Genomic DNA, 56,318 nt, shown 5'->3' on the forward strand with positions numbered 1-56,318 from the left:
CGGCAACCGGTTCGGAAAGAGTGTTAACCCCCGAACCGGAACCTCCCCGTATGGTCGTTTCGAGCGCTCCCGGCAAGGTCTACCTGTTCGGGGAGCACGCGGTCGTCTACGGCGAACCGGCGGTGCCCTGCGCCATCGAGCGGCGGGCGACGGTCACCGTCGAACAGCGGGACGACGACCGACTGCGCGTTCACGCCGAGGACCTGAGCCTCGACGGGTTCATCGTCGAGTACAGTAGCGCGACCGACGACGTCCCGGACGTCGCCGCCTCCCAGTCGCTGGTCGAAGCCGGGATGGGCTACGTCGACGCGGCGGTCGAGCAGGCCCGCGAGGTCGCCGACGCCCCCGACGCGGGATTCGACATTACGGTCGAGAGCCAGATTCCGCTCGGCGCCGGCCTCGGGTCGTCGGCCGCCGTCACGGCCGCCTGCATCGACGCCGCGTCGCGCGAACTGGGCGTCGAACTCCCGACGGACGAGATCGCCGAGCGCGCCTACCGGGCCGAACTCGAAGTCCAGGACGGCGAGGCCTCCCGGGCCGACACTTTCTGCTCGGCGACGGGCGGCGCGGTCCGGGTCGAGGGCGACGACTGCCGGACCATCGACGCGCCCGACCTCCCGTTCGTCATCGGGTTCGACGGCGGCGCGGGAGACACAGGTGAACTCGTCGCGGGCGTTCGCGCGCTCCGCGAGGAGTACGACTTCGCCGCCGACACCGTCGAGAGCATCGGCGAGATCGTCCGCCACGGCGAGACGGTGCTGGCCGACGGCGACGTGGCCGAACTCGGTCGACTGATGAACTTCAACCACGGCCTGCTGGAGGCGCTGGGCGTCTCCTCGCGGTCGCTCGACCAGATGGTGTGGGCGGCCCGGGACGCCGGCGCGCTCGGCGCCAAACTGACCGGCGCGGGCGGCGGCGGGTGTATCGTCGCGCTCGACCCCACCCAGGAAACCGAAACCGCGCTGAAGTTCACGCCCGGGTGCGAGGACGCCTTCCGGGCCGAACTGGCCACCGAGGGCGTCCGGGTGGAGCGAGCATGACCACCGTGGTCAAACTCGGCGGGAGCGTCATCACCGACAAGGACCGCGCCGAGACGCTGGACGGCCCGGCACTGGCAGACGCGGCGTCGGCCATCGCCGAGGCCGACGCGGCGGACCTCGTCGTGGTCCACGGCGGCGGGAGCTTCGGCCACCACAACGCCAGCGAGCACGGCGTCTCAAAGACCGACGGCTCGAACGACGCCGCCGCGGCGGTCGAGATCCACGGCGCGATGAAGACGCTGAACGACTTCGTGCTCTCGCGGCTCCACGACCGGGGCGTGCCGGCGGTCCCGGTCCACCCGTTCTCCGCGGCGCGGCGGGACCGCGAAGCAGCGCTGACTCTGATGACCGAGCAGGTCGAGACGATGCTCGGCGAGGGGTTCGTCCCGGTACTTCACGGCGACGTGGTCGCCCACGAGGGCGAGGGCGTGACCATCCTCAGCGGCGACGAGGTGGTGACGGCGGTCGCCCGCGGCGTCGACGCCGACCGCGTGGGCTTCTGCTCAACGGTCCCGGGCGTGCTGGACGGCGAGGACGTGATTCCGGAGATCCGCTCCTACGACGAGGTAGCCGACGTCCTCGGCGGGAGCGACGCGACCGACGTGACAGGTGGGATGGCCGGAAAGGTCCGGGCGCTGTTGGACCTCGGCGCTCCCGCGACCATCTTCGGTCCCGACGACCTTCGGGCGTTCCTCGCCGGCGAGGAGCCCGGGACGAGAATCGACGGTCGGTAGTCGCCGCAGTTCCTTGCGTAACTCGACGTAATTTGGCTGGCTCGGCCGTTTCAGGTTAGTCGGGCTAACCCACCTTTTTGCGGCGTCGGGTGGCCTCGCGCCCTCCGGGCACTTCGGCCACCACTTCTTGTAAAAAGCTGGACCAAAAAGGAACACGCTCGCTCACTGCGTTCGCTCGCATCTTCGAGTTAGTGGTGAACTCGCTCCCTTCGGTCACTCGTGGAAGCGGCCGGGCGCAGAGCGCCCGACCGCGACGGCGAACCGCGCGAGGCGTCCGGGAAGAGTTGGCCCCGGTATCGTACTTAAACGTTCGCACCGGACGACGTCCCGTTCAGCCGACCGTCTCCGTTCCGCCTACGTCGCCCGTCGCACCCGCGTTGGGGGCACGACGGGCGACCAGCGGTTCCGCGATAGGCTCGGCCTAACGTGCGAGAAGTCGGAGAGAGAAGAATCCGCGACCGACCGCAGTTCGACCCAGGTTACCGGAGCTGAATGGCGCGCCCTTCCTCGTTCGAGCGGTAGATAGCGTCGATGACCCGCTGGACTTCGAGTCCCTGCTCGACCGTGTTCATCGTCGGCGGGACGTCGTCGCGGACAGCCTCGAAGAAGACGCGCTGTTCGGCCTTGTGCGGGTCCTCGTGGCGGGTCTGGACCTGGCTGTCGGAGAAGTGGTCGGTGCCCTGGCGGCCGGTTTCGTAGAGGGTGAGCGAGTCGTCGGCCTTGTCGAAGCACGCGCCCGCTTCGGTGCCCCGGATGATGAACTCCTCGTCGGGCGAGCGGTTGGCCGCCCACGCGACTTCGAGGTTGATGGTCTTGCCGCCCTCCAGGCGCAGGAAGGCGCTCACCGAGTCGTCGACGCTGAACTCGCCGGAGTTGGTGTCCTCGCCCCACATCTCGAGGTAGGCGTAGTCGTCGCGCGACCCGAACTGCGAGCGGATGGTGCCCGCGACCTCCTTGACGCGCGCGAAGTCGTGGAAGTGGAGCGCGAGGTCGATGGCGTGGACGCCGATGTCGATGAGCGCGCCGCCGCCCGCTATCTCGCGGTTCGTGAACCACGACCCCCGGCCGGGGATACCCCGGCGGCGGATGAAGTTGGCCTCGACGTGTCGGACGTCGCCGAATCGGCCCTCTTCCTGGTAGCCCTTGACGACTCGAACGGGGTTGCGGAAGCGGTTGTGGAACCCGACCATACAGAAGGCGTCGGCGTTCCGCGCGGCCTCGGCGATTCGCTCCGCACTCTCCAGCGAATGGGCCAGTGGCTTCTCGAGGAGGACGTCGAGTCCCGATTGGAGGGCGGCGACGGCGTACTCCTCGTGGAACTTGTTCGGGGTCGTGACGACGACCGCGTCCACGTCGGCACTGTACAGTTCCTCGTAGCTCTCGAACGACTCGACTCCGTACTTCTCGGCGAACCTGGCGCGTGCGTCCGGATTGATGTCGACGCCGCCGACGACGTCGACTCCCTTGATGTCGACGAGACGGTCGGCGTGGTAGTGACCGATGTTCCCCAAGCCGACGAACCCGACCCGTACCGGCTCATTCGTGGCAGACATAGCTACTAGTGGTAGGCAACCGTGAGGCGTTGTTAGGTCTTTCCCTTCGGGCGCGCACCGCCTCGCTCGCTCTCGATTTGACTCGACAGGGCACTGTCGAAAACGGTGGGCCGAATCGGTCCGTCCGTCGGTTCGTCGTCACGGTCAGTACAGTTGCTGTTCCTTTTCGTCCCGCTCTTTCTCTCGCTCGGCCTGCTCTTTCTGCTCGCGCCGCGCGGCGAGGAGTTGTTTCCCCGCGGGGATGAACTTCCGCCTGGTGTCGCGGACGAACGAGACGATACCGTAGGCCCAGAAGAAAAACAGCACCGTCCCGCCGAGCAGGTAGAGCCAGCCGAGCGTCGTCACCATCAGTCGTCACCCTCCGCTTCGGTGCCAGCGGTGCCGGGTTCGACCGTGGCGAACTCCAGGCCGTGCGTGATGGCCTCTCCGGTTTCGGTGTCGAAGAGGTGGACGCGCTCGCGGTCGAGCACGACCTCCACGTTCTCGTCCTCGGCGATGTCCGAGGAGGGGTCGACGCTCATCAACAACTGGTTTGTCATCGAGTCGGGGTCGGCCTCCATCTGGGACTCGGCGTCGCCGGTCAGCAGATAGACGAATATCTCGTCGCCCATCGGCTCCAGCACGTCGGTCTGGGCGGGGATCGAGCGGGTCGGATTGGCGATGCCATCGCTGACCTCCCGAAGGTGGACGTCCTCGGGGCGCACGCCGAGGGTCACCGCGTCGCCTTCGGCGATTCCCGCCACCTGGCCGGGGTCGAAGTCGACGTCGAACTCGGCCGTCGAGATGCCGCTGGCCGTGATCTCGCCCTCGACGAAGTTCATCGACGGCGAGCCGATGAACCCGGCGACGAACAGGTTCGACGGTTCGTTGTAACAGACCAGCGGCGGCGCGATCTGCTGGAGTTCGCCGCCGTCGATGACCGCGATGCGGTCGGACATCGTCATCGCCTCCGCCTGGTCGTGGGTGACGTAGATGATGGTGGTGTCCAGTTCCTTGTGGAGGCGCTGGAGTTCGGTCCGCATGTGGACGCGGAGCTTCGCGTCGAGGTTCGCCAGCGGTTCGTCCATCAGGAATACCTCGGGTTCCCGGACGATGGCGCGGGCGATGGCGACGCGCTGGCGCTGGCCGCCCGAGAGTTCGCTCGGTTCGCGGTCGAGCATCCCCTCCAACTGGACGATGTCGGCCGCGCGCTCGACCCGACGTTCGATCTCCTCTTTGTCGTAGTCGCGCAACCGCAGTCCGAAGCTGATGTTCTCGTAGACGTCCATGTGCGGGAACAGCGCGATATTCTGGAACACCATCGCTATCCCGCGGTCCTTCGGCGGCAGGTTCGTCACGTCGCGACCCGCGATGGTGATCTTGCCCTCGGTGGGCTTGGTCAGCCCCGCGATGGTCTCCAGCGTCGTGGACTTCCCGCAACCGGAGGGACCGACGAGCGTGACGAACTCGCCGTCCTTGATGTCGAGGTTCATGTGGTCGACCGCCGTTACGTCGCCGTACCGTTTGATGACGTCTTCTAGGATTACTTCACCCATTGTCTATCACTCCTTGAGCGCTCCCTGCGTGAGGCCGCTGACGATCTTCTCCTGCGCGACAACCACGAGGATGGCGATGGGCAGCACGCCGATGATGCTCGCGGCCGCCATGAGGTTGTACAGTTCCGAGTACTGGCCCTGATAGCTCAGGATACCCCAGACGAGAGGTGCCCAGTTGTCGGCCGTGCCGTCGGTCATCAGGAACGAGAAGAAGAACTCGTTGTAGACCGAGATAAACGTGAGCACGCCCGCGGTGGCCACGCCCGGCGCCGACAGCGGCACGATGACCCGGAACAGCGCGCCGAGCCGTGTCGTCCCCTCGATCCTCGCGGCGTCCTCCAGGCCGTCCGGAATCTGGCCGTAGAACGTCGAAAGGATGAAGATAGACAGCGGCATGAACAGCGCGCTGAACGGGAGTATCATCGCGAACGGCGTGTTGAACAGGTTCGGACTCGAGATGCCGAACACGGTCACGTTCCCGGTGAACAGCCGGAACAGCGGGATGATGAACGCCGCCGGCGGGAAGTACGAAACCGCCAGGATGGCGAGCATCAGCGGTCCCTTCCCGGGGAACTCGAGCCGTCCGAACACGTAGCCGGCGAGACTCGCCAGTACGAGCACGATGGCGGTCGTCGCGATGCCCAGCACGAAGCTGTTGAACATGTAGAGGTGGAACGGCACGCGCTGGAACACCGTGATGAACGCCTCGGGGTTGAACCCCTTCGGCAGCAGCCCCATGTTCGAGATGGCCGCGTTGGGCGTCAGCGCCAGCACCAGCAGCCAGTAGAACGGGAACAGCGTGGTGAACAGGAATATCACGGTGACGACGTAGAACATCGCCCGGTACGCCTTCTGGGGGTTCTCGATGGTCGAGCTGACCCAGCGCGAGAACGGTCCCTGTTGACTGTCGGTTTCGGTTGCCATCGTCAGACACCTCCTTGATCCGTGTCAGCGTACTTCACGATATACACCGAGACGACGATACCGATGAGTGCCGCCGTGATGAAGGCGACGGCCGCGGAGGTCCCGTACAGCCGGGAGTCGCGGAACGTCGAAACCACGAGACACGACAGCGACGGCACCGTCGAACAGCCCGTGACGGTCTCGATGATACCGTAGACGCGCATCGCGCCGATGGTCCGGAACAGCATCGCGACCAGCACCGACGGGAGCACGAGCGGCAGGGTGATCATCCGGAACTGTTGCCACCGCGAGGCGCCCGCAACCCGACCCACGTCGTAGAGGCTCCGGTCGATGCTCTGCAGGCCCGCCAGAATGATGAGCGCCATGAACGCCGACGTCTTCCACACGTCGGCGATGACGAGTATCACCAGCGAGTCGAAGCTGTTGGCCAGCGGAGTCGCCGAGAAGACGCCGAGCGCCTGCATCCAGTCGACGAGGAAGCCGATGCCGGGCTGGAACAGCAGGAAGAAGATCATCCCCTGGATGACGATAGGCACCGCCCACGGGATGATGATGGCGACCCGGACCCACCGGCGACCCCGGAAGTCCTGGTCCAGCACCAGCGCCTGCCCGAATCCGATGATGGTCTCGAAGAACACGCTGGCGACCGTGAAGATGAGCGTCACGGTGAGCGCGCTCTTGAACGGCGTGCTGAGGTCGAAGAACGGCCGCACGAGCACGATGTCGCGCTGGCCGGTTAGCAGCTCAACGTAGTTCTGCAGTCCGACGAACTGCCCGAGCGGGTCGGACCCGACGATGCTGTCGGCGTGAAGCGACATCCGGAACGTGCTGAGCAGGGGCCAGAACGCGATGACGCCCAGCAGCAGCAACACCGGGGCCAACAGCAGGTACGCGAACTGGGTGTCGCTGAGGTTCTCCACCCAGCGCACCACCGCCACGTACGGCCCCGAGCGCTCGGAGTCCCGGACACCACCTTCTGTGGATGCTGCCATAAAAATCGTGTTAGATTTGAAGCGCCTTATGTCTATGCGCTCTTTTCGATGGCCTGGAGCTGGCTCTTGAGCTGGGTCATCGCCTTCTTCGGATTACCGCTCTTGGCGAGCGCCCCGTTGACCTGCTGGAAGATCTTCTGGGATTCCTGGGGCCAGATGGCGGTGACGGGACGCGAGATGGCGTTCTGCCCGGCCACCTTGAGCGGTTCCATGTACCGGCCCATGATGGGCACCTTGGTCGCGCGGTCGGAGTTGAACAGCTTCGGCCGTGGCGGCAGGAAGCCCAGTTCCTCGAAGAGCTTGAGCTGGAACTCCTCGCTCGTCATCGCCTTGAGCACTTCCAGCGCCGCCTCCTTCTTCTCGGAGTTGGGGTTGATGGCGTTGTGCCACCCGCCCAGCGCCGCCACCGGCCCGCCCGTCATCGGGTACTGGGCCTTCTTCTCGGTCTTGGCGTACGGAATCGGCATCACGCCGAGGTCCTTGCCCATCTGGTCTTTCGCGCCGTTGATGTTGATGGAGTACGGCCAGTTGCGGTGCATCACGGCGTCGCCCGCCGAGAACGGTTTGCGCGAGGGCTCCTCGGACCACTGGAGCACCGCGGGCGGCGCGATGTTGCCCTTGTACCCGTCGAGCGTGTGGTTGGCCTGTGAGCCGTGAATGAACGTCCGGACCATCTTGAGCGAGTTCACGACCTGCTTCTCGTCGACGGTGACGGGTCGCTTGCCGATCGGGCCGAAGAGGTTCTTCTTGGGGTTGCCGAAGTACGCCCCGCCCCAGCTGGTCATGAACTCGTTGAAGTCACAGCACGACAGCCCCTCGTAGGCCTTTGCCTGGAACGTGTAGCCGTGCTTGACGTCGTTCGCCGACTTGGCCTTCTGGGCCACGTTCGAGAACTCCTTCCACGTCATGGAGTTCTTCGACCACTTCTTGAAGTCCGACTCCCCGTAGCCGGCCTTCCGGACGTACTTCTTGTTGTACTGCATCGTCGGGAAGTCCGGGAATAGCGGGACGGCGTACATGTCGCCGTTCTGGGCCTGCGTGGTCGAGACACTCGCGTCGAAGTAGTTCTTCTTGACGTCCTGGGTCACCTTCTTCGGGAGCTCCTTGCTCAGGTTGAGGAGTTGGTCGCGGACGATGAACGGAATCGTCCACCCGCTGTCGACGTAGAGGATGTCGGGGTTCTTTCGCCCGGCCGACAACCACTGCTGGTACTGGGAGCGCCGGTTGTCGGTGACGGTCGGTCCCGCCAGCACCTTCACCTCGATGTCCTTCGACAGGCCGTTCTTGTAGAGGACCTTCTGGAGCCGGTTCCAGACCTCGCCTTTGAAGTCCGGGTCGGTCGCCCACTGGAGCGTGGTCTTGCCGCCCTGATTGTCGACGTTGCCGACGGTGGAGCCGCCGCCGCTCTGATTGTTGTTACCGTTGTTACTTTCGCTTCCGCCCATACAGCCGGCCAGTCCGGCCGCCGCACCCGATGCGCCGACTGCCTGCACGAAGTTCCGGCGGGAAACCCCGGAACTTCGGTCGGCGCCCTGCTGTCGGTCGTCAGGTTCGTGCGAAGTATTGCCAGCCATTTCACTCCCAAAGACGTAGTTTATCCATTTATATCTTAGTGCCAGTAACTACTGCCATCGTTGTAAAATATCTTTCATATGGTGTGCCTAAACACGCGGCGAAAACGCGGCTATCGGGGTCGGTACCGGCCAATCACGGTTCCGGGCCTCGTTACTGTCTGTCGATTGAATATTCGAGACGAATATTCAGTCATGGTAACGGTTGGTTCTCCTAGAGGTCCCCGATGGCTCGAGACCACGTCGGGGACTTGGGCTCCTCCAGACGCGCTATCTCCTCGTCCGACAGCGAGACGTCCAGCGCGGCGACGTTCTCCTCCAGGTGGTCGACGCTCCGCGGGCCGACGATGGGCGAGTCCACCACGTCCTTGTGCAACAGCCACGCGAGGCTGACCTGCGCCGGGGTCGCGTCCTTCTCCTCGGCGACGGCCCGAACCTCGTCCAGCACCGCCCAGTTCTCCTCGGTGAACCGCTCGCGGGTGTGTTCGTCCGTGGCCGCCCGTCCCTCCTCCGGGTCCGCGTCGCGGTCGTACTTACCGGTCAGGAATCCGCCCGCGAGGGGACTCCAGGGGATGACGCCCACGTCCTGGTCTTCGCACACCGGCAGGACGTTCTCCTCCTCGTGACGGTCGACGAGGTTGTACTCCGGTTGCATGCACCGAAACCGCCGGTAGTCGTTGAGGTCGCTCTCGTAGAGCGCCTTCGCGAACTGCCAGCCCATCATCGTCGACGCGCCGACGTACCGGACCTTGCCGCTCTCGACGAGGTAGTCGAGCGCGTCGAGCGTCTCCTCGATGGGCGTCGTCTCGTCCCAGCGGTGAATCTGGTAGAGGTCGATGTAGTCGGTGCCGAGTCGGTCGAGGCTCGCCTCGGCCTGTTCGATGATGTGCTTTCGCGAGAGGCCCTGCCGGTTCGGTCCCTCGCCCATCGGACCGTACACCTTCGTCGCGACGACCAGTTCCTCGCGGTCGAAACCGTCGTACTCCTCGATGGCCCGCCCGACGATTCGCTCGCTCTCGCCGTGCGAGTAGACGTTCGCGGTGTCGAGGAAGTTGATACCGAGGTCCATCGCGCGGTGGATGAGGTCGACGCTCGCCTCCTCGTCGTGCATCATCCACTCGGCGTCGCTCCCGAAGTTCATGCAACCGAGACAGAGCCGAGAGACTTCGAGGCCGGTGTCTCCGAGTTTCGTATACTCCATGTCCACGTCCGGCATGTCCGAGCCTACGACGACGACCGGGAAAATGCTACGGGCACCGGCGCGTCTCGCGGAAAAGTGAAGGGTCGGCCGACCGAACCGTGAGCCATGACCACCGACGACAGTCTCCCCCGGTCGCTGTACGACCGCCTGCGCGACCCGGCTCACACCGGCGACAGGCGCTGTTGGCCCTGTACCGTCGTGAACGTCGGACTCTTGCTTCTCGCGTGCGCGGGCGTCGCGCGGCGGCGCTCCGCGCGCGCCGCGCTCTCGCTCGCGGCCGCCGGCGGCGCGGCGATCGCGTTGCGGGGCTACCTCGTCCCGTACACTCCTCGGTTTGCCCCGAGACTTGTTTCGCGGCTCCCCGGCGACCCGTTCCACGCCGACGGCGACGCGTCGAAGCAGTCGGGGTCGCTGGGTTCGTCGGTCGCGTCGGGCACGTCCGGCGCGACAGAGGCGACCGACGCGACGTGCGATACGCCGGAGACGTCCGACGCCACTGATTCGGACGCCCGCGACGAACCCGACGCCTCCGGCACGCTCGGCGACGCCGAAGCGGGCGGCGAGCGGGTCGTCGGCGCGCTCGCCGAAACCGGCGTCGTCGTCGCCGAGGGCGAGGCCCTCTTTCTGGACGAGGCGTTCCGGGACGCGTGGGAGGCCGAGATGCGCGACCTCCGCGAGCGCGACGACGGCGCGCTCGAAGCCGCGCTACGGGAGGCGGCGCCCGCCGGAGCGGTCGTAGAGACGGTTGAACCGCGCGGCGAGCGGTGGTTCGTGGTTTCGGACGGCAGCGACGACCCGGCGAACGAGAGTTGGCTCACCCGACCGGTCGCCGTCGCGGAAACCGCGGCGGTGCGCGCACTCGACGACCGGACCGACCTCGACCCGACGCTCCGGGCGCGGGCGTCGGCGCCGCTCCGGATGTTCCTGGAGGTCTGCCCGGACTGCGGCGGTCCGGTCGAGGAGACGACCACGGTCGAGTGCTGCGGCGGGACCCGGGGAACGCTGAACGACCCGGTCGACGAGGTGCTCGCCTGCGTCGACTGCGAGGCCCGCCTCTACACCTTCTGATTTCGCCCGCTCTCTCGATTTCAGTACGCGGGCGGTTCGTCGCGCCCGATGCGAATCTCGTGGGCTTCGATGTCCTCGAGCGCCGCGACCTGCCCGCCCACGGTAATCTCGCCGTCGTCGGTTTCGATGGTCATCCCGGCGACGCGCTCGCCGCCCTCGAACGAGAAACCGACGACCCTCCCCTGGACGACCCGGGAGGCGCCGGTTTCGATGTCTCGGCCCTCGATGGTGGCGTGGAAGTCGCCTTCGAGTTCCTGAAGTTCCTTGACACAGCGGCGGATGGAGGAGTACCGCCGGGGGAACGGACGGTCCTCGCCGTCGGCCGCGAGGGTCCGCTCGGCGGTGGTCCACAGCACGGTGCCGAAGAAGCCAGAGACGAGGAAGCCGAGCGCCGAGCGGTTGAAGATGACGCCGTAGCGGTCCTGGTCGTCCCGCAGGGCGTCCTGGGTGGCGTAGATGGAGTACTCGCCGTCGGCCACGGCGATGACCGGCGTGGTGATGCCCCGGCGGGCGCGGGCCGTGGTCGCGACGTCGAGGTAGTCGAAGCTCTCGGGGTCGGGGGCCTCCGAGGCGGGGGTGACGAGCAGTTCCACGCTGACCCCCTGGTCGATGGCGTGGCTGAGTTCGTCCTCGAACCGGTGGAGGAGGTCGGGGGTGAGCGACAGCGCGATCTCGAACTCGGCGGTTTCGATGACGTCGGCGAGGTAGCGAAGGATGGTCGAGCGCGATTTGACCAGCGAAACCGCCTCGGTGTCGCGGGCCGGCGCGGTGTAGCGCGCTTCGAGTTCCGAAACCATCTCCATCAGCGACGACTGGATGCCCGAGAACGCCTCGTCGGGGTCGACGGCGATGACCTTCATCGGTCGGGACTCGCGGAGTTCGACCAGTCCGCGGTCGCTCAGGCTTCGCACGGTGTCGTAGACGCGCGGTTGGGGGATGTCGGTGCGGTCTGCGATCTCGCTGGCGGTGAGTTCGCCGTGTTCGAGGACGGTGAGATAGGCGTCGATCTCGTACTCCCCGAGGTCGAACCGGTCGCCGACCTGCTCTATCGTCGCGTGAAGGTCGTCGGAGGCCATGTGCGATACCATTCGTTCGAGGGGTAAATCATTTACCCGGTTTCGAGTAGCACCTGATTCCGGAAACTCGTTTCATCCTTCGCGTAGTATTTCGCGTCCGGTGGCGAAACCGTCCGCCGGTGACGGTAGCAGATAGCCCCGTTTTCGTATATAAACGTCCGGATAAGTGCGGCGGACCGGCTCTCCACCCGACACGCGCTGACGTGGATTCGTGGTTAGTTTTTGGAGTCGCGCCCGTGCGCTTGAGGGAGTCGGTTGGGGAGGGGTGTGGCGGTTGCGGTGCGGGTGGAATGCTGTCGGCAGGGCGCGAAGTCTCCGTGAGCGAAGCGAACGGAGGCTCGGAAGTCGCAGCGCGCACAGCGAAGCGAGCACGACCGTCTTCCGGTGCGCCCGCACCAGTGCAAGGGCGGAAGTCGTACCAGCAGTCGAAGATGCGCGGAGGCCGAGTCGCCGCGGCGACTCGGCCTCTGCGCGTGTCCTTTTTTGGTCCAGATTTTTTCGAGGAGTGGTTGCTGATGCGCCGCTCTGCGGCGCATCAGCGACCCGACGAAGAAAAAAGGTGGGTGCGTGTCACATGAACATCCGGTCCTCGGGCACCTCGCTCTCGACGCGCTCGGCGAGCCGGTTGGCGAGACTCTCGTAGTACTCCTTGATTTCGCCCGCGAACTCCTCCAGCGGCCCGGTGTCGATGCCGATGCCGTACGCTCGCTCGACCGCATCGAGGAGTCGAATCGCGGCCTCGACGTCGGGGGCCTGGGCGTGAACCGGGGTGACGAACACGCCGGTCCGGAGCGGCGAACTCATCCCGCGAGCGACGAGTTCGGCGTTGATGCCGTCCAAGAACCCCTGGCCCATCGCCGGAACGTCCAGGTCGGCGAGTCGGTGTTCGCGGTAGTCGTCGGTGGCGACGTAGAACGTCCGGTGCTCGTCGGGACCGTGGGGTATCGGGACGCCGTGGAGCACCGTGATTTCCCGGACGCCGTGGGCCTCGGTCCAGTCGAGGATGGCGTCGGTGAACGGCTTGGCCGCCCAGACGGGGACGAACAGTTCGCCGACCAGCACCGTCAGTTCGTGGTCGGCGTGCGAGAACAGCCGGGTGTGGTGTCTGGGTCGGCCGTTCTCGAACGGCGTGATGGCCGGCAACTGGTCGGCGTTGACGTGGCCGACCTCCTCGAACTCCAGGTGGTCGACCAGGTAGTCGACCGCGGTCAGCCCGGCCAGGCCGAACTGCGAGAAGCCGGCGATGACCGTCTCGTGCGGGCTCTTCGACTCGATCTCGAAGGAAGCGGTCTGCGGTCGCTCGTCCCCATTCATACGCCGGGCTACGGCGAAACCCGACTTAGCTCTTTACCGCGACTCGACCGGGCGCGGTCGCTGCCGACGAAAAGTGTTTTGCCAGCCGCGAGAGAGGTACGTGCCAATGGCGAGTCTGCTGGACACCGTCCTGCAAGAGTTGGAGTCGTATCTCACCTCGCCCGCGACCAACACGGCCGACGTCCTGCTCGCCGCGGTCATCCTCGTGGTCGGCTGGTACGTGGGGGCGCTGGTGGTGCGACTCGTCGGCCGGCAGGTCGCGCGGAAGTTCCAGCGACCCAGCCTGACCAAGACCGCCCTCGGCGGAATTCGGGCGACCGTGATGGTGATGGCCGCCGTGGTCGCGGCGAACTACCTCGGGTTGCAGACCGGCGATATCTTCCTCTCGGTGACGGTGTTCTCGGCGGTGCTGGGGTTCGTGCTCGCGCCCATCATCGGCTCCATCATCAACGGCCTGTTCCTGCTGGCGGACCAGCCCTACGAAATCGGCGACATGATCGAGTTCGTCGAGCGCGACACCCGCGGTTACGTCGAGGACATCACGCTCCGGTACACGAAGGTCTTCACCCTGGAGAACACCTTCCTTGTCATCCCCAACTCCAGCATGCGCGACCGCGACATCATCAACTACTCCGCCGAGGACACCCGTTCGCGGCTCTCGATGGAGTTGCTGGTCACCTACGAGGGCGACCTGGAGGAAGCGCGCGCGATACTGGAGCGGGCCGCCCGGGAGACGCCCGAGGTGGTCGAGGGCGGCCCGGACATCCGCATCGGGAGCGCGCGCTACGCCTCCGAACCGGTGGCGTATATCAAGGAGTTTGCCGACCACGGCGTCCTGCTCGACCTCCGGTACTGGGTGAAAGACCCCTACTTCATGCCGCGCGTCCGCTCGAAGATTCAGGAGCGCGTCTGGGAGCAACTACCCGACGCCGACGTCGAGATCGCGTACCCCCACAGCCACCTCGTCTTCGACGAGACGAGCGGTACGGCCCGGGTCAGCGTGGAGGATGGGGCCGAAGTCCCCGGGCAGGAGAGCGTCGCCGGCGGGTCCGAATCCGCCGAGGCCGACGCCGCGCCGGCCGACCGCGGGGAGGACGTGGCGGGCGACTCGCGCGCCTCGCCCGAAGAGTTCGACTCCCGGAACTGAAGCCGGCTTCCAAGTACCAAAAACGGTTCGCCCGGGACCGAAACCGCCGCGAGCGAGTCTGACGACTCGTTCGCGACTCACTTTCCGACCGTGATTACCTCGGCGTCGAGTTTCTCCCGGAGGTAGCTGTCGACGTTCGGGTCGGAGGTCAGCTTCCGGAGCATGCGCCGCCAACGACCCGACTGCTTGTGGCCGATGACCACCACGTCGGCGTGTTCCGCCGCGACCTCTTCGAGGATGGTCTCCTCGACCAGGAACCCCTCCCGAATCACGTACCGCGTGTGGGGGAGCGGTCCGAACTCCTCCTCGACCGCGCGCTTGAGTTCGGCGCGGCTCACGGTCTTGCCCTTGTGGTAGAGGTTGACGTGGAGGACGGTCAACTCGGCGTCGCGTTCCTCGGCCACGCCGATGGCCTCTTCGAGGGTCCGACGCGAGTGTGCCGAGAGCGGATATCGGACGGGGACGACGACGCGGGTCATCGTTCGACCGAACGCCGTCCGGACTTTTCTATGCCCCGGTCGAGGACGTCGCCGCGCGGGTCCGCGACCGTCGGCGGAGCGCTCGCCGGGGAAATTCCGACCGTCTGCGGAACCCTATCTGTCGGCGGAACCCCAACCGTCGACGGCCGTCGGTCCGACGGCGCGCACCCGGCCGTCGAGTTCAGCGTCGACCCCCTCCGCGCGGGCGTAGTCCACCAGCACCTCGTACTGGATGTCGCCGCGCTCGACCAGGAGGTCCTCGCCGAGGCTGGGGAACTCATCGTCGGTGTGGAGGACGTACTCCGAGAGCGCGACCGAGTAGGTCCGGTCGGTATCGAGGCGGTCGCCGCCGACGCGCACCGACTCGACCGCGCAGGTTTCGGGGTCCCACGCGATCTCCGCGCCGCTGACCTGCGCGTGCCACCAGTCGGGTTCGGCGAAGTCGAGGTCGGGGCCGGCGGCCCACTCGAACGCGTCTCGGAGCGCCTCGCCCGGAACTTCGGCGACCGCAAGGTTCTCCTCGAACGGCGTGACGCTCACGACGTCGGCCGCAGTCACCTCCCCCTCCAAGGGGTCGCCGGTTCGGACCCCGCCGCTGTTCTGGAGGCCGACCTCCGCGCCGGTCGCCCAGCGGTAGGCGTCGGCGACCAGATTGCCGAGGCGACACTCGCCGCCGAACAGCGTCGTCTCCGCGCGGCAAACGGGTTCCTCGACGCGACCGACGACGTCGTTCAGACCGGTTTCGGCGAGGCGCTCGCGCATCGCCGCCGCGACCCCCTCGTGGACGGGGGCGTCGGCGACCTCGTGGTGGGCGACCTCGCCGGTCCCGAGGTCGACTTCAAGAACGACGGACCCGCCGTCGCCGGGTCTGGTGAGGAGCGTGCCCTCGATTCGGTCGCGGCGCTCGGTCGGGACGTGACCGCCGAGAATCGCGTCGGCGTCGACCGCCCGCGCGAGTTCCTCGTCGCCGTTTCCGAGGTGCGAGAGCACGGCCGTGTAGTCGGCGTCGAGGTCCGCGAGCGCCTTGCGGGCCGACTCGACGGGGTCGGCGAACTCCAGGTCGGTGGCAAAGGGATTGAGCGAGGCGGTTCGGGCGGTCGTGACGCCGACGAAGCCGACCGTCTCCCCGCCGACCTCCACGGTCGTAGCGGGGACGACGCCCTCTGCGGCGGCGAATCGTTCTTCCGAGTCCGACCGCGTCTCCCAGACGTTGGCGCTCACCCACGTCTGGGGCGAGTCGGCGACGAGTCGCCGGAGGTCGGCCTTGCCGTGGTCGAACTCGTGGTTGCCGAACGTTTCGACGTCCGGCCGGACCGCCTCGTAGAAGTCGAGCGCCTGCGCACCGTTCTCGACCAGCGCGAGGACGCCCGGCGAGGTGTTGTCTCCGCTTCCCGCCAGAATCGCGTCGTCGCCGCGGAGTTCGTCGAGGAGTCCCGCGAGGCGACCGACCCGTTCAGGGGCGTCGTAGACGTTCTCGATATCGGAGTAGTGGAGGAGACGGGGAGCCATCGGACCGCGGGTTCTCGCGCCGCCGACAAGACTCCTTCGGACGGAGTCTCCCCGGAGGGTTCGGACGCGGCGTTTTCACCGAGCCACAGCCGACAGTATAAACTGCTCGGGCGAGTACTCCGACTCGATGGACGCGATCACGACCGCCGACGGCGAGACGGTGTACGTCTCCCGCGACGACGGCGAACGCGGTTCGAAGGGACCGTTCTTCGTCGTCTACGGTAGCGAATCGGGTGAGGACCGCTACGGGTACTTCTGCGGGAACTGCGAGCGCATCGACAACGCGATGGACCCGATGGGTCGCATCGAGTGCAACGCCTGCGGCAACATCCGCAAGCCGACGGAGTGGGACGCGGCCCACGAGTGAACCGTCCGACGAGTCGAGGGCCTCGCCCGACGCGTCGAGGATACGCAGAACGCCCCGAAGCCTCCGCCGGGACGACGCCCGCGGCGTCGTCCCGGCCAGTTTCCTTTTACCCGCGTTCTCCCTATCTCGGCATATGGGGGAAGTTCGGGAGGACGTACTGGAGGAGGTCGAATCGCACAGTGAAACGCTCACGCTCGAAGACTTCGTCCGTCTCATCGAGGAGAACCACTACGAAGCCGAACCGGGCGTCGACCGCGGCCTGCTGGCCGACTACGCCGAGGCGGCCTTCTTCGACGTGGACCTCGCGCAACTCGACGACCGGACGACCGACAGCGAGTCGTGGGTCGCGGGCGAACCGTTGTACGAAGTGGGCGAGAACCGCGTGAGCGCCTATCCCCTGACCTGGCACGAGGCGTTCGGGGGGACTGACGACCTGCGGACGATCATCGAAATGATACAGGACGAGGTCACCGAACCGGAGGGGACCCAGTACGAGGCGGTCACGGAGCAAGGAATCCCCGAGGACAAGATCCTCCGCGTCGCGCAGGTCGTCGCGGGAATCGACCGCCAGACCACCCGCAACGCACTCAAGCGACTCCGCGACAACGGCGAAATCGAGGAGTACGCGTCCCAGGCGCGCAGTCCGACCATCCGTCTCAGCTGACCCGCAAGAAGGTTTATTACAGATTCCGTCTTAGCTTCGCACGGATGGCCCCTGTTAGCACACCGCCAGTCGAACAGGCGCGGTCGATATTCAGCGACCTCGGATACACCGTGTCCGGCGACGGCGAGGAATTCCGGGCCGAGCGCAAGTGGCGAGTGGTGCGAGTGACGGCGCTCGCGGAGTCGGGCGAGACCCCCGACGACGGCGAGCTTCGCTGTTTCGTAACGTGGTCAGACCAGGCCCAGCAGCTTCGACGCCAGCTTCGACGGACGAATCCGGCATACGAGTGGGCGATAATAAGCGTCCGCGAAGGCGGCGACTACGAAGTGATGCGCGCGCCGCCGGGGGCGAAACAGGCGGTATAACCTCTCTCTTCTTCCGACCGTTCGACCGCGATAGCCGACGATAGACAGAAACGAGCCGAGAAGCCGACAGTCCGCGAGAAGCCGACAGTCCGGCGGCAGTCCACTGCCGCCGGACTGTCGGCCGTCGGGGCGAGGACGGTCGCGCTCGCGCTATCTGTCGCCCAGCGCCTGCGCGGTGGCGGCGAGTCCGGCCTCCACGTCGACGTCGGCGCCCTGCTTCGAGAGCGCGTCGCCGAATGCGGCCATCAGGTACGAGACGGTCTCCTCCCGGGCGGAGTAGCCCATACAGCCGATACGGAAGATGTCGCCGTCGAGGTCGCCGAGTCCGGTGGCGATCTCGAGGTCGTACTGCTCCAGCAGGTAGCTGGTCACGTCGGTGTCGGTCGCGCCCTCGGGGACCTGCACCGCGTTGAGGCTCGGCAGCCAGTAGTCGTCGGGGGCGTTCATCTCGATGCCCATCGCCTCGACGCCGGCCTTCAGCGCGCCCGCGATTTCGCGGTGGCGCGCCCACCGCTCCTCGATGCCCTCCTCGGCGACCAGTCGCAGGGCCTCACGGAGCGCGTAAATGTTCGTGATGGGCGCGGTGTGGTGGTACGACCGGTCGTCGCCCCAGTAGCCCTCCAGCAGCGAGAGGTCGAGGTACCACGACCGGGCGTCCTCCTCGCGAGAGAGCACCTTGTCCATCGCGCGGTCGTTGAGCGTGAGCGGGGCCGCGCCGGGCGGACACGACAGGCACTTCTGCGGACCGGCGTAGGCCACGTCGACGTCCCACTCGTCGACGCGGAGTTCGACGCCGCCGAGCGAGGTGACGGTGTCGGCGATGACGAGCGCGTCGTGGTCGTGGGCGATGCTCGTGAGTTCCGGAACCTGGGGCTGGAGGACGCCCGTGCTCGTCTCGGCGTGGACGAAGCCGAACACGTCCGGCTGGTGTTCGTCGAAGGCGTCCTGGACGTCGGCGGGGTCGAGCGGTTCGCCCCACGGCGCGTCGACGTGGACGACCTCCCCGCCGGCCCGTTCGGCCATCGACTCCATCCGACCGCCGAAGTAGCCGTTGGTCGGGACGAGCATCGTGTCGCCCGGTTCGACCACGTTGCCGATGGCCGCCTCCATCGAGGCCGACCCGGTGCCCGAAACCGGAATCGTCCACCGGTTGTCGGTCCGAAAGGCGTACCGGAGCAGGTCCTGCACGTCGTTCATGATGCCGATGAACGAGGGGTCGAGGTGACCGACCAGCGGCGTGCTCATCGCCCGCAACACTCGCGGGTGGACCTCGCTCGGTCCGGGTCCCATCAGCGTCCTGTCCGGCGGCGCGAGTTCACCAACGTCCGGTTTCTCCGGCATGCGACGGGCTAACACTGCCGGCGACTAAAAGACTTCTACCCCAGCAAGAACCCGCGGGCTTCGACTACCGGGCGATTATTGGGCCGTTGTCCCCGTGAACGGGATTTCTAAGCGGTCGTTGACGGTCCCAACAGACCGTTGTCCGTCCCGAGGGTCGACATCGCCGGAGAAACCGAGCGTTTCACCGAGTGAACGAAGAGGAACGGTCTGGGTCGTTTATCCCCGTCGTGCGCGTAGGCCGAATTGGCCCGACGGGGGCGGTAGGACCCCGCGTCCGACGGGCGAAGCGGATGGCGTTTGCCGGACCCGAGCGGCCGACGCCGCGGGACGATTTGCCGCGGCGGCGCGAGGTGGGTCATCGGGGGAGGGCCCCGCCTCGCGCCGCGGCGACTCTCGAACTACCCCGCGGCGGGCCGACGACTCGACCGGTTTCCGTTCACTGCTGTCACTTCGCGGTGCGTTCACCGCGGCGCACGAACGCGATGGCGCAAAGGCCATCGCGGCGCGGCCGTTGGGGAGGCGGCCGCGCCGCTCCGAGCCGTCACATCCGCGCGGCGACTTTTTACTGCGACTATCGGCGAGCGACGGTGCCGTCCGTACACAGACGCCGTCGTACTTCGAGATGCATCGCCGACGCGGGGGGAAGAGGCTTATATCTCACCGGCGCCAATCGTCGTCACCATGATGGTCGGGCACGCGATGCTGGCGTTCGCGCTCGCGGCGAGCGCGGCGAGCGCCCGGGGGTGGTCGCGCGAGCGGGCGATGGCGTTCGGGATCGCGGCGGGCGCGTTCGCCGCGGTTCCTGACGTGGACATGGCGTACGCGCTCGTCGGCCTCGCCCAGGTGGGAGTCGCGAGCGTTTGGACCATGACCGCCGCGTTCTGGGGGAGTTCGCATCTCGTCCACCGGGCGGTCACCCACTCACTCGTCGTGGCCGTTCCCGCGGCGCTCGCGTTCGCGCTGGTCGCCCGCGAGCGCGGCCGGCCGGCCGCGCTCGCGCTCCTCGCGGGGCTCGTCGCCGTCGCGTGGGCCGAGAGCGGCGTCCTCGGCGCGGCGGTGATGACGCTGTTCGGACTCGCCGGGCTCGCAGTCGCGCTGGTCGCCGCCGACAGGGCCGACCTGGGCGTGCGGTCGCTGTTCGCCGCGGCGCTCCTGGGCCTGCTCTCGCACCCGTTCGGCGACCTCTTCACCGGCGCGCCCCCGAGGATGCTCTACCCGCTCGACGTTCGGCTGTTCGCCGAGCGACTCGTGTTGCTGGCCGACCCGACGCTCAACCTGCTCGCGGTCTTCGCCCTGGAGCTGTGTACCATCTGGCTGGCGGGGTACGTCTACCTCCGGCTCACCGACCAGGACCTGTTCTGGCACGTCGACGCCCGCGCCGCGCTCGGCGTCGCCTACGCCCTCGCCGCGCTCGCGATGCCCGCACCCACGCTCGAGGTGTCGTACCACTTCGTGTTCTCCGTGCTGGCGGTCGGCGTCGTCGGCGTCGCGCCTCACCTGCTCCCCTCCCGGTCGGTGCTCTCGGCCGACTGGAACGACGCCGTCACGTGGACCCTGACCGGCCTCGCGGCCGTCAGTTTCGCGACGATAGCGTACGCGGCGGTCTACGTGATTTCTTGAGGGAGAGGTGGTTTCCCGGGGGACGCGCCCGTCGAACCGGCCGCAGCCCGTAGTTCATAAAGTTTCATACAGTGCGAGCGTAAAACACCGGTATGGCGCGCCGCACGGGGACGCTCGACCACGTCGTCGAAGACCGACGGGCGAATGCCGCCCTCGCGTGGCTACTCGTCGGATTTCTCGCGGTGGCGGTCGGCTCGAACTTCCTCGAGGGCGAACTGCTGTGGGCCGGGTTCGCCGCGTTCGTCGCGGCGCTGGCGCTCGTCCCTGCAGTCGTCCACCGCGACGCGACGGTGATGCTTCCCTGGGAGGTGCTGGCGCTGTCGGCGCTCCCGATTCTCGGCCGGTCGCTGGCGACGCTCGTGCTGACCTCGCGGGTCGCGACGTACTTCGCGGTGGCGGCGCTCGCGCTCATCGTTGCGGTCGAACTCCACGTCTTTACGCCGGTGAAGATGACCCACTGGTTCGCGGTGCTGTTCGTCGTCGTCGCCACCATCGCCACCGCGGGCGTCTGGGCCGTCTTCCAGTGGCTCTCGGACATCTATCTCGGGACGGCGTTCATTCGGAGCGAACAGCGATTGATGTGGGACTTCGTGGCCGCGACGGCGGTCGGCGTCCTCGCGGGAGTCGTCTTCGAAGCGTACTTCCGGCGGTTCGCGCGTATCGGCCCGCGACTGCCGGGCGACCTGGGTGACGGAACGTGAGAGTCCGCGATGAACTCCGAATCTCGGCGCGGCGACAGGAGCAGTTGACCCGGGCGATGGAGGTGTGTCTCGTCGGCGTCTTCTTCATCGGACTCGACCGGGGGAACCTCGGCATCGCGGTCAACGCCGGGGTCGCGCTGGGGGTCACGTTCCTGCCCGCGATACTCGAACGCGACTACGGGATTCCGCTCGACGCGGGGCTAACGCTGTGGATAACGACCGCGGTGTTCCTCCACGCCGTCGGGACGCTGGGGCCGTACACCGACGCCTCGCTCTGGTGGTGGGACCACATGACCCACGCGCTGTCGGCGTCGCTGGTCGCGGCGGTCGGCTACACCACCACGCGGGCCATCGACCGCCACACCGAGGCCATCTACCTCCCGCCACGGTTCATGTTCGTCTTCATCCTCCTCTTTACCGTCGCGTTCGGCGTCGTCTGGGAGGTCGTCGAGTTCGCGCTCGGCGGCCTCTCGTCGGTCGTCGGCAGCGGATCTATCCTCACCCAGTTCGGCCTGGAGGACACGATGAAGGACCTCATGTTCGACACGCTGGGCGGCGTGCTGGTCGCGCTCTGGGGCGACGCCTACCTCAACGACACCGTCAGGGCACTCACGACGCGCCTCTCGGGCGGCCGGCGCGGGGCCGACTGACAGGGTCGGGCGTTCGCGGTCGCGCCGCGACGCGACCGCGAACCTGCGAGAGTCCTTCGTCCGGTCGCTCGTACCGACGACGCGCTCGCGGGGGCGAGTGGCTTTATTGGTCCGTACAGCGAATCGACACGTGCTATGGTGTTCAAGAAGATAACCCTCATCGGGACGAGCGAGGAGAGTTTCGACGCCGCGGCCGACGACGCCATCGACCGCGCCGAGGAGACGCTCGAGAACGTCAAGTGGATAGAAGTGGACGAACTCGGCGTCGAAGTGGCGAACGCGCCCGACCGGCAGTATCAGGCGGAGGTTACCGTCGCCTTCGAACTCGAAGAGTAGGCCCGCGGAACTTCGGCGAATCGAACCGGTCGGGCGGCGAGGGGCCGACCGCGGTCGGCCCCTGAACCAACCGGCCAGCACGAAACTGTGCCGGGACTTTCTCGGCGGAACGGCTCGGGCGACACACGTTCTCGGCGGAGCAGTTCCGGCAAAACCTTCTCTGCGGAGGTGGTTCTGGCAGGACCGTCGGCGGTCCCGCCGGAACTGCTCGGTTCGAAGACCGATTCGAGCGTCAGGATTAACACCTTCCGAACGAAACGAACTCACATGAGTACCGATACCGCACCCGACGGGGACGCCACGCCCGAAATCGAGGTGACCGAGACGGCGGCCGAGCAGGCTCTCTCGCTGCTGGAAGGCGAGGAGATGGACATCGAGGAGGCCGGCCTTCGGCTGTTCGTCCAGCAGGGCGGCTGCGCGGGCCTCTCCTACGGGATGCGCTTCGACGAAGAACCCGAACCCGACGACACCGTCTACGAACACCACGACCTGCGGGTGTTCGTCGATCCCGCGAGCATGAACTACATCGAGGGGAGCATCGTCGACTACGAAACCGGCCTCCAGGGCGCGGGTTTCCACGTCGAGAACCCCAACGTCGTCAGCGAGTGCGGGTGCGGCGAGAGCTTCCGGACGTAAGTCCCGATTCTACGAGGGCGGCGGTCGAGTTCGGGTCGCTTCCCGGGAAGGGCCATTCTTATCCCGATTAGGCGACTACTCTGACGTGTGAAACAGCACGAACGCATCCTCGTCCGGGGCGCGACCGCCCGCGTCGAATCTTCGGACGCGCGGCTTCGCCTCCGGCCGCGAGTCGGCCGTCGCCCTCCCGGCCGGCCGAGACGGGCACGGAGGGTCGGATGGTAGACCTCGTCTTCTCGGCGGGACGGGTCCTCCTCGCGTTCTTCCTCGTGCTCCTCAACGGGTTCTTCGTGGCCGCGGAGTTCTCGTACGTCCGCATCCGGTCGACGACCGTGGAGACGCTCGTCGAGGAGGGCGCGCCCGGCGCCGAACTGCTCCAGAAGGCGGTACAGAACCTCGACGACTACCTCGCGGTGTGCCAACTCGGTATCACCCTCTCCTCGCTGGGACTCGGCTGGATCGGCGAACCCGCGGTGGCGGCGCTCATCGAACCGGTGCTGGGGTCGTTCCTGCCCGAGAGCGCCGTCCACCTCGCGGCGTTCGCCATCGGCTTCGGCTTCATCTCGTTCCTCCACGTCGTGTTCGGCGAACTCGCGCCCAAAACCATCGCCATCGCCAGGGCCGAGCGAGTCTCGCTGCTCGTGGCCGCGCCGATGCGGTTCTTCTACTACATCTTCATCCCCGGCCTCGTCGTGTTCAACGGCACGGCGAACTACTTCACCCGACTGCTTGGCATCCCGCCCGCCTCCGAGAGCGAGGAAACCCTCGAAGAGGAGGAGATACTGATGGTGCTGTCGCGGTCGGGCCGGCAGGGCAACATCGACCGGGAAGAGGTCGAGATGATAGAACGGGTGTTCGAACTCGACGACATCGCCGTCCGGGAGGTCATGGTCCCCCGGCCCGACGTGGTGAGCGTCTCGGCCGACCTGCCCCTGTCCGAACTCCGGTCGCTGATAATCGAGTCGGGCCACACCCGCTACCCGGTGCTGGAAGCCGACGATAGCGACCAGGTCGTCGGGTATCTCGACGTGAAGGACGTGCTTCGGGCCACGGAAACCGGCGACGACGCTCGCACCGACGCCGACGCCGTCACCGCCGGTGACCTCGCGCGCGACCTCCCCGTCGTCCCGGAAACCGGCCGTATCGACGACCTCCTGGCGGAGTTCCAGAGCCAGCAGAGTCAGATGGCCGCGGTCATCGACGAGTGGGGGTCGTTCGAGGGGCTGGTGACCGTCGAGGACATCGTCGAGCAGGTCGTGGGCGACATCAGAGACGAGTTCGACGTCGACGAGCGAGAACCGACTATCGACAAGCGCAGCGACGGGTCGTACTCCGTCGACGGCGGCGTCGCCATCGCGGAGGTCAACGACACGCTCGACGCGGAGTTCGAGAGCGACGAGTTCGGCACCATCGGCGGTCTGGTGCTCGACCGACTCGGCCGCGCCCCGGAGGTCGGCGACAGCGTCGAGATCGAGGGCTACCGCCTCGAAGTGGCGCGGGTCGACGGCGCCCGCATCTCCACTGTCGTCGTCACCGAGACGGGCGCCGAGGAGACGCCGACCAGCGAGTCGTAGCCGCGCAGGATTCGGTCGTTCGTTCGGGCTACTCCTCTGCTTCCTCGTCCTCGTTCTCACCATCCACGCCGTCCTCGTCCTCGAACCGTTTCCGGACGCTCTCGGCGTGGCCCTCCAGTCCCTCGGCTTCGGCGAGCGTGGTGATCGTCGCTTCGAGGTCGCCGAGCGCGTCGCGGTCGAGCCGCTGGACCGTGGTCGAGCGCAGGAAGGTGTCGACAGAGAGGCCGCCCGTTATCTTCGCCAGCCCGTTCGTCGGGAGGACGTGGTTCGTCCCGCTGGCGTAGTCGCCCGCCGCGACCGGGGTGTAGGGGCCGAGGAAGACGCTCCCGGCGCTGTCGATGCGCTCCAAGACCGCGTCCTCGTCGTCGGCCTGAATCGAGAGGTGCTCGGCGGCGTACTCCTCGGCGAACAGGATGGCCTCGCTCGGCGAGCGCGCGCGGAACACGCCCGAGGCGTCGTTGTCGAGCGCGTCCTCGATGGTGTCGCGTCGCTCGCGCTCCTCGACCTGGGTTTCGATCTCCTCGACGACGGCCGCCGCGAGGTCGTCGTCGTGCGTGACCGCGGCCGCCGCAGCGTTCGGGTCGTGTTCGGCCTGCGCCAGCAGGTCGGCGGCGACGAACCGGGGGTCCGCGGTTTCGTCGGCCAGGACGAGGAGTTCGCTCGGCCCCGCCAGGAAGTCGATGGCGACGTCGCCCTGGACCTCGGCCTTCGCGGCGGTGACCCACTTGTTGCCCGGGCCGACGACCTTCTGGACGCGGTCTATCTGCTCGGTGCCGTAGGCCATCGCGGCGACCGCCTGCGCGCCGCCGACGCCGTACACCTTGTCGGCGCCCGCGAGGTGGATGGCCGCGAGCGTCACCGGGTTCATCTCCTCGGCCGGCGGGGTCGTCACGACGACCTGCTCGACGCCCGCGACCTTCGCGGGCACGACGCCCATCACCGCGCTGGAGGGGTAGGCGGCCGCGCCGCCGGGGACGTAGACGCCGACGCGCTCGATGGGTCGGAACCGCCGACCCAGCTCTCTGCCGGGCGAGAACTCCCGGTTCCAGTCGTCGGGGAGCTGTGCTTCGTGGAACTCCCGGACGTTCGCGACGGCCGCCTCGATGGCCTCGTGCGTCTCGTCGTCTATCTCCTCGGCGGCGCGCTCGGCGGCGTCGCTCACGTCGAGGTTGCCGACCGAGACGCCGTCGAACTCCTCGCAGAACTCCCGGACCGCCACGTCGCCCTCATCCCGCACACGCGATACGATGTCCCGTACGTCGTCGCGAATCGCCTCGATGCCGGCGTCGCGGTCGAAGAGCGCGCGCCGGTCGTCCGGGCCGAGGTCTGCGACGGATTCGACGTTCATGGCCGGTGGTTCGGAGCGCGGGCGAAAAACGGTTTCCTTCCCTCCCGGTCGTCGTTGCTGAGTCGGTGGTAGTCCGGCGGACAGCGGTGAAGTGGCTTTGATTGGAAGACGAGGGCGAGGTGACGGTGACCGCCTCGAAAGCCCCCGCCCGCTCGCGGTCGCTCGACAGGATATTCGGTTCGCGCCTACCGGCGCTCACCAAATAGTGGCCTGTCGAGACGACTACAGTGAACGCGAGCGGGTGGCCCCTTTCAGTCCCACCCCGTCGGTTGGTCGGCCGAGCTTTCGCGGTGGATTGGCCATCCGGGCTTCCGCGGAGGGATACTCAATCGTCGCCCTCTGAACCCCGGTCGGCCCCCGCGCCCGGCCTGTCGGAGGGGACGTACACCGCGGGCCGCCGGAGGACGAACTCGTCGAGGAACGCCGCGACGACCACGGCCGCCTCGACGGCGAAGTACGCCGGGAGCGTGAGCGCGGCGGCGTACTCGCGGGCGGGATGTGGCCGGCCGTCGAGGTGGTCGCGGAGGAGGACGGACAAGGGTGCGAGGAACGCGCCAGCCAGTACGACGGCCGCGAGCGCCACGAACGGCGGTCCCTCGGGGAGGTACGTCGCCGGCGACCCGTCGCCGGCGACGTACCCGAGCGCGACGGTCGGCGATGCCAACAGCGCGACCGGGAGCGCCAACAGGCCGCCGAAGGTGGCGACGGCGTCGAGCGAGGCGACCGGCCGGCCGGTCGAGCGCCGGAGGAACGACCCGACGTAGCGCCGGGCGACCTGGAGGCCGCCTCTGGCCCACCGCTTGCGGCGGTTCCACCACCCCGCGAACGTCTCCGGGTTGGTTTCGGTCGAGACGATGGCCGGGTCGACCTTCACTGTCCAGCCCCGGGCGTGGATGCGGGCCGCGAACTCCACGTCCTCCAGTAGCACCGTCTCGTCGAACGGGCCGAGTTCCGCGAACGCCGACGCCCGGAAGAACGCCAACCCGCCGGTGAACAGCGTGAACCCCGACAGCACCTCGCGAGCGAAGAACTCCCCGCGCTCTGCGAGGTGACGCTCGACCGCGGCGTGGAGCGCGAGCGGCGACCCCGCGGAGTTGCCGGCGTAACACCGGCCCTTCACGCACCAGACGTCCTCGTCGGCCCGGAACCAGTCCACCGCACGACGGACCGCGTCTGGTTCGGGTCGCTGGCCCGCGTCGACGAACCCGACCACCTCGCCGCCCGCGCGCCGTCTGCCGAAGTTGGCGACCGCCGCCTTTCCGCCGGGCGGGGCGTCCCGACGAATCGCCCGAAACCGGGGGTCGTCCGCGGCGGCGCGCTCGGCGATTTCGGCCGTCGCGTCGGTCGAGGCCGCCTCGTAGCACAGCAGCACTTCGAGTCGCTCGGCCGGGTAGTCGAGCGCCCGGCACGCCGCGAGGGTCGCCGGGAGCGTCTCGGCCTCGTCGTACGCGGCGACGACGACGCTGACCTCGGGGAGTTCGTCGGCGGTCGGGTTGCCCGACGAACTGGACTCCGGGTCCGGCGGGGGTCGAAACGCGACCGCGGCGGCGAAGACGACTCGCGCCGCCAGACCGAGGAACAGGAGGACGACCAGCGTGCTCACCAGTCGACCGTACGCGGGGAAGACGAACGCCGGCGAGACGAGCGTCGCCGAAGCGAGCGTCGATGCGGCGACGTACGTCACCGCGCTCCGGGTGTTCGACGTCTCGTCCGCCGACCTGACCTCCATGGATAGGTGACGACGGCGGACCGACGGAAACGCTTTGAGGCCGGTCGTCGCGGGGGGAAGCAGGCGTCGGTGGTGAAAGCGACCGGTCCCGGTGTCCGTGTGCGCTCCCCGAATCCCGCTCGTACATAAACGAACCGCGTATGAACGGGGCCAGACGTATCACGTGTAACCGACTTGTATCTCGTATGACTGGACAGCCTCGGCCGCCGACTCCCGACGGGGTCCCGCTGCTCAGAAACGGACTGGCCTTCTCGCGCGACCCGTTCGGGGCGATGACCGAGTGGGCCGAGGTAGGAGACGTGGTCCGACTGCGGTTTCCGGGGCAGTCGCTCTACATGGTGACCGACCCGACCCTCGTCGAGCGAGTCCTGATGGAAGGCGAGTCGGCATTCACCGTCGGCCGACAGCAGCGCGAGACGTTCCGGGACGTCGAGGACCACGCCGTAACTTCGAACACCGGAAACCGCTGGAAACGGCTCAGAAAGAGCCTCCAACCGGCGTTTACCTGGGACGGACTCCGAGGGTACGGCACCCGAATGGCCGAACGCACCGCCGCGCACGTCGGTCGATGGGAAACCGGTGAACGGGTCGACCTCCCCGACGAGATGCGTCTCCTGACGCTCCGCATCCTCGGCGATACGCTTCTGGGCGTCGACGTCGAGGGCGACGAGAGACTCGTGAGGGACGCCGCCGACGCACTCGTCGCGAGGGCGGACCCCCGACGGTTCGGACAGCTTCTGCCCGACTGGGTACCTACTCCGACCCAGCGCCGTTTCGAGCGGACCGTCGGCGAACTGGACGCCTACGTCGCGGGCGCGCTCGCGGACCATACCCCTGACGGACGAGACGACGCGTCCCCCGGCGGCGGAGACGACGCGTCCCCGAGCGAACGAGACGTCGCGTCGGTTCTGCTCGCGGCCCGCGAGCGCGGCGACCTGTCGAACGCCGAGGTCCGGGACAACTTGACGGCGCTGCTGCTCGCGGGTCACGACACGACCGCGATGGCTCTCACCTACGCCTGGTACGAACTGAGCCGACACCCCGACGTCCGGGAGTCGCTGGTCGAGGAATCGGAGCGGGTTCTCGGCGACGAACTCCCCGACACCGACGACCTCGACGCACTCGAGCGGACTCGGAACGTCGTCCGGGAAACCCTCCGACTGTATCCGCCCACCTGGGCGGTCAACCGAGAAGCGCTGGAGGACGTCACGCTCGGCGGATACGAGATTCCGGCGGGCGCGCAGTTGATGGTGCCCCAGTGGGTGCTCCACCGTGACGACCGGTTCTGGGAGGACCCCGAGACGTTCGACCCGTCGCGGTGGGAGCGCGACGCTGACCGGCCGGAGTACGCGTACTTCCCCTTCAGCGGCGGGCCGCGACACTGCATCGGAATGCGGTTCGCCCGACTCGAACTGGTCGTCGTGCTGGCGACGATGGTCGGCCGGGTCGCGCTGGACGTCTCGGTCGCGGAGCCGCTGACGTTCGCGCCCACGATTTCGCTCCGCCCCGAGACGGACATCGCCGCGACGGTCGAACGTCGCTAATCTCTCCGGTTCGAGGATGGCCGCTACACGTCGGGCGTCTCCATGATGCGCGGGACGCCCGCGGCCGTGATGGTTTCGCCGACGACGTACGACCCGGCGTCGCTGGCGAGGAACTGAGCGATGTCGGCTATCTCCTCGGTGGTGCCGATGCGGCGCTCGACCTCGCCGCGGTCGATGTTGTCGGCGCTGACGCCCATCTGGCTCTCGACGCCCGGCGTGGCGACGAACCCCGGCGCGATGCAGTTGACCCGCACGTCGTCGCCGGCCCACTCGAACGCGAGCGTCGAGGTGAGGTTGATGACGCCGGCCTTCGCCGCGCCGTAGTGGCTCATGTGGGGCGACCCCTTCTGGCCGGCGACGCTGGCGAGGTTAACTACCGCGCCGCCGCCGTCCTCGCGCATCCGCTCGCCGGCGGCCTGGGTGCAGTGGAACGTCCCGTGGAGGTTGATGTCGACGATGGTTTCCCAGCCGTTCTCGCTGATCTCTTCGAACGGCGCCATGAAGCTCGCGCCGGCGTTGTTGACCAGCACGTCGATGCCGCCGAACTCCTCGACGGTGGCGTCGACCAGCGCGTCGACCGCCTCCCGGTCGGTCACGTCGCACTCGACTGCCAGGGCGCTCCCCTCGCGGTCGCTCTCCTCGATGCCCTCCGCGACCGGTTCGACGTTCTCCAGTTCGCGCGAGCAGACCACCACGTCGGCCCCGTCGGTGGCGAACCGCTCGGCGATGGTCCTGCCGATGCCGGAACTCGCGCCCGTGACGATAGCGGTCCGACCGTCGACGCCGAACTGGCTTCTCACGTGCGACTCTCCGCGACCGTCCGGGGAACCGTTTCCGTTACCATTGTTAGACACGAGTCCGTATTCTCGCCCTCTGTTAATAAATATGGGGCGTTCCTTGCGATCGTTATCTTAATCTACGTTGCTAGTCATCATCACTCATGGACAAGTCCGCGTTCGGTGACGCCGCGCGCTCGGGCAACGTCGCGCGCCTCCACGACGAAACGGCCGAGCGCCACGCCGCCGACACGGCGCTCGAGATGGACGGTGCGGAGATGACCCACGGTCGACTCCGGGACCGCTCGGCGCGATTTGCCGGCGGACTCCGCGAACGCGGGGCCGACGTCGGCGACCGGGTGCTGGTGTACCTGCCCAACTGTCCGGAGTACGTCGTCGCGACGCTCGGGGCGCTCAAGGCCGGCGCGGTAGCGTCGCCGATGAATCCCCAGTACAAGGCGCGTGAGATCGGCCACCAGCTCGCCGACACCGGGGCGTCGGTCATCGTCACCCACGCCGCGCTCCGCGAACACCTGACCGAGGCGCTCGGCGAAACCGACGCGAGTCCGACTGTTGTCACGGTGGGTCCCGCCGACGACCTTCCGGAGGGCGACGCGGCGTTCGAGGACGTCAACGGAGAGCCGATAACCATCGACCGCGAGGGCGACGACGTCGCGCTCCAGCCGTACACCAGCGGGACAACCGGCGAGCCAAAGGGCGTGCTCCTCACCCACGGGAACCTCCGGGCGCAGGCGTTCTCTGGGTTCGAACTGGTCGACGTCGACCCCGGCGAGGACCGGAGCCTGGCGGTCCTACCGCTGTACCACATCACCGGCTTCGTCCACTCGACGTGGCAGACGCTGGTCCGGGGCGGAACCGTCCACCTTCGCGACCCCGCCGGATGGGACGCCGAGGACGCCATGCGGACCATCGAGGAGGTGGGAATCACGGGGTTCATCGGCGTCGCGGCGATGTACGTCGACCTGGTCAACCACGAGGCGTTCGGCGAGTACGACCTGTCGAGTCTGCGCGAAACCGGACAGGGCGGCGCGAAGATGCCCGTCGCGGTCCAGCGCGAGTTCGAGTCGGTCGCCGGCGTCGACACCTGGGAGGGTTACGGCCTCACCGAGACGACCGCGGCGACCCACACCGGCGCGGGGTCGACGTTCGGCCACCGACTCGGGACCATCGGCCAGCCACTCCGGATGACCGACGCGAAAATCGTCGACGAACGCGGCGACGAGGTCCCGCCGGGCGAGGAGGGCGAACTGCTCGTCAGAGGACCGCAGGTGATGAAGGGGTACCACGACCTGCCCGAGGCGAATGACGCGGCGTTCACCGACGAGGGGTACTTCCGGACCGGCGACGTCGCGCGCCGCGACGCGGAGAACTACTACGAGATAATCGACCGGAAGAAGCACATGATAAACACGGCGGGGTACAACGTCTACCCCAGCGAAGTCGAGGAGTTGCTGTTCGAACACGAGGGCGTCGCCGACGCCGCCGTGGTCGGCATCCCCGACGACCGGCGGGGTGAGACCGTCAAGGCGTTCGTAGTCCCTGCGCCGGACGCCGCCCCGACCGCCGAGGAGATACGGCAGTTCTGCCTGGAGAACCTCGCGGAGTACAAACACCCCCGCGAGGTCGAGTTCGTCGAGGAACTCCCCCGGACGGCGAGCGGCAAGGTCCGGAAGTTCAAACTGGTCGAGGACGAGGAGTCCCGACAGTGACGGGCGCCGACCCGCACTGGCGGGCGGTGTTCTGGGACATCGGCGGCGTCATCCTGAACGCCGACTCGGTCCGGCGCGCCCACCGGGAGTTCGTCCGGCGCGTCGTGGAGGAGCACGCACCCGAGACGCCGGTAGCGGACGCGCTCGAAACGTGGCGCGCCGCGGTCGGCGACTACTTCCGCGAGCGCGAGGGCACCGAGTTCCGGGACGCCCGGATGGCGTACCACCGCGCGGTCGCCGAAGTCGTCGGCGCGGAGATTGTCGAGTCGGAGTGGCGACCCCTCTTCGAGGCGGTGTCCGCCGAGACGCTCGAACCGAACCCCGGCGCGGTCGAAACCGTCGAGCGACTCGCCGAAACCGACCTTCACGTGGGCGTCGTCAGCGACGTCGACGCCGCGGAGGGCCGCCGAATTCTGGAGACGTTCGGCATCGACTCGGCGTTCGACTCGATCACGACCTCCGAGGAGGTCGGCCGGACGAAACCCGACCCGGCGATGTTCGAGGCCGCCCTGTCGGCCGCCGGCGTGCCGGCGGCCGACGCCGTCATGATCGGCGACCGGTACGAACACGACGTGGAAGGGGCGGCCGCGCTGGGACTGACCACCGTCGCCTACGGCGCCGACGACGGCCCGGCGGTCGACTACGCCGTCGACGACCTGCGGGAGATTCTCTCGATTCTCGGCGTCGAAGACGCCGTAGACGATAACCGTGCCGACGGCGCGGGTGGCTGAGTCAGCGCGACGACCGCGATTCTCGTTTCCGCAGTTTCCATCCGGCGCAGACCGCAGGCCACCGGCACGCCGGTCGAGCGAGGGGCCGCCATCTTTAATGAACAGTGCACGGCGGTTGGTATCGGGGAACGTACAATGGGGGACACGCTACTGTTCCGAACCGCGGAGTGTGCACCGAACCGCAACGGTGGGGCGAAACTCGCCTCGAACCGCGAGGGAAGAGGGACGGAACGATGAGGGCGCTCTGCTGGCACGGCGAGGGCGACGTCCGGGTCGACGAGGTGCCCGACCCCGAGATCGTCAACCCGCACGACGCGATAATCGAGGTCACCGCCACCGCCATCTGCGGGTCGGACCTCCACCTCTACGACGGCTACATGCCGACGATGCGGGAGGGCGACGTGCTGGGCCACGAACCGATGGGCGAGGTGGTCGAGGTCGGCGACGCCGTCGACAACCTCCAGGTGGGCGACCGCGTTGTCGTCCCCTTCCCGATCTCCTGCGGGTCGTGCTGGTTCTGCGAGGAAGACATGTACTCGCTCTGTGATAACTCGAACCCGAACGCCGAGATGGCCCGCGAGGTGATGGGCCAGTCGCCCGCCGGAATCTTCGGCTACTCCCACATGCTGGGCGGCTACGCCGGCGGACAGGCAGAGTACCTCCGGGTGCCGTACGCCGACATCGGCCCGATAAAGGTCGACTCCGACCTGCCCGACGAGCAGGTGCTGTTCCTCTCGGACATCTTCCCGACGGGGTACATGGCGGCCGAGAACGCCGAGATAGAGGACGGCGACACGGTCGCGGTCTGGGGGTGCGGCCCGGTCGGCCAGTTCGCCATCCAGAGCGCCTGGATGCTCGGCGCGGGCCGGGTCGTCGCCGTCGACCGGGTGCCCGAGCGCCTCCAGATGGCCCGCGAACACGGCGACGCCGAAACCATCGACTTCGAGGAGGAGGACGTCTACGACCGGCTGATGTCGATGACCGGCGGTCGCGGCCCGGACCGCTGTATCGACGCGGTCGGGACGGAGGCCCACGGCGCGGGGCTGATGGGGTTCGCCGACCAGGTGAAACAGAAGGCGAAACTGGAGGCCGACCGACCCCACGTGCTCCGGCAGGCGATTCGGTGCTGTCGGAAGGGCGGGACGCTCTCGATTCCCGGCGTCTACATCGGGCACGCGGACAACTTCCCGGCCGGCCCGATGATGAACAAGGCGCTGACGGTGAAGACGGGCCAGACGCACGTCCAGCGCTACCTCGACCCGCTGCTGGAGCGCATCGAGGACGGCGACATCGACCCCTCGTTCGTCATCACCCACGACGTGCCCCTGGAGCGCGGCCCGGAGATGTACGAGACGTTCCGGGACAAGGAGGACGGGTGCATCAAGGCGGTGTTGACGCCCTGAGAGCGGATTCGGCGAGTCGACCGTCGGTCGACTCGCCGAACTCGAACTCACGACGCCAGCGTCAGTAGCGCGTCAGGTGCTCGACTTCGCTCTCGTCGACGTCCTCGAACGCGTTCCGGGCGATGACGCGCTTGTGAACCTCGTCGGCGCCGTCGATGATGCGGAACTGTCGGACGTTCTCGTAGAAGTCGGCCAGCGGCAGGTCCTTGCCGATGCCGTTGCCGCCGCAGAGCTGGATTGACGCGTCGATGGCGTCCTGGACGACGTTCGCCGCGAACGTCTTCGACATCGCCACCTCGATGCGGGCCTCCTCGCCCGCGGCGATTTGGCGCGCGGCGTGGCGGACCATCGTCCGGACGGCGTGGAGTCTGGTCTCGGCCTCAGCTACCTCGAACCGCAGGGCCTGCTTCTCGGCCAGCGGACCGTCGAAGGCGGTCCGCTGGCTGGCGTACGCCTTCGCGATTTCGAGCGCGCGCTCGGCCATCCCCGAAAAGCGCATGCAGTGGGTGAGCCTGGCCGGACCGAGGCGCTGTTGGGCGATGGCGAACCCGGCGTTCTCCTCGCCGAGCAGGTTCTCCTCGGGCACCCGGACGTCGTCGTAGCGAATCTCGGCGTGGCCGGTTCCGGTGACGCCGCCGCCGAGGTGCGGGATGTCCCGGACGACTTCGACGCCCGGCGTGTCGGCAGGCACGAGGATGATGGAACAGCCCTCGTACGGATGGGCGTCCTGGTCGGTCCGGGCCATTACCAGCAGGACGTCGGCCTCGCTCCCCTGGGTGGTCCACCACTTGTGGCCGTTTATGACCCACTCGTCGCCGTCCTTCTCGGCGGTCGTGCGTATCATCTTCGGGTCCGACCCCGCGCCCGGGTTGGGTTCGGTCATCGAGAACCCCGACCGGATGTCGCCGGCCGCGAGCGGGCGGAGCCACCGCTCCTTCTGGTCGTCGGTGCCGACCAGTTCGAGCGTGTGCATGTTGCCCTCGTCGGGCGCGTCGACCCGGATGGCCGTCGCGCCGAGGAGGCTCCGGCCAGCCTCCTCGAACACCGGCAATACGTTCCGGAAGTCCATCCCCATCCCGCCGTACTCCTCGGGTATCTGGGGCGCGTAGATGTCGTAATCGCGCGCGCGGTCCCGCAGTTCGTCGACCGTCTCCCGGTCGACCGTCGGACCGCCCAGGTGTTCGCGTTCGACCGGAATCACTTCCTCCTCGACGAAACTCCGCACCCGGTCGGCGACCTCCCTCGCGCGCTCTGAGTCGTCGTACTCCATACCCAACAGTCCATGCACCACTGTAAAAGTATTTCTCCGATTATTTTATCCTCGTAAGTACTATATCGGCGTTGGCCGTACAATCGATACGAACGGGCGCGGTGCGGCCGCGACGCCGTCGCGTCGCGGCCGCCAACGCCGACCGCCGGCCACTGACCGCCGACCGCCGACAGAACGACGCCGACCGACACCGACATCGGAACCCGATGAGACAATGACCGAGGACGAACTCACCTACTACGACCGACTCGTCGACGAGGACGCACTCCGGGACTACCTGGCCCAGCACCTGGGCGAACCGCAGGAGTTCGCGGTGGCCCACCACCAGGAGGGTCACTCGAACGAGACGCTGTTCGTCGACTGGGACGACCGCGGACTGGTCGTTCGGCGGCCGCCGCCGGGGACCACCGCCGAGACGGCCCACGACGTGCTCCGCGAGTACCGGGTGATGGACGCGCTCCAGGACACCGACGTGCCGGTCCCGACGACCGTACTGGCCTGCGAGGACTACTCGGTCATCGGGAGCGACTTCTATGTGATGGAGCGAGTCGAGGGCGACGTGCTCCGCGAGCGCGAACCCGAGCGATTCGCCGACGAGGCCCACCGCCGGCGAATCGGCGAGGAACTGGTCGACACGCTCGCCGAGATTCACGCGCTCGACTACGAGGTAGTCGGACTCGGCGAGTTCGGCCGACCCGCGGGATACACCGAGCGCCAGGTCGACCGCTGGACCCAGCAGCTCCAGTGGGCGTTCGACCGGACCGCCGAGGAGCGAACCGTGCCGGTGTTAGAGGAGGTCGGCGAGTGGCTGGTCGCCGAGTGCCCCGACGACCATCCGCACACGCTGGTCCACGGCGACTACAAACTCGACAACGTGATGTTCGGGCCGGGGACCCCGCCGAAACTGGTCGGGGTGTTCGACTGGGAGATGGCGACGCTCGGCGACCCGCTGGCCGACCTCGGCTGGATGCTCTCGTACTGGCGCGACCCCGACGACCCCGAACCCGCGACGCCCGAACTGACGGCGACGTTCATGGAGGCGGAGGGGTATCCGAGCAGGCGGGACCTGGTCGACCGGTACGAGGAGGCCACCGGCTTCGAGTACGACGACGACCGGTTCTACCGGACCCTGGCGGTGTACAAACTCGCCGCGCTCGGCGAGATGTTCTACCGGCGCTACCTGGAGGGCAACAGCGACGACCCCCTCTACCCGAAGATGGAGGAGCGAGTCCCCGCCCTCGGCGAGCGCGCCAAGCGCATCATCGACGGCGAGGAACCGCTGTAGGAAAGGGTGCGCACCGGCAACTTCTGGAACGAGGCGAACGAGGCTCAACCGAGTGGTGCGCGCTGGCGCGGCCCTGCGGTCACGCGAGCGAACGCGAGGCGGCTTCGCCGCCTCGGAATAGCGAACGGCGGAGCCGTGAGCGAAGCGAGGGTGACCTCGGAAGACGCGGGTTGTCTTCCGGCGGTTTGGGGCCGTGCCAATGCGTGCGAGGGATGACTGAACGAACGCCGAAGGCGTGAGTGAGGGAGTCGGCTGGGGAGTCGTGTGGCGTGCGGTGGCGGTGCGGTACTCATAGTCATCGTGTGAGTAGCGGTCTGCAGTCTGGTTGCTGTGGCAGTCGCGGTCACGGTTGCTGTTGCGGTCGGGTGTTCGCTGCAACAGTTGCGTAGTCAGAGTGCAGTCGGCATTCGTATTCTACGCCGCGAAGGTGAATAACCGCTACCGGACCCGCGACCGTCGCCGAACGGGCACCACCGAATTCACGCCTTCTAACCGTCTAGGCGCTCTGTTCGATGGCCTGCAACTGGGATTTGAGTTGCGTCATCGCCCGCTTCGGGTTGCCGCCCCGCTGGAACGCGCCGTTGACCTGCTGGGCGATCTTCGAGGATTCCTGGGGCCAGACCGCCGTGACCGGCCGAGGAATCGCGTTCTCGCCCGCGATTCTGAGCTGTTCGACGTACCGGCCCATGATGGGCACCTGCTTGGCCCGCTCGGTGGTCAACAGCGGCGGTTCCGGCGGGATGTTGCCGATGACCTCGAACAGCCGGTACTTGAACTCGGTGCTCATCATCGCCTTCAGCACCTCGGCGGCGGCCTCCTTGTTCTCGGAGTTGGGGTTGATGGCGTTGTGCCACCCGCCCAGCGCCGCCACCGGCCCGCCCGTCATCGGGTACTTGGTCTGTTTCTCGGTCTTGGCGTACGGAATCGGCATCACGCCCAGGTCCTTGCCGAGGTTGTCCTGCGAACCGCTGGTGTTGATAGCGTAGGGCCAGTTGCGGTGCATCACGGCGTTGCCCGCCGTGAACGGCTTGCGCGAGGGCTCCTCGGTCCACTGCATCACCGCGGGCGGTGCGATGTTGCCCTGATAGCCGTTCAGGGTATGGTTGGCCTGGGAACCGTGGATGAACGTCCGGACCATCCTGATGGCGTCGACGACCGGTTTCTCGTCGACGGTGACGGGACGCTTACCGATGGGTCCGAAGAGGTTCTTCCGGGGGTTGCCGAAGTAGGCACCGCCCCAGCTGGTCATGAACTCGTTGAAGTCACAGCACGACAGCCCCTCGTAGGCGCTCCCCTGGAAGGAGAAGCCGTACTGGACGTCACTGTTGTTCATCGCCTCCTTGGTCACCTGCGAGAACCGCTTCCAGGTCATCGACTGGGTCGCCCACTTCTGGAAGTCCGACTGGCCGTACCCGGCCTGTCGCAGGTGGCGCTTGTTGTACTGCATCGTCGGGAAGTCCGGGAACATCGGAAGCGCGTAGAGGTCGCCGTTCGGCCCCTTTGCGGTCGAGACGCTCGCGCCGAAGTACTCCTTCTCGATGCGGTTAATCCGCGACTGCGGGAACGCTCCGAGCTGGCTCAGGTTGGTCAACTGGTCGCGGACGATGAACGGAATCGTCCACCCGCTGTCGACGTAGAGGATGTCGGGTTTCTTCCGGTTGGCCGACAGCCACTGCTGGTACTGCGCCCGGCGATTGCCCGTGACGTTCGGCCCCGCCAGCACCTTCACCTCGATGTCCTTCGACAGGCCGTTCTTGTAGAGGACCGGCTGTAACTGCTCGGTCCAAGTCGACCCCTGCAGGTCCGCGTCGGCCGCCCACTGAAGCGTGGTCGTGCCGCCCTGCTGGACTTCGCCCACGGCCCCGTCTTCGACGTACCCGCTGAGTCCCGCCGCGGCCCCCGATGCACCCACCGCTTTGACGAACCGGCGTCTGGAGACGCCGCCCCCATTGTATGTCATTATCTGCCAAACCTCCGGAAGAACAACGGTAAACCCCCGTAAATCAGCTTCGCCAATCGTACTCGAAGCGACAGGAACCCGACCGGACGGCGTCGGTGCGAACACGGTCGGACGCGCTTGGGCGAAGACGGCCGGACATCTTCGGAGCGAAGACGACCGGACGCGAATCCGACCTCGCGCTGGCGCGTGCCGAACGCTTTAGCCCCGCACGCCCGTTTGCGAAGCCATGACCGACCTCGAGGCGTTCGACCTCTCTGGAACCGTCGCGGTCGTCACCGGCGGCACTCGCGGTATCGGCCGCGCCATCGCCGCAGGGTTCGCCGACGCCGGGGCCGACGTGGTGCCGACCTCACGAACCGAGGAGTCCGTCGAGGAAGCCGTCGCCGACGTCCGCGACCGCGGGGCGTCGTCGCTCGTCCACCCGACCGACGTGACCGACGAAGCGTCGATACGCGACTTGTTCGACCGCGTCGACGACGAACTCGGCGGCGTCGACTGCGTGGTGAACAACGCGGGCGTCAACCCCGACGCGGCGCTGGGACCGCCCGAAGACGTCGACCCGGTGGCGTTCGACTTAACCGTCGACGTGAACCTCCGCGGGGCGTTCACCTGCGCCCGGACGGCGGCCGAGTCGCTCGCCGAGCGCGGCGGGAGCGTCATCAACGTCGCCAGCGTCGGCGGCGTCGTGGGCCTGCCCCGCCAGCACCCCTACGTCGCCTCGAAGCACGGCCTCGTCGGCCTCACCAAGAGCGTGGCGCTCGACTGGGCGCCGGACGTGCGAATCAACGCGCTCGCGCCGGGGTACGTGAAGACTGACCTCACCGAGGAACTGCAGGCGAACGAACGACTCCGGGAGTCCATCGTCGACCGGACGCCGCTCGCGCGGTTCGCCGACCCCGAGGAGATAGCCGGCCCGGCCGTCTTCCTGGCCAGCGACGCCGCCTCGTTCGTCACCGGCGAGTGCCTCGCGGTCGACGGCGGGTGGACCGCGCGGTGACGAATCGATTCCGGAATACTTGTTTCGCTGAGATGTGGTGGTCGTAACGATCGCCATGCCCTCCGGCCCGGACTCGACCGACGGAACGACGCGGAGACGGCTTCTTGCGGGACTCGGAGCCGGAGTCGCCGCGACCATCGGCGGCTGTTCGGGCCGAATCCCCGGAACTGGGCCGGCCCACATCGAAGCGGAAACGTTCGCCGAGAGCGGCGAACTTCGGTGGGAGTACCCACCGCGGGACGACGCCGACGGAATCGGCTACGCCGCCGTGGAGTTCGACCGAGTGCTGTCCGAGAGCGCGGAACCCGGGTCGCTCCGGTTCACCCTGAACTCGACCGTCGGCGGACTCGCCGCCAGCGAACCGTACCGGGGCTACGAGGCCGACTGGTTCCGCTTTCGCGTCGGGCCGCCGGCCGAGTACGCCACACGACACACCGTCCGGATGTGGGTGCGACCGCCGACGTGGCCGGGGGTCCGACTGCGGTACGACCGACGAGGGGGCCGGTCTGACCTCGTCGTTACCGCGCCAGACGTCCACACTGATGGGACCATCACGTTCCCACTCGTCCTGGATTCGGGGGGAGAGACGCCCCCTGACAGAGTCCACTGCGCGTTCACCGTCCAGGCGTCGCGGCCCGGCGCGTTGGGAAAGACGGTTCGGGTCAGCGATAGCGGCACTCTGGACCTCGGGTCCGTCGTCGACCGCTCGACGTAATCGCCCGACGGGGCGCGCCGGAGATTCGCAGGTGGGCCGAACGCTGAGCGCGCACGGCGACCCGACGAGCTCGCCCGTCGGGTGGCCCGAGAATCCCATGACAAGTGCCATCAACCAACACCATTTATCCGCTCACCCGTGGTAACGCAGTTCTACCACAGGAGACGCCCGATTATGCCATGGCGCATCACGCTGGCCGACACCTACGACCGGGCCCGCGAGGAGTTCTCATGGGACCGGATACCCGACGACTACAACATCGCCCGCGACCTGTTGCGCAAACACGAGGACCCCGACGGACCCGCGCTCTATCAGGCCTACCTCGACGGAACCCGGGAAACCTACACGTTCGCCGACCTCGACGACCGCACGGACGCGTTCGCCCGCGGGCTGGCGGCCCGCGGCGTCGAGCGTGGCGACCGGGTCGCGGTCGTGGTCCCGCAGAAACCCGCCAATCCCATCACGCACCTCGCGTGCTGGAAACTCGGCGCGGTGTCGCTGCCGCTGTCGGTCCTGTTCGGCCGCGACGCGCTCCGGTATCGCCTGGAGGACTCGGGGGCGACCGCCGTCGTCGCCGACGAGTCGGTGCTGGACGCCGTGCGGGCGGTCGCCGACGACTGCCCGGACCTCGAACACGTCGTCTCAGTCGACGCCGAAGATGCCACCGACGGCGACGATACCGCCGCCGACGCCGACGACCTGCAGGCCAACGTCGAACCCTTCGAGGCGGTCTACGAGGAGGGGTCGACGGCGTTCGAAATCGCCGAAACCGACGCCGACGCGCCCGCGATAATCATGTACACCAGCGGGAGCACCGGCCCGCCGAAGGGCGTGCTCCACGGCCACGGCGTCTGGCTAGGCCACTGCCCGGCGTTCTACGCCTACTTCGAACTCGACGTCGACGCCTCGACGTTCTGGACGCCCGCCGACTGGGCCTGGATCGGCGCGCTCGGCGACCTCGTCTTCCCGGCGTGGCACTACGGCCGGCCCGTGGTCGGCTACCCGATGGGCGGTTTCGACGCCGAGACGGCCTACGAACTCCTCGAGGAGTTCGAGGTCACCGACGCGTTCCTCCCGCCCACTGCCATCCGGATGATGATGGACGTCGAGGCACCGACCGAGAACTACGACCTCGACCTGAAGGCCGTCTGTTCGGGCGGCGAACCGCTCACGCCCGAGATACTCGACTGGGCCGACGAGGAACTGTCCGGCGTGGCCGTCAACGAACTCTACGGCCAGACCGAGGCGAACCTGCTGGTCGCCAACTGCCGGCGGTGGTTCGAGGCGCAGGCGGGGAGCATGGGGAAGCCGATTCCGGGCCACGAGGTCGCCGTCCTCGACGCCGAGACGGGCGAGCGCCAACCCGAGGGAGAGGTCGGCACGATAGCCGTCCGGCGCGAGGGCGACCCGGTCGTCTTCGAGGAGTACTGGAACCAACCGGAGAAGACAGCGAGCGTGACCGTGCAGGGGCCAGACGACGCGGCGTGGCACCTGACCGGCGACCTGGGCTACCGGGACGCGGAGGGCTACTTCTGGTTCAAGGCCCGCGACGACGACGTCATCATCACCGCAGGCTACCGCGTCGGACCCGGCGAGGTCGAGAGCGCCATTCTCGAACACTCGGAGGTCGAACAGGTCGGCGTCGTCGGTATCCCCGACGAGACGCGCGGCGAGATAATCAAGGCGTTCGTCCAACCGGTTCGAGGCGTCGCGGGCGACGACGCACTGCGGGAGGAGATCCGGACGCTCGTCCGCGACGAACTCGCCAAGCACGAGTACCCCCGCGAAATCGAGTTCCTCGACGAACTCCCCCAGACCACGACCGGCAAGATCCAGCGACGGAAGCTTCGGGACCGCGAGAGCAGGTAACCCCGGTCGTTCGCTCGCGTCGGAACCCGCGGGCGTGAGGCCTTATCGAAAGAAGTTATATACTTGATAGATTATCGTCCGTTCATGGGTTTCGCTGCAGTCGTCCGAAAGGAGTTCCTCGATTCCGTCCGGTCGTACTCGTTGTTCGGACTCGCGCTCCTGTTCGCGCTCTTCGCCGCCGGTCTCGCCGCGATGGAGTTCGTTCCGGTAGGATACCGGGACAGTCACGTCGACACGAGTACGTTAGCGCTGTTGAACAGCATGCGACAGCCCACCGTCTTCTTCGTCCCGTGGATCGGGCTCGGGATGGGGTACAACGCGATAGCGGGCGACCACGAGAGCGGCCGCCTCCGACTCCTGCTCGGACTGCCGAACTCGAGAGCGGCCGTCGTGGTCGGGAAGTTCGTCGGACGAACCGCGGTGGTCGCGGTTTCGATACTCGCCGGCTACGCCGTCGCGGGAATCGTCGCGCTCGCCACGTTCGACTCGTTCGATTTCGTTATCTTCGGGGCGTTCACGGCGCTGACGGTGCTGTACGGAGCGGTGTACGTCGGCATCGCCGTCGGCTTTTCGGCGTGGCTGAAAACGAGGGAGTGGGCGCTCGTCGGTGCAACGTCGCTGTACGCGCTCTTCTTGCTGGGCTGGGACGTCGTGTTGTTGGTCCTCCAGTTGGCGATATTCGGCCGGGAGGTACCGGAGGCCGGACTGCCGGACTGGTTCCCCTTTCTCGGACTGCTCAACCCCTCGACGGCGTTCATGCACGCCGCGAGGGCCGTCATCCCGGCGTACCGCGAGATAACGTTCTACCCCGAAGCAGACGCGTTCTACCTCCAGGACTGGGTCGGGTTCGCGGTGCTCGCCCTCTGGTGTCTCGGAGCGCTCGGTCTCGGCTACCGCCGCTTCAGGGGCGCGGACCTAAACTGAGTTCGCAGCGCCCGGCCGCGCTCCGCGAGAGGCGATACCGCCGGAGCCGCTCAGTCGGACTCGGCGACCGACACCGAGAGGTACTCCTCCAGCAGGTCGTCGCGCTGGCGGAGTTCGGGGACGCTCCCCTCCCAGACGTTCGACCCCTTCTCGATGATGTACGCTCGCTCGGCGAGGTCCAGCGCGAACTGGACGTTCTGCTCGGTCAGCAGGACGGTCACGTCCTCCTGGACGACGTCGGCGAGCACCCGCCGGAGGTCCTCGACGATGACCGGGGCGAGGCCCTCGGTCGGTTCGTCGAGCAGCAGGAGGTCGGGGTTCTGGACCAGCGCCCGACCGACCGCGAGCATCTGCTGTTCGCCTCCCGAGAGGTCCCGGCCCCTGCTGTCGCGGAGGTCGTCGAGCGTCGGGAATATCTCGTACATCTCCTCGACCGGCCGAGGGTCGACGGCGGTTTCGGCGGCGACCTGGAGGTTCTCCCGGACCGTCAGCGTCGGGAATATCCGGCGGTCCTCCGGGACGAGTTTGACGCCCAGTCGACTGATCTCGTCGACCGGCGAGTCGGCGATGTCGGTTCCCCGGTAGACGATGCGGCCCTCGCGGCGCGGGACGGTGCCGACGATGCTCCGGAGCGTCGTGGTCTTGCCCGCGCCGTTGCGCCCGAGCAGGACCACCACCTCGTTCTCCGCGACGTCGAGCGCGAGGTCGAACAGGACGTGGCTGTTGCCGTAGTAGACGTTCACGTCTTCGAGTTCCAGGAGCGCCATCACTTCTCACCTCCGAGGTAGGCCTCGCGGACGCGCTCGTCGGCCATCACCTCGTCGGGGGTACCGTCGGCGATGAGCCGACCGTTGTCGAACACCAGGATGCGGTCGGAGATGCCGAGGACGACCTCCATGTCGTGCTCGGTGACGACGAACGTGGTGTCGGTGTTCTCGTTCAGGTCGTCGACGAGGTCGACCATCCGGCGGGTTTCGGTCGCGTTCATCCCCGCGGTGGGTTCGTCGAGCAGGACCACCGACGGGTCGGTGCCCAGCGCCAGCGCGATCTCGACCTTCCGGACGTCGCCATGCGAGAGGTTCGCACAGCGGGTGTCGGCCACCTCCGTCAGGTTCGTCAGTTCGAGCACGCGGTAGGCCTCCTCGTTGAGTTCGTCGTCGCCGGCGGCGATGGAAGTCACGTCGAGGGTCCGACCCTCCCGGCTGATGCGGGCGATTCGGACGTTCTCCAGCACCGTCAGCCGCTGGAAGACGTTGTTTATCTGGAACGCTCGCGCGAGGCCGAGCCGATTTATCTCGAACGATTCCAGCCCCGTCACGTCCACCAGGTCGTCGCCGACGGAGTCGCCCGCACCGTTCGTCGCGCCGGTTTCGGTGGCGGTCCCCCCGTCGGTCGCCCGTCGGCCGTCGGTCGCGCGCCCGCCGTCGGCCACCGACTCCGACCGCCGAGGGCGGACGAAGATGCGCCCGTCCGTGGGTTCGAGTTGGCCGGCGAGCAGGTTGTAGAACGTCGTCTTGCCCGCACCGTTGGGGCCGATGATGCTGGTGATGTCGGCGTCGTCTATCGCCACGCTCACGCCGTCGACGGCGACGAGCGCGCCGAACTTCCGGGTGAGGTTCTCGGTCCGGAGCACGGTCCCCATCTCAGGCACCCCCTTCGGTCGCGAACAGCCCCTGGGGTTTCAGGACGAGCACGGCTATCATCGCCAGGAACGGGAGCAACTGGCCCGCGCCCGAGATGACGATGCTCCCCACGGCGATGAGCAGTCCGATGACGTACGCGCCGACGAACGCGCCCTTGAACGACCCGAGGCCGCCGATTACGACGACGACGAACGCGTTGATGATGACCTGGTTGCCCATCGCGGGACTGACCGCGCCGACGGGTGCGGCGAGCGCACCGCCGAGGCCGGCCAGGACCGCTCCGGCGAAGAAGACGCCGGTGTACAGCCGCGAGACGTCGATGCCGAGCAGGCGGGCCATGTCGCGGTCGCTGGAGGTCGCCCGGACCAGACGGCCGACGTTGGTGAGTCTGAGGACCGCGAACAGCGCGCCGAGCACGGCCACCGACATCAGGATCAGGAACACGCGGTACGTCGGGGCCGAGAGCGACTCCGTGAATCGGACGGTCCCCCGGAGCGCCGCCGGCGGCGAGATGACGTACTGTCCGGTTCCGAAGGTGATTCGCGTGAGGTCGGTGAGTATCAGCACGAACGCGAACGTCAGGAGCAGTTGGTCGAGCACCTCCTCTTGCCGACCGTAGAGCCTGCGGATGAACCCCATCTCGACGATAGCCCCGACGACCCCCACGACGACCAGCGCGGCCAGCACTCCCGGCCAGAACCCCAGTTGCGGAATGGCGACGCCGAATATCTCGAGGCCGTTGACCAGCGTCACGGCGACGTACGCTCCGATCATGTACAGCGCGCCGTGGGCGAAGTTGAGCACGTCGAGCACGCCGAAGATGAGGCTCAGTCCGATTGCGACGAGGAACAACTGGGCCCCGATGCTGAGGCCAGTGACAACCTGATCGGCGACCAGGCCAATGTCAACCATACCCATACCTCAGTAACATCACGATTAAACGTTTCGCCGGGTACGACGGCTCTGTGTGGTGATACGACCGCCGAATCATTAATTTATGCGAGATTTTGTATGAGTATCCCTCAAGAAGTAAAAGTAGTCGGAAATACTGATAGAATAGAGAACGGTTCCGCCGCGTACTCAGGCGAAGGTATATGTTAGCACCTATCATTGAAGTTTCGTGGGGTTCATGACAACCGACAACAGTCCCCGCGGTGGGGGAGAGGGGGAAACCGAATCGACGAGATGGAATCGACGGACGTTCCTGGGAACGGCCGGCGCGGCCGGCGTAGCAGGACTGACCGGTCCCGTGGGGAGCGTCTCGGCGCAGAACGGGCCGATCAAGATCGGCGCGGTGTACCTGCTGTCGGGGCTGGGACAGTCGCTCGGCGCGGCCTCCGTCGCCGCCGCGAGGCTCACGGTGAAGAAGATAAACGAAGCCGGGGGCATCATGGGGCGCAACGTCCAACTCGTCGTCCGCGACCACGAGAACAGCGCCTCGACCGCGAACCAGCACTTCAGGGACCTGGTCCAGCGCCAGGGGGTTGCGGCGATGATCGGTCTGACCTCCTCGGGCGTGACGCTCTCGACCGCGCCGACGGTCGCCGCGCTGGGCGTGCCGCTCACGCTGACCGACATCGGGACGCCGTTCATCACCGAACACGACGAACAGAAGTACGGCGACAACGCCCAGGGGACGAAGGTCCACTTCCGGACAAACGCGAACACGGCGGTCAACACCTACGCGATGGCCAAGTACGCCAACGAGAACCTGGACGTCACGCGCGTGGCCAACCTCGGACCGGACTACGCCTACGGCCAGCAGTGCTGGGAGTACTTCAAGGCGTTCTCGAACGCGATGGGCGCCAACTACGAGTACGTCGCCAGCCAGTTCCCGGAGGTCGGGGCCAGCAACATGACGCCCCAGATAAACACCGTGGCCAACGCCAACCCCGAACTGGTGTTCACCTCGTTCTGGGGCGGCGACGCGGTGACGTTCGTCCAGCAGGCGACCCAGCAGGGTCTGTTCGAACAGGCCACCGACGTCTTCGACACGCTCGGGGCCGACCCGACGGTGTTCCAGGCGCTCGGCAACACGATGCCCGAGGGCGTCAACTACTCCTCGTGGTACTGGCACTCGACCTACGACAACCAGAACAACCGCAACTTCCTGAACGCCTGGAACCAGGAGTACGCCAACACCGACACCATCGGCATCCCGTCGTTCACCGGGCCGAGCGCGTGGTCGGCCCTCTGGATGTACAAGCGAGCCATGGAGAACGCCGGCAGCACCAACCCCGACGACATCATCTCGCAGTTGGAGGGGATGCAGTACCAGAACGACCCGCGGGGGCCGATCACGATCCAGGCCGACTCCCACCAGGCCAACGCACCGACGATAATCGGGACCACCAGCAAGAAGGACGACGTCCCGTACAACGGCGTGGGCCTCCAGCCCTCGCAGTCCATCAGTGCCGACCGCAAGACGCTCACCGACCTGCTGAGCCAGGCGAACACCAACCTCCCGCCGGGCATCTGAGCGGGCGGTCGGCCCTCGACAGTTCCAGACACCATCGAATTTCAAGTTCCAGACGACTCACATGAGCTACACAGACACCGTACGCGACCGCTTTCGAAACGCCGACCTCGGGGTCGCAGTGGCGGGCATCGTCGTCGCCGCCGTGTTGGTGAGCGCGCCGCTGATTCTTGGACCGGTCGAGACGTCGCTGCTCATCACCATGTTACTCATCGCCATCTTCGGCACGGCGTTCAACCTGCTGTACGGCTACACGGGACTGCTCTCGTTCGGCCACGCGATGTTCCTCGCGGTGGCGGCATACACCACCGCGAAGGTGTTCAACGTCGTCGGCCCCCTGCTCGGCGTCTCCGAACTGTTCGGCGGGGCCAGCGTGCTGGTGACGTTCGGCCTCGCGGTGCTGTTCGGGGTGGCGTTTGCGACGCTGTTGGCGGTCTTCGTCGGCTACCTCAGCGTCCAACTTGAAGAGATATACTTCGCGATGATCACGCTGTCGTTCAGCATGGCGGTGTACGTCGTGTTGCTCCAGGACATCACGGGACAACTCGTCGAACTGCTCGGCCTGGGCGAGACGGCCACCGAACTGCTCGCCACGAACGGCGACGACGGCCTCATCATCTCCTTCCAGGCGATGGGCGAGGTCGACCTGTTCGGGTGGACGTTCACCTTCATGAACATCAACGACTACCTCGCGTTCTACTTCGTGGTCCTGGGGGCGTTCGTCGGGTCGATGTACGCGCTCTGGCGCATCGTCCGGTCGCCGTTCGGCCGGGTCTGCCTCGCGATACGGGAGAACCCCGAGCGCGCCCGGTCGCTGGGAATCGACGTCACGCGCCACTCGTGGGCGACGTTCGTCGTCAGCGCGGCGTTCACCGGCCTCGTCGGTACGATGTGGGCGCCGCTCCAGAGCAGCGTCGTCCCGGGCATCGGCCACTGGACGTTCTCGGCCACGCCCGTCCTGGTGACGGTCATCGGCGGGCCGTACTCGTTCCTCGGGCCGACGGTCGGCTCGTTCGTCTACGAGTACCTCCGGTTCACCATCGACCAGTACCCGGCGCTGGCCGCCCGGTGGCAACTCGTCTTCGGCGTCATCCTGCTGGCGGTCGTGATGTTCTTCGAGAACGGCGTCACCGGCGGCATCGAGAACCTCTGGGCCCGGCTACGCGGTGGGCTTGGCTCCGGCGACACCGTGGCCGGCGACGGTCGGGGAGACCGGGAGCAGGGGTGAGCGGGCGTGCCGACCGAGATGACGATTCGGCCGTTCTTCTGGCGGGCCACGAAGCTGTTTCCCGAGACGGAGGTAGTCGCCCGGACCCGCGACGGAATCCACCGCTACACCTACGCGGAATTCGGTCAGCGCACACGAGCGCTCGCGAGCGCGCTGGCCGAGATGGGCGTCGGGGAGGGCGACCGGGTGGGGACGTTCGGCTGGAACCACCACCGTCACTTCGAAGCGTACTACGCCGCGCCGCTCGCGGGCGCGCAACTCCACACCGTCAACGTCCTGCTCGGCGACGACCACGTCGAGTACATCGTCGAGGACGCCGACGACGACGTGTTGCTCGTCGACCCCGGCGAGCCGTTCGAGACGATAGCACGCCTCTGGGACCGCCTGGAGAGCGTCGAGACGGTGGTCGTGATGGGGACCAAAGCCGACGTTCCGGACACCGACCTTCCCGTCCACGCCTACGAGGACCTCGTCGCCGCCGGGTCGCCCGACTTCGAGTTGCCCGACCTCTCGGGCGACCAGCCGGCGGGGATGTGCTACACGTCGGGGACGACCGGGAAGCCGAAGGGCGTCGAGTACACCCACGAGATGATATACGCCCACGCGCTGATGGTGATGACCCCCGCCGCCCTCGGCATCGAGGAGCGCGACGTGGTGTTGCCGGTCGTCCCGATGTTCCACGTCAACTCCTGGGAGTTCCCCTACGCGGCGACGATGGCGGGCGCGAAGCAGGTCTACCCCAGTCCATCGCCCGACGCGGCCGACCTCGTCGAACTCATCGAGGCGGAGGGCGTGACGCTGACCGCGGGCGTGCCGACGGTGTGGATAGATATGCTCGACTACCTCGACGACCACGACGCCGACATCTCCTCGCTCGAACGCATCGTGGTCGGCGGCAGCGCCGCGCCCAAGGGCGTGATGGCCCGCTACGAGGACGAGTACGACGTGACCATCGACCACGCGTGGGGGATGACCGAGACGATGAGCATCGGCAGCGTCGCCCGGCCGAAGGCCCGGATGGCCGACTGGGACCGCGAGGACCGCTTCGAGATGCGGGCGAAACAGGGCCTGCTCTCGCCGGGGATGGAGATGAAACTCGTGAACGACGACGGTGAGGAAGTCCCCTGGGACGGGAGTGCAGTGGGCGAACTCTACGTCCGCGGCCCGACGGTCGTGAGCGAGTACTACAACCGGCCCGAGGCCAACGAGGAGGACTTCGAGGAAGGGTGGCTCAAGACCGGCGACATCGCGTCCGTCGACGAACACGGCTACATCGAGGTGGTCGACCGCGCGAAGGACGTGGTCAAGAGCGGCGGCGAGTGGATATCCACCATCGAACTCGAGAACGAACTGATGGCCCACGACGACGTTGTCGAGGCGGCGGTCATCGCGGTCCCCCACGAGCGCTGGCGGGAGCGGCCCCTGGCCTGCGCGGTGGTGCGCGACGGCGCCGACGTGACCGCCGAGGACCTCCGGGCGTTCCTCGAAGGCGAGCACCCCGACTGGTGGCTCCCCGACGACGTGGTCTTCGTCGAGGAGGTGCCGAAGACCGCCACCGGGAAGTTCGACAAGAAGGTGCTACGCGACCGGTTCGACGACCCCGACCTGCGGTTCACGCCCGGGGAGTGACCCGACTCGTCGGGTCACTCCCCGGGCGTCGTGCTCGTATCGTCTCGGTCATGCCGTCGCGACGTATCGTCGCAACCCCGAACTGCGCGTTCGGTTCGCGAATTCCACTTCGACACTGAGCGACCGCTCGCCACTGCGAACTTGCGATTGAACGCCAGTATCGCTAACAATGATTTCTTCATTCGGTACTACAACCACCGTTGTTTCCGATACTTCCGAAAGACCTTACAGTCGTAATTCTCACTCGGTGGAGTTAAGGTGGCATGTCACGAATCGGAGTACCGTATGACGGTAGATAGCATCCGACGCGTCGCGGTCCTCGGCGCGGGCAACATGGGCCACGGAATCGCAGAGGTCGTCGCGATGGCCGGCTACGACGTCACGATGCGCGACATCGAGGAGGACCTGGTCGAGGACGGCTACGAGAGCATCCGGTGGAGTCTGGAGAAGTTAGCCGAGAAGGGCCGCCTCGACGAACCGGTCGACGAGATACTCGCGCGAATCGAGACGACGACCGACCTCCGGTCGGCGGTCGCCGACGCCGACCTCGTCGTCGAGGCCGCGCCCGAGCAGATGGAACTCAAGAAGGACATCTTCGCCGACCTCGACGAGTTCGCACCCGACGGCGCGATACTCGCATCGAACACATCTAGCCTGAGCATCACCGAGATGGCGAGCGCGACCGACCGCCCCGAGGACGTGGTCGGGATGCACTTCTTCAACCCGCCGGTGAAGATGGACCTCGTCGAGGTCATCTACGGCGAGGAGACGAGCGACGAGACGGCCGAAACCGCCTACGAGTTCGTGGAGTCAGTCGGCAAGACGCCCATCTACGTCCGGAAGGACGTCCGGGGCTTCGTCGTCAACACGGTGCTCGGACCGTTCACCGACGAACCCGCGTGGATGGTCTCGAATGGCGAGGCCGCGGTTCGCGAGGCCGACGCCGCGATGGTCCACCGGCGGGGCTACCCCATGGGCCCGTTCGAACTTTCCGACCTGACCGGCATCGACGTGGGCTACCACGTCCGGAACGAGGCCGGGCGGCCGATTCCGCCCATCACCGAGGAGAAGGTCGAGAACGACGAGCTCGGCCGGAAGACCGGGAAGGGGTTCTACGACCACGAAAACGGAGCGGGCGTCGACTACGAACCCGGCGACGGCGAGGACTTCGACACCCTGCGCGTCGAGGCCCGGATGGTGAACGAGGCCGCCCGCCTCGTCGGCGACGACGTGGCGACGCCCGACGAGATAGACACCGGGGTCAAACTCGGGCTTGGTTTCCCCGAAGGCATCTGCCGACGCGCCGACAAGCTCGGCCTCGACACGGTCCTCGACAAGCTCCGGACCCTCCACGAGGAAACTGGCGACGACCGATTCGCGCCCGACGACTACCTGATCGAACTCGTCGAATCGGGGAAGACCGGCGAGGACGCGGGCGCGGGCTTCCACGACTACGGCGGGGACGGCGACGGTCCGGGCGGCTACCGTCTGCTGAACTACGACCTCACCGACGACGGTCTGCTCGAGATCGAACTCGACCGCCCCGAGCGGATGAACGCCCTCTCGGCCGACCTGCTCGGGGAGATAGACGACCTGCTCTCGTCGGTCGACGTCGAGGAGGTTCGGTGCGTGACCTTCGAGGGTGCGGGCGACCGGGCGTTCAGCGCGGGCGCCGACATCGGCGGCTTCGCCGACCTCGACCCCACCGACGCGATGGACGTCACGCCCGCGTTCGAGACGGTCAACGACTTCGAGCGGCCGGTGATCGCGAAGGTCGACGGCTACTGTCTGGGCGCCGGCCTGGAACTCGCGCTCGCCTGCGACCTCCGCATCGCCACGGAGGACAGCGAGTTCGGGTCGCCCGAAATCGGCCTGGGGCTCATCCCCGGCGGCGGCGGCACCCAACGCCTGCTCCGGTTGCTCGGCGAGACGCGCGCGAAGGAACTCGTCTTCCGGGGCAACCGCATCGGCGCCGAGCGCGCCGAGGAGTGGGGCCTGGTCAACCGCGCGGTCCCCGAAGCGGAGTTGGACGACGTCGTCTCGGCGTTCGTCGAGGACATCGTCGAGGGACCGCCGCTCGGCCTCAAAGTCGCCAAGAAGGTGATGAACGAGGGGGCCGACGCGAGCCTCGACGCGGCGCTCGCGCTGGAGAGCCAGGGCTTCGGCCTGCTGATGGGCACCGAGGACGTGCGCGAGGGCACCGCGGCGTTCCGCGACGACCGGGACCCCGAGTTCCGGGGCGAGTGAAGATGGGCGAGGAACTGTCCACGGCCCAGGTCGAGGAACTCTCGGCGTTCGTCGACCGACACGGCTACCTCTCGTGGCTCGGACTCGGCGTCGAGGACGTCGAGCGCGGCCGGGTGGCGATGTCGGTCCCCTACGACGAGAAACTCCTCAACCCCGACCCGGGCGGCACCCCCGTCGTCCACGGCGGAATCGCCGCCACGCTGGTCGACACCGCCAGCGGGTTCGCCCTCCGGACGACGTTCGACGACCCCGCCGACGCCCGCCTGACGACCACCGACCTCGACGTCTCGTACCTCCGGCCGGCGACCGGCGACCTGTTCGTGGAGGCGACGGTCGTCCGGGCCGGCGGGTCGATGGGCGTCACCAGGGTCACCGTCGAGAGCGAGCGCGGAGCGGGCGACGGCCGGGGGAGCGAACGAACCGAGGTCGCGGTTGGGAGCGCGAGCTATCGGCTCTTCCGGGAGGAGTCGCAGTGAGCCTCTCGTTCAACGAACTCGAAGTCGGCCACGAAGTCACCACGCCGTCGCGAACCGTCACCGAGGCCGACGTGGTCAACTTCGCCGGCGTCAGCGGCGACTTCAACCCCCTGCACACCAGCGAGACGGTGGCGGCCGAGTCCGACTTCGGGGAACGCATCGCCCACGGCGCGCTGGTGTTCTCGGTGATGACGGGGCTGGCCCGCCGGTCTACCAACCGGCGGGCCGACGTGGTGGCGTTCTACGGGGTCGACCGCCTCCGGTTCGTCGCGCCGGTCCGACTCGGAGACACCGTCCAGGTCGAACTGGAGGTCGTAGAGAAGGAGCCCCGGGACCACCCGACCGCTAGCGGAGTCGTGAGGTACGACGCCGACGTGCTGAATCAGCGCGACGAGACGGTGCTGTCGTGCGAGTTGCTGTCGCTGGTGAAGTAGGTCCCTGCCGCGTTCTTCTCCGCGAGGCGGTCGGTCGCGCGGTCCGTCGCCGTTTCATGTAAAACGCGCAAGTAGTCAGCGCTATATACACCTGGTTCGCATCTCGGAACGAACATGAGCAGTGACCCTCCAATCGACACCGGCGGACTCGCTCAGTCCGCCACGGTAATCGGCCTCGTATTGCTTCTTCTCGTCTCGCTGGTCGGCGGGATGATGGCGTTCGAGGGCGTGAACGAAGGGAAGGTGAAGGTCGTGAAGAACCAGGGCGCGGTCACGGGCGACGTCCTCGAACCTGGCTGGCACTTCATCACACCCATCATCGAGGGGACGGTCAGCGTCCCGACGCGACCCCAGACCTACACCATGAGCCACCAGAGCGGCGAGGGAGACAACGCGAACCAGGACGACTCGGTTCGCGTGCTCACGCAGGACGGACTACACGTCGACGTCGACGTGACCGTCCGCTACCGGGTCACGCCTCGCGATGCGCCACGGTTCCACGAGGAGTACCGGGACCTCCCGACCGCGGAGTCGCGCCTCATCCGCCCGACGGTTCGGTCGGTGCTGCGCACCGAGGGCGGTAACATCGACGTGACCGACATCTACACCGGCGAGGGACAGACCCGCCTCAAACTCGCCGTCGAAGGTGCGCTCAAGAACGAAACCGAGGGTAGCGGCATCGTCATCGAGAGCGTCCAGATTCGGAACGTCCGACTCCCCAGCGAGTACGCGAAGTCCATCGAGCAGAAGAAGGTCAAACAGCAGAAGATCGAGGAGGCGGAGTACGAGATTCAGGTCGCGAAGAAGAACAAGGAGCGCAGGGTCATCGAGGCCGAGGCCGAAGCCGAACAGATTCGCATCAAGGGCGAGGCGCTCCGCCGGAACCCCGAAGTGCTCGACCTCCGCTACATCGAGGCGCTCCGGGAGAACGAGAACACCATCTACGTCCCGGCGGAGGGCGGCGTCACCCTCACGCGAGACGTGACCGACGACGCCACGCCCACGAACCGGAACGCCTCGTCCGGAAACGAGAGCGAGAACTGACGTTCGAACCACCGGGAGTTTCGAGATGCGACGATACGTTCGGGTCGCGACGGCTATCGCCGCCGCGTTCGTGCTACTGGTTGCAATGGCGCGTGCATCGGGTTTTCTCCTGCTACCGCTCGTACTCGCGCTGGTTCTCGGTCTCGGATACGTGGCCGTCCGGAGTGCGACCGGTACGCCGTCCCCCTATCCGCGAATCGCGTCGGGCGTGTTCGAGCGAAGCGACGCCGAGGCGATTCGGCTCTCCGAGACGGACGTCTGCGAATCCTGCGCCGATTGGGAGGGAACGGGCGAGCGCCGCGTCACGCATCGGGAGTTCGTGTTCCTCGGCGTCCCCCTCGTTCGCCTGTCCACGACGCGAACCGTCCGCTGTGAAGTGTGCGCCGACCCGGTCGCCGCGTTGGAATGCCGAGAGCGGGACGCGGTCGACCGCGAACTCGAACGCGGCCGATGACGCTCCGACGTGGGCGTTCTCGGGCGTCGCCGAGACGGCCGGTTCCACCGGATGGAGTTGACCGGAATCCGGTGCCGGGGGTCCCTCCGCCGGCCCCTACTCGTGGTAGTGTTCGTTCAACTCGTCGAAGATCTCGGGGTCGGTGCCGAACTTGAGCACGTTGTGGATGACCGAGTTTCGGATGTTGGCGATGACGCCGCCGTGTTCCTTGTAGCACTCGTGAATCCACCGCGACTCGGAGGCCCGGTCGGGGAACATCATCACCGTCTTCCACTGGTACTCGCCGTCCGAGAGGAAGTAAAAGAGGGTGTGGGGGTCGTCGCGGATGTACTCCATCGCGTCGCGCCACCCCTCCGCGAAGTTCTCGGCGTTGAACTTGAACTCGAAGAGGCCGAAGATGTAGTACTCCTCGTTGGGGATGATCGCCTCGCGGAAGACGCCCTCGTTGCGCATCTCGCGGATGGACTCGCTCACGGTGACGTGCGAGACGTCGATGCCGTACTCCTCGGAGAGAATCGTCGTGAGCTGTCGCGACGACAACTGGGGGTCTCGGGTCAACTCCCGGAGGATGGCGATATCCCGGTCCTTGAAGTCCCAGTCGGGCGACTTGCTCGTGTCGGTCATACCGTTCCTTTCCGCGACGCGTTTATCAGGATTCCCCTTCGCCGGGGAACCGGTTCGATTCGGCCCGGAATCGACGTTCGGCCCGGTCGGGGCGATTCACTTTGACTCACTTTGACAGGAACGACCGGAGCGCCTCGCGGTAGGCGTCGGGTCGGTCCTCGACGACCCAGTGGTACGCTTCGTCGAGCACCGAGAGCTCCGCGTCCTGCAGGTCGTCGGCGAGTCGCTCGGCGTACGAGACTGGCTGGAGCACGTCGTCGCCGGCCCACAGCAGGAGCGTCTCGGCCGTGATCGCCCCGTAGTCGATTTCGGTCGTGTGGTTGGTGTTGGTCGCCACGGCGTTGCGCGAGAGGGAGGTCCGACCCTCCTCGGACCGCCACGGCGCCTTCATCCCCTCGACGAACTCCTCGTGGCCCTCGTCGTCGTAGAGGCCGTCGGCGAACGCGAAGTCGAGTTTCGCGTCGAGTTCCTCGTCGCTCAGGTCCTCGACGGTTCCCGGAACGCCGAGTCCGTTGATGAACTCGACCGGCCAGGAGTCGTAGCAGACGGCGTTCGAGAGCACGAGTCGCTCGACCGAATCGGGTCGGTTAGCGGCGTACCGCAGGGCGACCCCGCCGCCGATGTCGTGGGCGACGAGTGAGACAGCGTCGATTCCGAGGCGGTCGAGCAGGTCGTCGAGCATCGCCTCCTGGGCGCGTATCGACCGGTCGAAGCCGTCGTGCATCGCCGAGTTGCCGTAGCCCAGCAGGTCGGGCGCGAGCACGCGTCGGTCCTCGGCGACGGCGGGCGCGACGTCGCGCCAGAGGAACGACCACGTCGGAATCCCGTGGAGGAAGACGACCGGCGGGTCGCCTCCGCTCGATTCGCCGTCCTGAAAGTACGCCACGTCCAGTTCGTGACCGTCGACGGAGACGGTCGTCGTCTCCTGGTCGTCGGTCCACGTCTCGTGGTCGGGCATCGTCAGAGGAGGTCGTCGGCAACGATGTTCTTCTGTATCTCGCTGGTCCCCTCGTAGATCTTCGTGATGCGGGCGTCGCGGTAGTAGCGCTCGACGGGGTGGTCGGTGACGTAGCCCGCGCCGCCGTGGACCTGGATGGCCTCGTCGGCCACGTCGACGGCGTGCTCGCTGGCGAACAGCTTCGCCATGCTCGCGAACCGGGTGGCCAACCGGTCGTCACCGTCCTCGACGTACGACGCCGCGCGGTAGGTGAGCGACCTGGCGGCCTCGACGTTGGTGGCCATCTCGGCCAACTTGTGCTGGATGGCCTGGAACTCGCTTATCTTCTGGCCGAACTGCTCGCGCTCCTGGGCGTAGTCGAGCGCCGCGTCGAGCGCCGCGGAGGCCGCGCCGACGGCCTGGGCGGCGACGCTGGCCCGCCCGCTGG

At 67.3% G+C, this 56,318-nt stretch carries 53 protein-coding genes (1 of these 53 running past the window's edge); 30 read left to right on the forward strand and 23 right to left on the reverse strand.

The window, feature by feature from the left end; translation table 11 throughout:
* Positions 1-50: 50 nt before the first annotated feature.
* A complete protein-coding gene (gene mvk / locus NGM07_RS03815) occupies positions 51-1,040 on the forward strand; it encodes a mevalonate kinase (protein ID WP_253517339.1) in 990 nt (329 codons plus the stop codon).
* Complete coding sequence (locus tag NGM07_RS03820; RefSeq protein ID WP_253517342.1) at positions 1,037-1,774, forward strand: isopentenyl phosphate kinase; 738 nt, start codon at positions 1,037-1,039, stop codon at positions 1,772-1,774. Before mvk ends, NGM07_RS03820 begins: the two co-directional genes overlap by 4 nt.
* Before the next feature lie 479 nt (positions 1,775-2,253).
* Here NGM07_RS03820 and NGM07_RS03825 read toward each other — a convergent pair whose 3' ends face one another.
* From NGM07_RS03825 to NGM07_RS03855, 7 genes are all read right to left on the reverse strand, one after another.
* Positions 2,254-3,327 carry a Gfo/Idh/MocA family protein gene (locus NGM07_RS03825; RefSeq protein ID WP_253517355.1) on the reverse strand — a complete coding sequence of 358 codons (1,074 nt, stop codon included), beginning with the start codon at positions 3,325-3,327 and terminating at the stop codon, positions 2,254-2,256.
* A 144-nt stretch (positions 3,328-3,471) separates the two neighbouring features.
* Complete coding sequence (locus NGM07_RS03830; RefSeq protein ID WP_253517358.1) at positions 3,472-3,675, reverse strand: DUF8005 family protein; 204 nt, start codon at positions 3,673-3,675, stop codon at positions 3,472-3,474.
* Positions 3,675-4,862, reverse strand: a complete 1,188-nt coding sequence (locus NGM07_RS03835; RefSeq protein ID WP_253517361.1) for an ABC transporter ATP-binding protein — start codon at positions 4,860-4,862, stop codon at positions 3,675-3,677. The genes NGM07_RS03830 and NGM07_RS03835 overlap by 1 nt, the downstream gene beginning before the upstream one ends.
* A 6-nt stretch (positions 4,863-4,868) precedes the next feature.
* Positions 4,869-5,786, reverse strand: a complete 918-nt coding sequence (locus tag NGM07_RS03840; RefSeq protein WP_253517364.1) for a carbohydrate ABC transporter permease — start codon at positions 5,784-5,786, stop codon at positions 4,869-4,871.
* Between the two features lie 2 nt (positions 5,787-5,788).
* Entirely contained in the window at positions 5,789-6,778 is a 990-nt protein-coding gene (locus NGM07_RS03845) for a carbohydrate ABC transporter permease (protein ID WP_253517367.1), read from the reverse strand.
* A 32-nt stretch (positions 6,779-6,810) separates the two neighbouring features.
* Positions 6,811-8,352, reverse strand: a complete 1,542-nt coding sequence (locus tag NGM07_RS03850) for an extracellular solute-binding protein (RefSeq protein WP_253517370.1) — start codon at positions 8,350-8,352, stop codon at positions 6,811-6,813.
* 211 nt (positions 8,353-8,563) lie between these two features.
* Positions 8,564-9,550 (reverse strand): aldo/keto reductase, encoded by a 987-nt coding sequence (locus NGM07_RS03855; RefSeq protein WP_368410269.1) that lies wholly within the window; start codon positions 9,548-9,550, stop codon positions 8,564-8,566.
* A 105-nt stretch (positions 9,551-9,655) separates the two neighbouring features.
* On the opposite strand from NGM07_RS03855, the gene NGM07_RS03860 reads away from it, so the two are divergent.
* Positions 9,656-10,618: a DUF8054 domain-containing protein gene (locus NGM07_RS03860; RefSeq protein WP_253517375.1), complete on the forward strand. Its 963-nt coding sequence runs from the start codon at positions 9,656-9,658 to the stop codon at positions 10,616-10,618.
* Between the two features lie 20 nt (positions 10,619-10,638).
* Here NGM07_RS03860 and trmB read toward each other — a convergent pair whose 3' ends face one another.
* Complete coding sequence (gene trmB, locus NGM07_RS03865) at positions 10,639-11,694, reverse strand: HTH-type sugar sensing transcriptional regulator TrmB (protein ID WP_253517377.1); 1,056 nt, start codon at positions 11,692-11,694, stop codon at positions 10,639-10,641.
* A 570-nt stretch (positions 11,695-12,264) separates the two neighbouring features.
* Positions 12,265-13,008, reverse strand: coding sequence for a proteasome assembly chaperone family protein (locus NGM07_RS03870; RefSeq protein ID WP_253517378.1), 744 nt, complete (start codon positions 13,006-13,008; stop codon positions 12,265-12,267).
* Positions 13,009-13,114: 106 nt separating this feature from the next.
* On the opposite strand from NGM07_RS03870, the gene NGM07_RS03875 reads away from it, so the two are divergent.
* Complete coding sequence (locus tag NGM07_RS03875) at positions 13,115-14,155, forward strand: mechanosensitive ion channel family protein (protein WP_253517380.1); 1,041 nt, start codon at positions 13,115-13,117, stop codon at positions 14,153-14,155.
* A 77-nt stretch (positions 14,156-14,232) separates the two neighbouring features.
* Here the strand turns inward: NGM07_RS03875 and NGM07_RS03880 are convergent, their stop codons facing one another.
* Complete coding sequence (locus NGM07_RS03880) at positions 14,233-14,634, reverse strand: universal stress protein (RefSeq protein ID WP_253517382.1); 402 nt, start codon at positions 14,632-14,634, stop codon at positions 14,233-14,235.
* A 114-nt stretch (positions 14,635-14,748) separates the two neighbouring features.
* Positions 14,749-16,143 carry a bifunctional metallophosphatase/5'-nucleotidase gene (locus NGM07_RS03885; protein WP_253517383.1) on the reverse strand — a complete coding sequence of 465 codons (1,395 nt, stop codon included), beginning with the start codon at positions 16,141-16,143 and terminating at the stop codon, positions 14,749-14,751.
* A 127-nt stretch (positions 16,144-16,270) separates the two neighbouring features.
* Here NGM07_RS03885 and NGM07_RS03890 point away from each other — a divergent pair, with 127 nt between their 5' ends.
* From NGM07_RS03890 to NGM07_RS03900, 3 genes are all read left to right on the forward strand, one after another.
* Positions 16,271-16,510: a DUF5816 domain-containing protein gene (locus NGM07_RS03890; RefSeq protein ID WP_253517385.1), complete on the forward strand. Its 240-nt coding sequence runs from the start codon at positions 16,271-16,273 to the stop codon at positions 16,508-16,510.
* A 133-nt stretch (positions 16,511-16,643) separates the two neighbouring features.
* A complete protein-coding gene (locus tag NGM07_RS03895) occupies positions 16,644-17,174 on the forward strand; it encodes a hypothetical protein (RefSeq protein ID WP_253517399.1) in 531 nt (176 codons plus the stop codon).
* 44 nt (positions 17,175-17,218) lie between these two features.
* Positions 17,219-17,539: a DUF7116 family protein gene (locus NGM07_RS03900; protein ID WP_253517401.1), complete on the forward strand. Its 321-nt coding sequence runs from the start codon at positions 17,219-17,221 to the stop codon at positions 17,537-17,539.
* 150 nt (positions 17,540-17,689) lie between these two features.
* Here the strand turns inward: NGM07_RS03900 and NGM07_RS03905 are convergent, their stop codons facing one another.
* Entirely contained in the window at positions 17,690-18,880 is a 1,191-nt protein-coding gene (locus NGM07_RS03905; RefSeq protein WP_253517410.1) for a pyridoxal-phosphate-dependent aminotransferase family protein, read from the reverse strand.
* 681 nt (positions 18,881-19,561) lie between these two features.
* Between NGM07_RS03905 and NGM07_RS03910 the strand changes: the two genes are divergently transcribed.
* The 6 genes from NGM07_RS03910 (at position 19,562) to NGM07_RS03935 (ending at position 24,397) form a co-directional block, all read left to right on the forward strand.
* Positions 19,562-20,500 carry a metal-dependent hydrolase gene (locus NGM07_RS03910; protein ID WP_253517412.1) on the forward strand — a complete coding sequence of 313 codons (939 nt, stop codon included), beginning with the start codon at positions 19,562-19,564 and terminating at the stop codon, positions 20,498-20,500.
* A gap of 92 nt (positions 20,501-20,592) precedes the next feature.
* Complete coding sequence (locus tag NGM07_RS03915) at positions 20,593-21,201, forward strand: hypothetical protein (protein WP_253517413.1); 609 nt, start codon at positions 20,593-20,595, stop codon at positions 21,199-21,201.
* Positions 21,198-21,851, forward strand: coding sequence for a DUF2238 domain-containing protein (locus tag NGM07_RS03920; protein WP_253517416.1), 654 nt, complete (start codon positions 21,198-21,200; stop codon positions 21,849-21,851). The genes NGM07_RS03915 and NGM07_RS03920 overlap by 4 nt, the downstream gene beginning before the upstream one ends.
* 135 nt (positions 21,852-21,986) lie before the next feature.
* Positions 21,987-22,187, forward strand: a complete 201-nt coding sequence (locus tag NGM07_RS03925; protein ID WP_253517418.1) for a dodecin — start codon at positions 21,987-21,989, stop codon at positions 22,185-22,187.
* 267 nt (positions 22,188-22,454) lie between these two features.
* Positions 22,455-22,823, forward strand: a complete 369-nt coding sequence (locus tag NGM07_RS03930; RefSeq protein WP_253517421.1) for a HesB/IscA family protein — start codon at positions 22,455-22,457, stop codon at positions 22,821-22,823.
* 218 nt (positions 22,824-23,041) lie between these two features.
* A complete protein-coding gene (locus NGM07_RS03935) occupies positions 23,042-24,397 on the forward strand; it encodes a hemolysin family protein (protein ID WP_253517424.1) in 1,356 nt (451 codons plus the stop codon).
* Positions 24,398-24,425: 28 nt separating this feature from the next.
* Here the strand turns inward: NGM07_RS03935 and hisD are convergent, their stop codons facing one another.
* Positions 24,426-25,745 (reverse strand): histidinol dehydrogenase, encoded by a 1,320-nt coding sequence (gene hisD / locus NGM07_RS03940; RefSeq protein WP_253517426.1) that lies wholly within the window; start codon positions 25,743-25,745, stop codon positions 24,426-24,428.
* A gap of 325 nt (positions 25,746-26,070) precedes the next feature.
* A complete protein-coding gene (locus NGM07_RS03945) occupies positions 26,071-27,474 on the reverse strand; it encodes a glycosyltransferase family 2 protein (protein ID WP_253517428.1) in 1,404 nt (467 codons plus the stop codon).
* A gap of 185 nt (positions 27,475-27,659) precedes the next feature.
* Between NGM07_RS03945 and NGM07_RS03950 the strand changes: the two genes are divergently transcribed.
* Positions 27,660-29,018 carry a cytochrome P450 gene (locus tag NGM07_RS03950; protein WP_253517429.1) on the forward strand — a complete coding sequence of 453 codons (1,359 nt, stop codon included), beginning with the start codon at positions 27,660-27,662 and terminating at the stop codon, positions 29,016-29,018.
* Between the two features lie 23 nt (positions 29,019-29,041).
* Here the strand turns inward: NGM07_RS03950 and NGM07_RS03955 are convergent, their stop codons facing one another.
* Positions 29,042-29,818, reverse strand: coding sequence for an SDR family NAD(P)-dependent oxidoreductase (locus NGM07_RS03955; protein WP_253517431.1), 777 nt, complete (start codon positions 29,816-29,818; stop codon positions 29,042-29,044).
* Positions 29,819-29,958: 140 nt separating this feature from the next.
* On the opposite strand from NGM07_RS03955, the gene NGM07_RS03960 reads away from it, so the two are divergent.
* The 3 genes from NGM07_RS03960 (at position 29,959) to NGM07_RS03970 (ending at position 33,658) form a co-directional block, all read left to right on the forward strand.
* The gene (locus NGM07_RS03960) at positions 29,959-31,524 is read left to right on the forward strand and encodes a class I adenylate-forming enzyme family protein (protein WP_253517433.1); all 1,566 of its coding nucleotides are present in this window, start codon (positions 29,959-29,961) and stop codon (positions 31,522-31,524) included.
* Entirely contained in the window at positions 31,521-32,255 is a 735-nt protein-coding gene (locus tag NGM07_RS03965) for an HAD family hydrolase (RefSeq protein WP_253517434.1), read from the forward strand. The genes NGM07_RS03960 and NGM07_RS03965 overlap by 4 nt, the downstream gene beginning before the upstream one ends.
* 233 nt (positions 32,256-32,488) lie before the next feature.
* Positions 32,489-33,658, forward strand: a complete 1,170-nt coding sequence (locus NGM07_RS03970) for a zinc-dependent alcohol dehydrogenase (RefSeq protein WP_253517437.1) — start codon at positions 32,489-32,491, stop codon at positions 33,656-33,658.
* A 61-nt stretch (positions 33,659-33,719) separates the two neighbouring features.
* On the opposite strand, the gene NGM07_RS03975 is transcribed toward NGM07_RS03970, so the two are convergent.
* Positions 33,720-34,928: an acyl-CoA dehydrogenase family protein gene (locus NGM07_RS03975; protein ID WP_253517440.1), complete on the reverse strand. Its 1,209-nt coding sequence runs from the start codon at positions 34,926-34,928 to the stop codon at positions 33,720-33,722.
* 214 nt (positions 34,929-35,142) lie between these two features.
* Between NGM07_RS03975 and NGM07_RS03980 the strand changes: the two genes are divergently transcribed.
* Entirely contained in the window at positions 35,143-36,213 is a 1,071-nt protein-coding gene (locus tag NGM07_RS03980) for a phosphotransferase family protein (protein ID WP_253517443.1), read from the forward strand.
* A 496-nt stretch (positions 36,214-36,709) separates the two neighbouring features.
* On the opposite strand, the gene NGM07_RS03985 is transcribed toward NGM07_RS03980, so the two are convergent.
* Positions 36,710-38,173, reverse strand: coding sequence for an extracellular solute-binding protein (locus NGM07_RS03985; RefSeq protein ID WP_253517445.1), 1,464 nt, complete (start codon positions 38,171-38,173; stop codon positions 36,710-36,712).
* Between the two features lie 226 nt (positions 38,174-38,399).
* On the opposite strand from NGM07_RS03985, the gene NGM07_RS03990 reads away from it, so the two are divergent.
* The 4 genes from NGM07_RS03990 to NGM07_RS04005 all read left to right on the forward strand — a co-directional run bounded on the left by NGM07_RS03990 (position 38,400) and on the right by NGM07_RS04005 (position 42,678).
* Positions 38,400-39,170, forward strand: coding sequence for an SDR family NAD(P)-dependent oxidoreductase (locus NGM07_RS03990; RefSeq protein WP_253517448.1), 771 nt, complete (start codon positions 38,400-38,402; stop codon positions 39,168-39,170).
* Between the two features lie 55 nt (positions 39,171-39,225).
* The gene (locus tag NGM07_RS03995; RefSeq protein ID WP_253517451.1) at positions 39,226-39,885 is read left to right on the forward strand and encodes a hypothetical protein; all 660 of its coding nucleotides are present in this window, start codon (positions 39,226-39,228) and stop codon (positions 39,883-39,885) included.
* Positions 39,886-40,059: 174 nt separating this feature from the next.
* Positions 40,060-41,754 (forward strand): acetate--CoA ligase, encoded by a 1,695-nt coding sequence (locus NGM07_RS04000; protein WP_253517453.1) that lies wholly within the window; start codon positions 40,060-40,062, stop codon positions 41,752-41,754.
* 84 nt (positions 41,755-41,838) lie between these two features.
* Complete coding sequence (locus tag NGM07_RS04005) at positions 41,839-42,678, forward strand: ABC transporter permease subunit (RefSeq protein WP_253517455.1); 840 nt, start codon at positions 41,839-41,841, stop codon at positions 42,676-42,678.
* 50 nt (positions 42,679-42,728) lie between these two features.
* Here NGM07_RS04005 and NGM07_RS04010 read toward each other — a convergent pair whose 3' ends face one another.
* From NGM07_RS04010 to NGM07_RS04020, 3 genes are read right to left on the reverse strand one after another with little or no spacing between them, the layout of a single operon-like run.
* Positions 42,729-43,445 carry an ABC transporter ATP-binding protein gene (locus NGM07_RS04010; RefSeq protein WP_253517479.1) on the reverse strand — a complete coding sequence of 239 codons (717 nt, stop codon included), beginning with the start codon at positions 43,443-43,445 and terminating at the stop codon, positions 42,729-42,731.
* A complete protein-coding gene (locus tag NGM07_RS04015; protein ID WP_253517482.1) occupies positions 43,445-44,320 on the reverse strand; it encodes an ABC transporter ATP-binding protein in 876 nt (291 codons plus the stop codon). Before NGM07_RS04015 ends, NGM07_RS04010 begins: the two co-directional genes overlap by 1 nt.
* A 1-nt stretch (position 44,321) precedes the next feature.
* Positions 44,322-45,233, reverse strand: a complete 912-nt coding sequence (locus NGM07_RS04020) for a branched-chain amino acid ABC transporter permease (protein ID WP_253517485.1) — start codon at positions 45,231-45,233, stop codon at positions 44,322-44,324.
* A 217-nt stretch (positions 45,234-45,450) separates the two neighbouring features.
* Between NGM07_RS04020 and NGM07_RS04025 the strand changes: the two genes are divergently transcribed.
* From NGM07_RS04025 to NGM07_RS04060, 8 genes are all read left to right on the forward strand, one after another.
* Positions 45,451-46,800: an ABC transporter substrate-binding protein gene (locus tag NGM07_RS04025; RefSeq protein ID WP_253520144.1), complete on the forward strand. Its 1,350-nt coding sequence runs from the start codon at positions 45,451-45,453 to the stop codon at positions 46,798-46,800.
* Between the two features lie 61 nt (positions 46,801-46,861).
* Positions 46,862-48,025, forward strand: a complete 1,164-nt coding sequence (locus NGM07_RS04030; RefSeq protein ID WP_253517488.1) for a branched-chain amino acid ABC transporter permease — start codon at positions 46,862-46,864, stop codon at positions 48,023-48,025.
* 6 nt (positions 48,026-48,031) lie between these two features.
* Positions 48,032-49,654, forward strand: coding sequence for a long-chain fatty acid--CoA ligase (locus NGM07_RS04035; protein ID WP_368410230.1), 1,623 nt, complete (start codon positions 48,032-48,034; stop codon positions 49,652-49,654).
* Between the two features lie 285 nt (positions 49,655-49,939).
* Positions 49,940-51,901 (forward strand): 3-hydroxyacyl-CoA dehydrogenase/enoyl-CoA hydratase family protein, encoded by a 1,962-nt coding sequence (locus tag NGM07_RS04040; protein WP_253517490.1) that lies wholly within the window; start codon positions 49,940-49,942, stop codon positions 51,899-51,901.
* A gap of 2 nt (positions 51,902-51,903) precedes the next feature.
* Positions 51,904-52,377, forward strand: coding sequence for a PaaI family thioesterase (locus NGM07_RS04045; protein ID WP_253517493.1), 474 nt, complete (start codon positions 51,904-51,906; stop codon positions 52,375-52,377).
* Positions 52,374-52,811 carry a MaoC/PaaZ C-terminal domain-containing protein gene (locus NGM07_RS04050; RefSeq protein WP_253517496.1) on the forward strand — a complete coding sequence of 146 codons (438 nt, stop codon included), beginning with the start codon at positions 52,374-52,376 and terminating at the stop codon, positions 52,809-52,811. The genes NGM07_RS04045 and NGM07_RS04050 overlap by 4 nt, the downstream gene beginning before the upstream one ends.
* 114 nt (positions 52,812-52,925) lie before the next feature.
* The gene (locus NGM07_RS04055; protein WP_253517499.1) at positions 52,926-53,855 is read left to right on the forward strand and encodes a prohibitin family protein; all 930 of its coding nucleotides are present in this window, start codon (positions 52,926-52,928) and stop codon (positions 53,853-53,855) included.
* 25 nt (positions 53,856-53,880) lie between these two features.
* Positions 53,881-54,309 (forward strand): DUF8108 domain-containing protein, encoded by a 429-nt coding sequence (locus tag NGM07_RS04060; RefSeq protein ID WP_253517502.1) that lies wholly within the window; start codon positions 53,881-53,883, stop codon positions 54,307-54,309.
* A gap of 96 nt (positions 54,310-54,405) precedes the next feature.
* Here the strand turns inward: NGM07_RS04060 and NGM07_RS04065 are convergent, their stop codons facing one another.
* From NGM07_RS04065 to NGM07_RS04075, 3 genes are all read right to left on the reverse strand, one after another.
* Positions 54,406-54,933: an Lrp/AsnC family transcriptional regulator gene (locus tag NGM07_RS04065; RefSeq protein ID WP_253517505.1), complete on the reverse strand. Its 528-nt coding sequence runs from the start codon at positions 54,931-54,933 to the stop codon at positions 54,406-54,408.
* A gap of 106 nt (positions 54,934-55,039) precedes the next feature.
* A complete protein-coding gene (locus tag NGM07_RS04070) occupies positions 55,040-55,891 on the reverse strand; it encodes an alpha/beta fold hydrolase (RefSeq protein ID WP_253517507.1) in 852 nt (283 codons plus the stop codon).
* Between the two features lie 2 nt (positions 55,892-55,893).
* Positions 55,894-56,318: the final stretch of an acyl-CoA dehydrogenase family protein gene (locus NGM07_RS04075; protein WP_253517510.1), read on the reverse strand. It continues 715 nt past the right edge of the window; the window shows 425 of its 1,140 coding nt (coding positions 716-1,140); the start codon falls outside the window, past its right edge; it ends in the stop codon at positions 55,894-55,896.

The organism is Halorussus vallis, from assembly GCF_024138165.1.
Taxonomy (GTDB): Archaea; Halobacteriota; Halobacteria; order Halobacteriales; family Haladaptataceae; genus Halorussus; species Halorussus vallis.

Bases quoted from the DNA above. Each gene is read 5' to 3' on its own strand.
- NGM07_RS03845 (WP_253517367.1), bottom strand. From the start codon at position 6,778: ATGGCAGCATCCACAGAAGGTGGTGTCCGGGACTCCGAGCGCTCGGGG.
- NGM07_RS03910 (WP_253517412.1), top strand. From the start codon at position 19,562: ATGATGGTCGGGCACGCGATGCTGGCGTTCGCGCTCGCGGCGAGCGCG.
- NGM07_RS04020 (WP_253517485.1), bottom strand. From the start codon at position 45,233: ATGGTTGACATTGGCCTGGTCGCCGATCAGGTTGTCACTGGCCTCAGC.
- NGM07_RS03925 (WP_253517418.1), top strand. From the start codon at position 21,987: ATGGTGTTCAAGAAGATAACCCTCATCGGGACGAGCGAGGAGAGTTTC.
- NGM07_RS03945 (WP_253517428.1), bottom strand. From the start codon at position 27,474: ATGGAGGTCAGGTCGGCGGACGAGACGTCGAACACCCGGAGCGCGGTG.
- NGM07_RS03900 (WP_253517401.1), top strand. From the start codon at position 17,219: ATGGCCCCTGTTAGCACACCGCCAGTCGAACAGGCGCGGTCGATATTC.
- NGM07_RS03835 (WP_253517361.1), bottom strand. From the start codon at position 4,862: ATGGGTGAAGTAATCCTAGAAGACGTCATCAAACGGTACGGCGACGTA.
- NGM07_RS04040 (WP_253517490.1), top strand. From the start codon at position 49,940: ATGACGGTAGATAGCATCCGACGCGTCGCGGTCCTCGGCGCGGGCAAC.
- NGM07_RS03880 (WP_253517382.1), bottom strand. From the start codon at position 14,634: ATGACCCGCGTCGTCGTCCCCGTCCGATATCCGCTCTCGGCACACTCG.
- NGM07_RS03885 (WP_253517383.1), bottom strand. From the start codon at position 16,143: ATGGCTCCCCGTCTCCTCCACTACTCCGATATCGAGAACGTCTACGAC.
- NGM07_RS03995 (WP_253517451.1), top strand. From the start codon at position 39,226: ATGCCCTCCGGCCCGGACTCGACCGACGGAACGACGCGGAGACGGCTT.
- NGM07_RS03950 (WP_253517429.1), top strand. From the start codon at position 27,660: ATGACTGGACAGCCTCGGCCGCCGACTCCCGACGGGGTCCCGCTGCTC.
- NGM07_RS04010 (WP_253517479.1), bottom strand. From the start codon at position 43,445: ATGGCGCTCCTGGAACTCGAAGACGTGAACGTCTACTACGGCAACAGC.
- NGM07_RS03975 (WP_253517440.1), bottom strand. From the start codon at position 34,928: ATGGAGTACGACGACTCAGAGCGCGCGAGGGAGGTCGCCGACCGGGTG.
- NGM07_RS03820 (WP_253517342.1), top strand. From the start codon at position 1,037: ATGACCACCGTGGTCAAACTCGGCGGGAGCGTCATCACCGACAAGGAC.
- NGM07_RS03870 (WP_253517378.1), bottom strand. From the start codon at position 13,008: ATGAATGGGGACGAGCGACCGCAGACCGCTTCCTTCGAGATCGAGTCG.
- NGM07_RS04005 (WP_253517455.1), top strand. From the start codon at position 41,839: ATGGGTTTCGCTGCAGTCGTCCGAAAGGAGTTCCTCGATTCCGTCCGG.
- NGM07_RS03860 (WP_253517375.1), top strand. From the start codon at position 9,656: ATGACCACCGACGACAGTCTCCCCCGGTCGCTGTACGACCGCCTGCGC.
- NGM07_RS03985 (WP_253517445.1), bottom strand. From the start codon at position 38,173: ATGACATACAATGGGGGCGGCGTCTCCAGACGCCGGTTCGTCAAAGCG.
- NGM07_RS03875 (WP_253517380.1), top strand. From the start codon at position 13,115: ATGGCGAGTCTGCTGGACACCGTCCTGCAAGAGTTGGAGTCGTATCTC.
- NGM07_RS03990 (WP_253517448.1), top strand. From the start codon at position 38,400: ATGACCGACCTCGAGGCGTTCGACCTCTCTGGAACCGTCGCGGTCGTC.
- NGM07_RS04030 (WP_253517488.1), top strand. From the start codon at position 46,862: ATGAGCTACACAGACACCGTACGCGACCGCTTTCGAAACGCCGACCTC.
- NGM07_RS04045 (WP_253517493.1), top strand. From the start codon at position 51,904: ATGGGCGAGGAACTGTCCACGGCCCAGGTCGAGGAACTCTCGGCGTTC.
- NGM07_RS03850 (WP_253517370.1), bottom strand. From the start codon at position 8,352: ATGGCTGGCAATACTTCGCACGAACCTGACGACCGACAGCAGGGCGCC.
- NGM07_RS03970 (WP_253517437.1), top strand. From the start codon at position 32,489: ATGAGGGCGCTCTGCTGGCACGGCGAGGGCGACGTCCGGGTCGACGAG.
- NGM07_RS03905 (WP_253517410.1), bottom strand. From the start codon at position 18,880: ATGCCGGAGAAACCGGACGTTGGTGAACTCGCGCCGCCGGACAGGACG.
- hisD (WP_253517426.1), bottom strand. From the start codon at position 25,745: ATGAACGTCGAATCCGTCGCAGACCTCGGCCCGGACGACCGGCGCGCG.
- trmB (WP_253517377.1), bottom strand. From the start codon at position 11,694: ATGGCCTCCGACGACCTTCACGCGACGATAGAGCAGGTCGGCGACCGG.
- NGM07_RS04000 (WP_253517453.1), top strand. From the start codon at position 40,060: ATGCCATGGCGCATCACGCTGGCCGACACCTACGACCGGGCCCGCGAG.
- NGM07_RS03890 (WP_253517385.1), top strand. From the start codon at position 16,271: ATGGACGCGATCACGACCGCCGACGGCGAGACGGTGTACGTCTCCCGC.
- NGM07_RS03830 (WP_253517358.1), bottom strand. From the start codon at position 3,675: ATGGTGACGACGCTCGGCTGGCTCTACCTGCTCGGCGGGACGGTGCTG.
- NGM07_RS04065 (WP_253517505.1), bottom strand. From the start codon at position 54,933: ATGACCGACACGAGCAAGTCGCCCGACTGGGACTTCAAGGACCGGGAT.
- NGM07_RS03855 (WP_368410269.1), bottom strand. From the start codon at position 9,550: ATGGAGTATACGAAACTCGGAGACACCGGCCTCGAAGTCTCTCGGCTC.
- NGM07_RS03930 (WP_253517421.1), top strand. From the start codon at position 22,455: ATGAGTACCGATACCGCACCCGACGGGGACGCCACGCCCGAAATCGAG.
- NGM07_RS04060 (WP_253517502.1), top strand. From the start codon at position 53,881: ATGCGACGATACGTTCGGGTCGCGACGGCTATCGCCGCCGCGTTCGTG.
- NGM07_RS04070 (WP_253517507.1), bottom strand. From the start codon at position 55,891: ATGCCCGACCACGAGACGTGGACCGACGACCAGGAGACGACGACCGTC.
- NGM07_RS03935 (WP_253517424.1), top strand. From the start codon at position 23,042: ATGGTAGACCTCGTCTTCTCGGCGGGACGGGTCCTCCTCGCGTTCTTC.
- NGM07_RS04025 (WP_253520144.1), top strand. From the start codon at position 45,451: ATGACAACCGACAACAGTCCCCGCGGTGGGGGAGAGGGGGAAACCGAA.
- NGM07_RS03840 (WP_253517364.1), bottom strand. From the start codon at position 5,786: ATGGCAACCGAAACCGACAGTCAACAGGGACCGTTCTCGCGCTGGGTC.
- NGM07_RS04015 (WP_253517482.1), bottom strand. From the start codon at position 44,320: ATGGGGACCGTGCTCCGGACCGAGAACCTCACCCGGAAGTTCGGCGCG.
- mvk (WP_253517339.1), top strand. From the start codon at position 51: ATGGTCGTTTCGAGCGCTCCCGGCAAGGTCTACCTGTTCGGGGAGCAC.
- NGM07_RS03915 (WP_253517413.1), top strand. From the start codon at position 20,593: ATGGCGCGCCGCACGGGGACGCTCGACCACGTCGTCGAAGACCGACGG.
- NGM07_RS03960 (WP_253517433.1), top strand. From the start codon at position 29,959: ATGGACAAGTCCGCGTTCGGTGACGCCGCGCGCTCGGGCAACGTCGCG.
- NGM07_RS03980 (WP_253517443.1), top strand. From the start codon at position 35,143: ATGACCGAGGACGAACTCACCTACTACGACCGACTCGTCGACGAGGAC.
- NGM07_RS03895 (WP_253517399.1), top strand. From the start codon at position 16,644: ATGGGGGAAGTTCGGGAGGACGTACTGGAGGAGGTCGAATCGCACAGT.
- NGM07_RS04055 (WP_253517499.1), top strand. From the start codon at position 52,926: ATGAGCAGTGACCCTCCAATCGACACCGGCGGACTCGCTCAGTCCGCC.
- NGM07_RS03825 (WP_253517355.1), bottom strand. From the start codon at position 3,327: ATGTCTGCCACGAATGAGCCGGTACGGGTCGGGTTCGTCGGCTTGGGG.